66 protein-coding genes (2 of these 66 running past the window's edge) are annotated in these 56734 nt (G+C 47.6%); 57 read left to right on the top strand and 9 right to left on the bottom strand.

Translation table 11 applies throughout. The features are described 5' to 3' along the window. Nucleotides 1-296, top strand: partial view of a patatin-like phospholipase family protein gene (locus C7R91_RS13640; protein ID WP_047068823.1) — the 3' portion only. 634 nt of this gene lie to the left of the window's left edge; the window shows 296 of its 930 coding nt (coding positions 635-930); the start codon falls outside the window, past its left edge; the stop codon is at nucleotides 294-296. 41 nt (nucleotides 297-337) lie between these two features. Here the strand turns inward: C7R91_RS13640 and C7R91_RS13645 are convergent, their stop codons facing one another. Continuing rightward, nucleotides 338-697: a hypothetical protein gene (locus C7R91_RS13645; protein WP_047068824.1), complete on the bottom strand. Its 360-nt coding sequence runs from the start codon at nucleotides 695-697 to the stop codon at nucleotides 338-340. Nucleotides 698-733: 36 nt separating this feature from the next. Further along, entirely contained in the window at nucleotides 734-1681 is a 948-nt protein-coding gene (locus C7R91_RS13650; protein ID WP_047068825.1) for a DUF1385 domain-containing protein, read from the bottom strand. 124 nt (nucleotides 1682-1805) lie between these two features. Between C7R91_RS13650 and C7R91_RS13655 the strand changes: the two genes are divergently transcribed. The 7 genes from C7R91_RS13655 (at nucleotide 1806) to C7R91_RS13685 (ending at nucleotide 8267) form a co-directional block, all read left to right on the top strand. Further along, nucleotides 1806-2318 carry a YqhR family membrane protein gene (locus tag C7R91_RS13655; protein WP_047069476.1) on the top strand — a complete coding sequence of 171 codons (513 nt, stop codon included), beginning with the start codon at nucleotides 1806-1808 and terminating at the stop codon, nucleotides 2316-2318. A 140-nt stretch (nucleotides 2319-2458) separates the two neighbouring features. After that, a complete protein-coding gene (gene aroQ / locus C7R91_RS13660; protein WP_047068826.1) occupies nucleotides 2459-2899 on the top strand; it encodes a type II 3-dehydroquinate dehydratase in 441 nt (146 codons plus the stop codon). Between the two features lie 29 nt (nucleotides 2900-2928). Then, on the top strand, nucleotides 2929-3999 hold the full coding sequence (locus C7R91_RS13665; protein WP_047068828.1) for a M24 family metallopeptidase: 1071 nt from the start codon (nucleotides 2929-2931) through the stop codon (nucleotides 3997-3999). 41 nt (nucleotides 4000-4040) lie between these two features. After that, a complete protein-coding gene (gene efp / locus C7R91_RS13670) occupies nucleotides 4041-4598 on the top strand; it encodes an elongation factor P (RefSeq protein WP_047068830.1) in 558 nt (185 codons plus the stop codon). Between the two features lie 145 nt (nucleotides 4599-4743). Further along, nucleotides 4744-5598 (top strand): aminoglycoside 6-adenylyltransferase, encoded by an 855-nt coding sequence (gene ant(6) / locus C7R91_RS13675; RefSeq protein WP_083995054.1) that lies wholly within the window; start codon nucleotides 4744-4746, stop codon nucleotides 5596-5598. Nucleotides 5599-6022: 424 nt separating this feature from the next. Further along, a complete protein-coding gene (locus C7R91_RS13680; RefSeq protein ID WP_047068832.1) occupies nucleotides 6023-6592 on the top strand; it encodes an RNA polymerase sigma factor in 570 nt (189 codons plus the stop codon). Beyond that, a complete protein-coding gene (locus tag C7R91_RS13685) occupies nucleotides 6573-8267 on the top strand; it encodes a DUF4179 domain-containing protein (RefSeq protein ID WP_047068833.1) in 1695 nt (564 codons plus the stop codon). The genes C7R91_RS13680 and C7R91_RS13685 overlap by 20 nt, the downstream gene beginning before the upstream one ends. 54 nt (nucleotides 8268-8321) lie before the next feature. Here the strand turns inward: C7R91_RS13685 and C7R91_RS13690 are convergent, their stop codons facing one another. Genes C7R91_RS13690 through comA form a run of 3 tightly spaced genes read right to left on the bottom strand, consistent with a single transcriptional unit; the run spans nucleotide 8322 to nucleotide 10348 of the window. Next, the gene (locus tag C7R91_RS13690; RefSeq protein WP_047068835.1) at nucleotides 8322-8783 is read right to left on the bottom strand and encodes a DUF441 domain-containing protein; all 462 of its coding nucleotides are present in this window, start codon (nucleotides 8781-8783) and stop codon (nucleotides 8322-8324) included. Between the two features lie 36 nt (nucleotides 8784-8819). Continuing rightward, nucleotides 8820-9536: a 2-phosphosulfolactate phosphatase gene (locus C7R91_RS13695; RefSeq protein WP_047068836.1), complete on the bottom strand. Its 717-nt coding sequence runs from the start codon at nucleotides 9534-9536 to the stop codon at nucleotides 8820-8822. Then, complete coding sequence (comA, locus tag C7R91_RS13700; RefSeq protein ID WP_047068837.1) at nucleotides 9527-10348, bottom strand: phosphosulfolactate synthase; 822 nt, start codon at nucleotides 10346-10348, stop codon at nucleotides 9527-9529. The genes C7R91_RS13695 and comA overlap by 10 nt, the downstream gene beginning before the upstream one ends. A gap of 149 nt (nucleotides 10349-10497) precedes the next feature. Between comA and C7R91_RS13705 the strand changes: the two genes are divergently transcribed. The 21 genes from C7R91_RS13705 (at nucleotide 10498) to C7R91_RS13805 (ending at nucleotide 25355) form a co-directional block, all read left to right on the top strand. Then, complete coding sequence (locus tag C7R91_RS13705; protein ID WP_007725730.1) at nucleotides 10498-10761, top strand: YqhV family protein; 264 nt, start codon at nucleotides 10498-10500, stop codon at nucleotides 10759-10761. Between the two features lie 78 nt (nucleotides 10762-10839). After that, nucleotides 10840-11319, top strand: coding sequence for a CD1247 N-terminal domain-containing protein (locus C7R91_RS13710; RefSeq protein ID WP_047068838.1), 480 nt, complete (start codon nucleotides 10840-10842; stop codon nucleotides 11317-11319). Between the two features lie 138 nt (nucleotides 11320-11457). Then, nucleotides 11458-12420, top strand: a complete 963-nt coding sequence (spoIIIAA, locus tag C7R91_RS13715; protein WP_047068840.1) for a stage III sporulation protein AA — start codon at nucleotides 11458-11460, stop codon at nucleotides 12418-12420. Then, nucleotides 12408-12926, top strand: a complete 519-nt coding sequence (gene spoIIIAB, locus C7R91_RS13720; RefSeq protein WP_012686020.1) for a stage III sporulation protein SpoIIIAB — start codon at nucleotides 12408-12410, stop codon at nucleotides 12924-12926. The genes spoIIIAA and spoIIIAB overlap by 13 nt, the downstream gene beginning before the upstream one ends. A 16-nt stretch (nucleotides 12927-12942) precedes the next feature. After that, nucleotides 12943-13146 carry a stage III sporulation protein AC gene (gene spoIIIAC, locus C7R91_RS13725; protein ID WP_007725726.1) on the top strand — a complete coding sequence of 68 codons (204 nt, stop codon included), beginning with the start codon at nucleotides 12943-12945 and terminating at the stop codon, nucleotides 13144-13146. Nucleotides 13147-13159: 13 nt separating this feature from the next. Continuing rightward, nucleotides 13160-13549: a stage III sporulation protein AD gene (gene spoIIIAD / locus C7R91_RS13730; RefSeq protein ID WP_016739903.1), complete on the top strand. Its 390-nt coding sequence runs from the start codon at nucleotides 13160-13162 to the stop codon at nucleotides 13547-13549. Nucleotides 13550-13565: 16 nt separating this feature from the next. Then, nucleotides 13566-14762 (top strand): stage III sporulation protein AE, encoded by a 1197-nt coding sequence (spoIIIAE, locus tag C7R91_RS13735; protein ID WP_047068842.1) that lies wholly within the window; start codon nucleotides 13566-13568, stop codon nucleotides 14760-14762. 8 nt (nucleotides 14763-14770) lie between these two features. Then, on the top strand, nucleotides 14771-15448 hold the full coding sequence (spoIIIAF, locus tag C7R91_RS13740) for a stage III sporulation protein AF (protein ID WP_047068843.1): 678 nt from the start codon (nucleotides 14771-14773) through the stop codon (nucleotides 15446-15448). 31 nt (nucleotides 15449-15479) lie between these two features. Beyond that, nucleotides 15480-16175, top strand: a complete 696-nt coding sequence (gene spoIIIAG / locus C7R91_RS13745; RefSeq protein WP_047068845.1) for a stage III sporulation protein AG — start codon at nucleotides 15480-15482, stop codon at nucleotides 16173-16175. Between the two features lie 13 nt (nucleotides 16176-16188). Further along, nucleotides 16189-16863 (top strand): SpoIIIAH-like family protein, encoded by a 675-nt coding sequence (locus C7R91_RS13750; protein ID WP_047068846.1) that lies wholly within the window; start codon nucleotides 16189-16191, stop codon nucleotides 16861-16863. A 207-nt stretch (nucleotides 16864-17070) separates the two neighbouring features. Beyond that, a complete protein-coding gene (accB, locus tag C7R91_RS13755; RefSeq protein ID WP_047069477.1) occupies nucleotides 17071-17568 on the top strand; it encodes an acetyl-CoA carboxylase biotin carboxyl carrier protein in 498 nt (165 codons plus the stop codon). 16 nt (nucleotides 17569-17584) lie between these two features. Continuing rightward, nucleotides 17585-18940, top strand: a complete 1356-nt coding sequence (gene accC, locus C7R91_RS13760; RefSeq protein WP_047068847.1) for an acetyl-CoA carboxylase biotin carboxylase subunit — start codon at nucleotides 17585-17587, stop codon at nucleotides 18938-18940. Between the two features lie 69 nt (nucleotides 18941-19009). Then, nucleotides 19010-19426 carry an Asp23/Gls24 family envelope stress response protein gene (locus tag C7R91_RS13765; RefSeq protein WP_012686027.1) on the top strand — a complete coding sequence of 139 codons (417 nt, stop codon included), beginning with the start codon at nucleotides 19010-19012 and terminating at the stop codon, nucleotides 19424-19426. Nucleotides 19427-19579: 153 nt separating this feature from the next. Next, nucleotides 19580-20137: an alkaline shock response membrane anchor protein AmaP gene (gene amaP / locus C7R91_RS13770; protein ID WP_047068848.1), complete on the top strand. Its 558-nt coding sequence runs from the start codon at nucleotides 19580-19582 to the stop codon at nucleotides 20135-20137. 12 nt (nucleotides 20138-20149) lie between these two features. Further along, complete coding sequence (locus C7R91_RS13775) at nucleotides 20150-20362, top strand: DUF2273 domain-containing protein (RefSeq protein WP_012686029.1); 213 nt, start codon at nucleotides 20150-20152, stop codon at nucleotides 20360-20362. A 47-nt stretch (nucleotides 20363-20409) separates the two neighbouring features. After that, nucleotides 20410-20814 carry a transcription antitermination factor NusB gene (gene nusB / locus C7R91_RS13780; protein WP_047068850.1) on the top strand — a complete coding sequence of 135 codons (405 nt, stop codon included), beginning with the start codon at nucleotides 20410-20412 and terminating at the stop codon, nucleotides 20812-20814. Nucleotides 20815-20832: 18 nt separating this feature from the next. Continuing rightward, nucleotides 20833-21795, top strand: coding sequence for a tRNA (adenosine(37)-N6)-threonylcarbamoyltransferase complex transferase subunit TsaD (locus C7R91_RS13785; RefSeq protein ID WP_047068852.1), 963 nt, complete (start codon nucleotides 20833-20835; stop codon nucleotides 21793-21795). 88 nt (nucleotides 21796-21883) lie between these two features. Then, nucleotides 21884-22738, top strand: a complete 855-nt coding sequence (folD, locus tag C7R91_RS13790) for a bifunctional methylenetetrahydrofolate dehydrogenase/methenyltetrahydrofolate cyclohydrolase FolD (protein ID WP_047068853.1) — start codon at nucleotides 21884-21886, stop codon at nucleotides 22736-22738. A 112-nt stretch (nucleotides 22739-22850) separates the two neighbouring features. Beyond that, entirely contained in the window at nucleotides 22851-24221 is a 1371-nt protein-coding gene (gene xseA / locus C7R91_RS13795) for an exodeoxyribonuclease VII large subunit (protein ID WP_047068854.1), read from the top strand. Then, a complete protein-coding gene (xseB, locus tag C7R91_RS13800; RefSeq protein ID WP_047068855.1) occupies nucleotides 24202-24456 on the top strand; it encodes an exodeoxyribonuclease VII small subunit in 255 nt (84 codons plus the stop codon). The genes xseA and xseB overlap by 20 nt, the downstream gene beginning before the upstream one ends. Then, the gene (locus C7R91_RS13805; protein ID WP_047068856.1) at nucleotides 24453-25355 is read left to right on the top strand and encodes a polyprenyl synthetase family protein; all 903 of its coding nucleotides are present in this window, start codon (nucleotides 24453-24455) and stop codon (nucleotides 25353-25355) included. The genes xseB and C7R91_RS13805 overlap by 4 nt, the downstream gene beginning before the upstream one ends. Nucleotides 25356-25408: 53 nt before the next feature. Here the strand turns inward: C7R91_RS13805 and C7R91_RS13810 are convergent, their stop codons facing one another. Next, on the bottom strand, nucleotides 25409-27103 hold the full coding sequence (locus tag C7R91_RS13810) for a M3 family oligoendopeptidase (protein WP_047068857.1): 1695 nt from the start codon (nucleotides 27101-27103) through the stop codon (nucleotides 25409-25411). A gap of 247 nt (nucleotides 27104-27350) precedes the next feature. On the opposite strand from C7R91_RS13810, the gene dxs reads away from it, so the two are divergent. From dxs to C7R91_RS13855, 9 genes are all read left to right on the top strand, one after another. Beyond that, nucleotides 27351-29237: a 1-deoxy-D-xylulose-5-phosphate synthase gene (gene dxs / locus C7R91_RS13815; RefSeq protein ID WP_047068858.1), complete on the top strand. Its 1887-nt coding sequence runs from the start codon at nucleotides 27351-27353 to the stop codon at nucleotides 29235-29237. Continuing rightward, complete coding sequence (locus C7R91_RS13820) at nucleotides 29234-30052, top strand: TlyA family RNA methyltransferase (RefSeq protein WP_047068859.1); 819 nt, start codon at nucleotides 29234-29236, stop codon at nucleotides 30050-30052. Before dxs ends, C7R91_RS13820 begins: the two co-directional genes overlap by 4 nt. A 128-nt stretch (nucleotides 30053-30180) precedes the next feature. Further along, a complete protein-coding gene (locus C7R91_RS13825) occupies nucleotides 30181-31038 on the top strand; it encodes an NAD(+)/NADH kinase (RefSeq protein WP_047068861.1) in 858 nt (285 codons plus the stop codon). Between the two features lie 5 nt (nucleotides 31039-31043). Further along, a complete protein-coding gene (ahrC, locus tag C7R91_RS13830; protein ID WP_047068862.1) occupies nucleotides 31044-31493 on the top strand; it encodes a transcriptional regulator AhrC/ArgR in 450 nt (149 codons plus the stop codon). Between the two features lie 16 nt (nucleotides 31494-31509). Further along, on the top strand, nucleotides 31510-33234 hold the full coding sequence (gene recN, locus C7R91_RS13835) for a DNA repair protein RecN (RefSeq protein WP_047068864.1): 1725 nt from the start codon (nucleotides 31510-31512) through the stop codon (nucleotides 33232-33234). Between the two features lie 238 nt (nucleotides 33235-33472). Then, a complete protein-coding gene (gene spoIVB / locus C7R91_RS13840) occupies nucleotides 33473-34807 on the top strand; it encodes a SpoIVB peptidase (protein WP_047068865.1) in 1335 nt (444 codons plus the stop codon). 260 nt (nucleotides 34808-35067) lie between these two features. Beyond that, nucleotides 35068-35856: a sporulation transcription factor Spo0A gene (gene spo0A / locus C7R91_RS13845; protein WP_007720793.1), complete on the top strand. Its 789-nt coding sequence runs from the start codon at nucleotides 35068-35070 to the stop codon at nucleotides 35854-35856. Nucleotides 35857-35995: 139 nt separating this feature from the next. Then, on the top strand, nucleotides 35996-36664 hold the full coding sequence (locus C7R91_RS13850) for a hypothetical protein (RefSeq protein ID WP_047068867.1): 669 nt from the start codon (nucleotides 35996-35998) through the stop codon (nucleotides 36662-36664). 162 nt (nucleotides 36665-36826) lie between these two features. Further along, nucleotides 36827-37513 carry a hypothetical protein gene (locus C7R91_RS13855; RefSeq protein WP_047068868.1) on the top strand — a complete coding sequence of 229 codons (687 nt, stop codon included), beginning with the start codon at nucleotides 36827-36829 and terminating at the stop codon, nucleotides 37511-37513. 78 nt (nucleotides 37514-37591) lie between these two features. Here the strand turns inward: C7R91_RS13855 and C7R91_RS13860 are convergent, their stop codons facing one another. Further along, the gene (locus tag C7R91_RS13860; RefSeq protein ID WP_047068869.1) at nucleotides 37592-38029 is read right to left on the bottom strand and encodes a hypothetical protein; all 438 of its coding nucleotides are present in this window, start codon (nucleotides 38027-38029) and stop codon (nucleotides 37592-37594) included. A gap of 95 nt (nucleotides 38030-38124) precedes the next feature. On the opposite strand from C7R91_RS13860, the gene C7R91_RS13865 reads away from it, so the two are divergent. The 3 genes from C7R91_RS13865 to C7R91_RS13875 all read left to right on the top strand — a co-directional run bounded on the left by C7R91_RS13865 (nucleotide 38125) and on the right by C7R91_RS13875 (nucleotide 40138). Further along, the gene (locus tag C7R91_RS13865; protein WP_047068870.1) at nucleotides 38125-38595 is read left to right on the top strand and encodes a hypothetical protein; all 471 of its coding nucleotides are present in this window, start codon (nucleotides 38125-38127) and stop codon (nucleotides 38593-38595) included. 114 nt (nucleotides 38596-38709) lie between these two features. Further along, nucleotides 38710-39288 (top strand): beta-class carbonic anhydrase, encoded by a 579-nt coding sequence (locus C7R91_RS13870; protein ID WP_047069478.1) that lies wholly within the window; start codon nucleotides 38710-38712, stop codon nucleotides 39286-39288. After that, entirely contained in the window at nucleotides 39281-40138 is an 858-nt protein-coding gene (locus tag C7R91_RS13875; protein ID WP_258183147.1) for a metallophosphoesterase, read from the top strand. Before C7R91_RS13870 ends, C7R91_RS13875 begins: the two co-directional genes overlap by 8 nt. A 7-nt stretch (nucleotides 40139-40145) precedes the next feature. On the opposite strand, the gene C7R91_RS13880 is transcribed toward C7R91_RS13875, so the two are convergent. Further along, entirely contained in the window at nucleotides 40146-41012 is an 867-nt protein-coding gene (locus tag C7R91_RS13880) for a LysR family transcriptional regulator (RefSeq protein WP_047068871.1), read from the bottom strand. 100 nt (nucleotides 41013-41112) lie between these two features. On the opposite strand from C7R91_RS13880, the gene C7R91_RS13885 reads away from it, so the two are divergent. The 9 genes from C7R91_RS13885 (at nucleotide 41113) to C7R91_RS13920 (ending at nucleotide 46897) form a co-directional block, all read left to right on the top strand. Beyond that, nucleotides 41113-41922, top strand: a complete 810-nt coding sequence (locus tag C7R91_RS13885) for a class I SAM-dependent methyltransferase (RefSeq protein ID WP_047068873.1) — start codon at nucleotides 41113-41115, stop codon at nucleotides 41920-41922. Next, entirely contained in the window at nucleotides 41906-42280 is a 375-nt protein-coding gene (locus C7R91_RS13890; protein ID WP_047068874.1) for a VOC family protein, read from the top strand. Before C7R91_RS13885 ends, C7R91_RS13890 begins: the two co-directional genes overlap by 17 nt. Nucleotides 42281-42282: 2 nt before the next feature. Next, the gene (locus tag C7R91_RS13895) at nucleotides 42283-43086 is read left to right on the top strand and encodes a class I SAM-dependent methyltransferase (RefSeq protein ID WP_047068876.1); all 804 of its coding nucleotides are present in this window, start codon (nucleotides 42283-42285) and stop codon (nucleotides 43084-43086) included. A gap of 115 nt (nucleotides 43087-43201) precedes the next feature. Further along, entirely contained in the window at nucleotides 43202-43378 is a 177-nt protein-coding gene (locus C7R91_RS13900) for a DUF2759 family protein (RefSeq protein WP_083995031.1), read from the top strand. Beyond that, entirely contained in the window at nucleotides 43379-43510 is a 132-nt protein-coding gene (locus tag C7R91_RS29695) for a hypothetical protein (protein ID WP_255322377.1), read from the top strand. A 56-nt stretch (nucleotides 43511-43566) separates the two neighbouring features. After that, nucleotides 43567-44733, top strand: coding sequence for a putative cytokinetic ring protein SteA (gene steA, locus C7R91_RS13905; protein WP_047068877.1), 1167 nt, complete (start codon nucleotides 43567-43569; stop codon nucleotides 44731-44733). A 25-nt stretch (nucleotides 44734-44758) separates the two neighbouring features. Beyond that, entirely contained in the window at nucleotides 44759-45313 is a 555-nt protein-coding gene (locus tag C7R91_RS13910; protein ID WP_047068878.1) for a copper transporter, read from the top strand. Then, nucleotides 45300-45992, top strand: coding sequence for a glycosyltransferase family 2 protein (locus C7R91_RS13915; protein ID WP_047068879.1), 693 nt, complete (start codon nucleotides 45300-45302; stop codon nucleotides 45990-45992). The genes C7R91_RS13910 and C7R91_RS13915 overlap by 14 nt, the downstream gene beginning before the upstream one ends. Further along, nucleotides 45974-46897, top strand: coding sequence for a UDP-N-acetylmuramyl pentapeptide phosphotransferase (locus tag C7R91_RS13920; RefSeq protein ID WP_236697826.1), 924 nt, complete (start codon nucleotides 45974-45976; stop codon nucleotides 46895-46897). The genes C7R91_RS13915 and C7R91_RS13920 overlap by 19 nt, the downstream gene beginning before the upstream one ends. Here C7R91_RS13920 and C7R91_RS13925 read toward each other — a convergent pair. Next, on the bottom strand, nucleotides 46894-47154 hold the full coding sequence (locus tag C7R91_RS13925; protein WP_007720834.1) for a DUF2627 domain-containing protein: 261 nt from the start codon (nucleotides 47152-47154) through the stop codon (nucleotides 46894-46896). The two genes, C7R91_RS13920 and C7R91_RS13925, sit on opposite strands and share 4 nt — an antisense overlap. Nucleotides 47155-47370: 216 nt before the next feature. On the opposite strand from C7R91_RS13925, the gene C7R91_RS13930 reads away from it, so the two are divergent. From C7R91_RS13930 to C7R91_RS13960, 7 genes are all read left to right on the top strand, one after another. Then, the gene (locus C7R91_RS13930) at nucleotides 47371-49440 is read left to right on the top strand and encodes a sigma-54-dependent Fis family transcriptional regulator (RefSeq protein ID WP_047068881.1); all 2070 of its coding nucleotides are present in this window, start codon (nucleotides 47371-47373) and stop codon (nucleotides 49438-49440) included. A gap of 233 nt (nucleotides 49441-49673) precedes the next feature. Beyond that, entirely contained in the window at nucleotides 49674-50765 is a 1092-nt protein-coding gene (locus tag C7R91_RS13935) for a Glu/Leu/Phe/Val dehydrogenase dimerization domain-containing protein (protein ID WP_047068882.1), read from the top strand. A 140-nt stretch (nucleotides 50766-50905) separates the two neighbouring features. Then, nucleotides 50906-52327, top strand: coding sequence for a dihydrolipoyl dehydrogenase (lpdA, locus tag C7R91_RS13940; RefSeq protein ID WP_047068883.1), 1422 nt, complete (start codon nucleotides 50906-50908; stop codon nucleotides 52325-52327). An 18-nt stretch (nucleotides 52328-52345) separates the two neighbouring features. Continuing rightward, on the top strand, nucleotides 52346-53338 hold the full coding sequence (locus C7R91_RS13945) for a thiamine pyrophosphate-dependent dehydrogenase E1 component subunit alpha (RefSeq protein WP_047068884.1): 993 nt from the start codon (nucleotides 52346-52348) through the stop codon (nucleotides 53336-53338). Nucleotides 53339-53351: 13 nt separating this feature from the next. Then, nucleotides 53352-54335, top strand: a complete 984-nt coding sequence (locus tag C7R91_RS13950) for an alpha-ketoacid dehydrogenase subunit beta (protein ID WP_007720847.1) — start codon at nucleotides 53352-53354, stop codon at nucleotides 54333-54335. A gap of 20 nt (nucleotides 54336-54355) precedes the next feature. Beyond that, the gene (locus tag C7R91_RS13955; RefSeq protein ID WP_047068885.1) at nucleotides 54356-55708 is read left to right on the top strand and encodes a dihydrolipoamide acetyltransferase family protein; all 1353 of its coding nucleotides are present in this window, start codon (nucleotides 54356-54358) and stop codon (nucleotides 55706-55708) included. Between the two features lie 241 nt (nucleotides 55709-55949). Next, a protein-coding gene (locus tag C7R91_RS13960; RefSeq protein ID WP_047068886.1) for a copper amine oxidase N-terminal domain-containing protein crosses the window boundary here: on the top strand, nucleotides 55950-56734 show its 5' end (the start). It continues 1351 nt past the right edge of the window; only the first 785 of its 2136 coding nucleotides appear in the window; the start codon lies at nucleotides 55950-55952; the stop codon falls past the right edge of the window.

The following is a 56734-nucleotide window of genomic DNA, read 5'->3' on the forward strand; positions in this document are numbered from 1 at the left end:
ATGATCAAGACAAGAGAGAAGCGACCAGCATTAAAGGTCTTTTTTCCTTCTCTCGTGGATTGCTGGCGACAATGCTCGATGCACACGACCGCCTGTATGTGGAAAAGGCAAAAGCCGTTCGGACGATTTTCATCCATACTTTAGGGGTGAGAACCACCCAATTTCAGCTGTCAAAAGAAATCAGGCAACAATTGTTTGAGTCAGGGGAGGCAGCCGCTCACAAATTTTTGGCACAATGGGACTTTGAAGATTACGTCAAAGTGTTTCGCAATACCTCTCCGAAAATGCTCGTCTAATAAAAAAACAGGTCGCCGAATTCAGGCAGCCTGTTTTTTTATTAGTGAGAGATATTATTTTGCGATTTTTCGTCTTGTTTCTCTTTTTGCTTCCCTTTGCTGCCCTCGATCACACGAAACGGATGATCTTTTCGCGGGGTACTCGACTGCTTTTTCACTGCTTGCCGAGCAATGGAGGGCTTTGGCTTTACCTTGACCTTTGGCTGTCTAGGTTTACCTGCTCCTGAGCCTTGTGAAAAGAAGGAGCCGGTTTGTAAATAGTTGCGCACGACCAAGAAAAGTACAACGGATAATCCCAAGATGACAATCGTACTGACAGGATCATGGATGAGTGTTATCAAAAAACCGTAAATCGCCAATACGATCACTATCAGAATCACTGGTGGAATACGGCGTAACATAGGGCTTCACCTCTATGGGAATAAAAATGCCTCACGTTATCCGGTCGTAACCATTCTTTCCTGCACGTGCTTCTGATCAAGCTCCCGCATCTTTTGGAAGGAAGCGATGGCTACCTCGACTTGGCTGTCATCTGGTTCACGAGTTGTGATCTTTTGCAACCACAATCCTGGATAACCAAGGTAACGTAGGACGGGTACATCACGGAGCTTGTTTGTCCACTGCAAAACCTCATAAGAGACGCCGATTACCAGTGGCAAAAGAACAATGCGTTGTACGACCCTCTCCGTCAGGGAGTCATAGCTAAACAGTGAGTAAATCACTACACCGACGAACACTGAGAAAATGAGAAAACTGCTCCCGCAACGATAATGCAGAGCGGAAAATTTTTGTACATTGGCTACTGTTAATTCTACCCCGGATTCGAATGCGTTAATCACTTTATGCTCGGCTCCGTGGTATTGAAAAAGCCTTTTAATCAACGGAGTTTGTGCAATTGCTGTAATATAGCCGAGGAGGAGCAGAATTTTAAATCCGCCTTCAGCCAACGTTTGAGGAACGCCATCCGGTACCCATTTTCCGAGTAAAAAGTCTGCCAGGAAAACGGGAACGAGTGTAAATACGAATTTCCCAAACAGGAAGGAAAGTACCCCGACGACAGCAACACCTAAAATCATGGTGAGCTTCGATGGACCTTCGGAGACCTCTTCTCCAGACTCCATACTGTATTGTTCAGAGGCGAAGTTGAGATGTTTGGCCCCATTGGCGCTGGCTTCGACCAAACCAACAATCCCACGCAAAAACGGAATCTTTTTCAGCGTAGTAATCCATTTATATTCGGACCTTGGGGATTCAAAATACTCAATTTCATGATTTTTTTTGCGAACAGCCGTAACAGTCGTGGTTTTGCCACCGAACATAACTCCTTCGATGACGGCCTGACCGCCGTAGCTAGGTACGTTTTGTTGCGCCAATACAATCACCATCCTTACCACTATATTAACGGAAATGGCGACTTGAAGCTACAAGGAGTTCGCACTTTTCCAACAAATGTAAAGCAAAAGTGAAAAGCGTAGAGGAAGAGCATACTAGAGAACAGAGGTGATGGAAATGGAAATAAGCAAAACAGGACGGAGGCACAAGCAAGCACGCGTATCCCCTACCGAAGAAGGCAGGCAAGGCAGTAAAAGAATCTCCACTTCGAAGATTTTGGAGGTCGCATTCTGGGGAACTATCATTTGGGGGCTGGTTCGATTGATGGCTCACTTTTTGAACATGACCCCGTACGGAATCGGAGCATTTGCACGTCCTTTTATCAGCATCGAGGACGAAAATACGTTTACGAGCGTGTGCCTTGGTGGTATCGTGCTGTTCGCTGAAACAGTCGTTGCTTCATTTGTGTTCAGCTTGTTATTTAGCCGGATCCGTGCGTGGTGGCTGGGACTTGTCTACGGGGCGGTCATGTTATTGATAGCGGGTTTCTTCTTTCACATCGGAAATTGGGAGGTCGCCACCTTAAGTACGGAAGGCGCTTGGTATTTGTCGTTTGGCTTGTTCATTGGGATGACAATCATACTCGAGCAATCAGACGAGAATCATGATTGGAACGAGTTCACAAGGTAGGAGGATTTCTCCGTTCCTTGTCAAAATGGATGTAACAATGTTCGAAATGTTGTTTTGGCGATTGTCTACTTTGGATTCAGAACGGCATGTGGTAAAATGTTTCATTAATAAAAAAACTTTTATAGGGAGAGGGATGGTCGATGACTTCCGTCTTGGTACTGAACGGGCCCAACCTGAATTTATTGGGGACAAGGGAGCCGGATGTTTACGGAAGGGAAACGCTGGAGGATGTGGTGACAATCCTAACGGGTGTCATGGATGAGTTGGGCGGAAAGCTTGAGCATCTCCAATCGAATCACGAAGGTGTCCTCATCGACGCGATTCATCAGGCGAGAGGTGTCCATGACGGCATCTTGATCAATCCAGGGGCATTCACCCATTACAGCTATGCGATCCGAGACGCATTGGCCAGTGTGGCTCTGCCAACGATTGAAGTACATATTTCCAATATTCATGCACGGGAACCATTTCGACATCACTCCGTCATCGCACCTATCGCGATTGGACAAGTAGTCGGGTTGGGGATCGATGGGTATGAATGGGCGTTAAGAGCGCTCGTCCGTAAAATCGAAAAAAAATAAAAGCATTCAAAAAAGGGGAAAAGGTTGCCATGAAACATCGTCTGCATAAATTGCGCGAGGCACTTACACAAGTGGGAGCAGAGGCGTTTATTACCGAAAAAACAGAAAATCGCTTCTACTTGAGTGGCTTCACCGGATCAACGGGATGGGTAATTGTCACCGAAAAAGAGGCGTTTCTCGTCACTGACTTCCGCTATGTGGAACAAGCGCAAGAACAAGCGCCTGAATTTACAGTGGTAAATAACGAAAGAAAAGCTGTTGAAGCGATTGCAAAACTCCTGCGAGAAAAAGGGATCAAGCGCTTGGCATTCGAGAGCAGCGTATCCTTTAGCACCTATCAGGAATGGGACAAAGGATTTGACGGAGTAGAGATGGTGCCAACAAGCGGTCTGCTTGAAAAAATCCGCATGTTTAAAGACGAATCCGAGATGGTTATTATTCGTGAAGCGGTTCGTATAGCTGAAGCGGCATTTACGCATATTCAAGGCTTCATCAAGCCAGGTGTGCGTGAAGCCGATGTTGCCTTGGAATTGGAATTCTTCATGCGCAAGCAAGGAGCGACAGGCTCTGCATTTGATATGATCGTAGCTTCAGGTGTGCGCGGTGCTCTGCCACATGGACGTGCGTCCGAGAAAGTGATTCAGGCAGGGGAAATGGTTACACTCGACTTTGGTGCTGCTTATCAGGGCTACCATTCCGACATCACACGCACCTTGTCTGTGGGCGAGCCAGACCCGAAAATGCGTGAAATCTACGAAATCGTTCTGCGTGCGCAGCTGGCAGGTTTAGAAGCTCTGAAGCCAGGTGTATCCGCAAGAGACGCTGACGCAGCAACGAGAGATATCATCACAGCAGCAGGCTATGGTGACGCGTATGGACATAGCGCAGGTCATGGCCTCGGATTGGAAGTTCACGAGCTGCCAGGGCTGTCGACTGTCAGCACCTTCGTATTGGAGCCAGGTATGCTCGTAACGATGGAGCCAGGCATTTATGTAACAGGACTTGGTGGTGTTCGGATCGAAGACGATGTGTGGATTACAGCTGATGGTCATGAGAACCTGAACAAGTCCACGAAAGAGTTGCTCATTTTGCCTGTGTAATTTATACTTATTCTGTTATTGATTGATTTGGGAGGACTACCATGATCTCTGTAAACGATTTTCGTACCGGTTTGACAATCGAAGTGGATGGCAATATTTATACCGTGCTAGAATTCCAACACGTAAAACCAGGTAAAGGTGCGGCTTTCGTTCGCTCCAAACTGCGCAACCTGCGCAACGGCAACACGACGGAAATGACTTTCCGTGGCGGTGAAAAAGTTAACCCTGCCCGCATCGAATCCAGCACCATGCAATACCTGTATGCGAGCGGAGACGAGTACACTTTCATGAATACCGAGACATATGAGCAAATGACGTTCACTCGCAACCAAATCGAGCGTGAGCTGCGTTTCCTCAAGGAAAACATGAACGTGCAAATCATGCAGTACAACGGAGAAACAATCGGTATTCAATTGCCGAATACGGTTGAACTCGTTGTGACAGAATGTGAACCAGGTGTAAAAGGTGACACTGCTTCTAACGTAACGAAGAAAGCAACCTTGGAAACTGGTTTCGTAGTAAACGTTCCTCTCTTCGTAGAAGAAGGAGAGCGTTTGATCATCGATACTCGTACGGAAGCATACGTTTCCCGCGCGTAAAAGCAAGGATTGCAAGAAAAGCTGTGCCCAAAAATGGGTGCAGCTTTTTTTTATTTGCTCCTCCAATTGATACAGTATTGTAAAAATTATGCAATTGCACTACATTAAGTGGTACGGAGAAAGAGTAAGGTGGAGGGGTATGGCTTTGAGAACGGAACAAGAAATGATGAGCATGCTGATCGAATTCGCCAGGAAGGATGATCGAATCCGCTTGGTAACCTTGGAAGGGTCACGCACGAACAAAAATATACCCGCTGATCCATTCCAAGATTATGATATTTCGTATTTTGTGACTGAGATGGATTCTTTCAAGGAAAATGATCAATGGCTCGATGTTTTTGGGACTCGGATTATGATGCAAAAACCGGAGGATATGGAGCTTTTTCCGCCCGAGTTAGGGAATTGGTTTTCCTATCTTATGCTATTTGAGGACGGTAATAAAGTAGATCTGACGCTAATTCCGATAGACGAGACAGCACAGTATTTTGCAGATAGCGACGGCCTGGTTGAGGTTTTGCTGGATAAGGACGAGCTTATCAAACACGAGGTGCTCCCTTCCGATCGTCAATATTGGACCCGGAAGCCAACTGCTAGAGAGTTTGATGACTGCTGCAACGAATTTTGGATGGTCTCTACTTATGTTGTCAAAGGTTTGGCGAGAAAAGAAATTCTGTTTGCGATTGACCATCTCAACGAAATTGCCCGACCGAATTTGCTCCGAATGATGGCTTGGCAAATCGGATGTGAGAAAGGGTTTACCTTTAGTGTCGGGAAAAACTACAAATTTATCGATCACTATCTTTCAAAGAAGGATTGGGAAACATTACTGTCCACTTATTGCGAAAATGGCTACGCAGAGATGTGGGAATCGTTATTCACTTGCTATGACCTATTCCGAAAGTACTCCAAATCAGTGGCAGAAAGTCTCGGATATCCATATCCAAATTACGACGAAGCCATTACCAAGTACGCGGAAAATATTTACCATTCATGGAAGTAATGGACGCCATTCGACCGCCTTTCTTAAGGGCGGTTTTCTTATGTTGTTAGATCGCTTGACCACCAAAGCTGGCGAGAAGAAAAAGCACAGGGCTCGTAGACCTTGACAACGCCTACCCAGTCGGAACTTAAAAAAGGGGACCACGCTTGTCGAACACCTCTTCTTTGAGATGCTTCCGCCCGTAGGGTGGCTTTGGCTCGACGGTCCCCTTTTTTAAGTGTAGACGGCCAGTAAATCCCCTCTGCTGGCGTGTCAGAGTCGAAGAGAACTGTGCTTTTTCTTCTCCTCCCCCATGTTGACTCAAACTTTTTTAAAAAAATGCATTCATTTTTGGAAAGAAAATACAAGTTGATCCGTTAATCCATACGAGCCTGCCAAAATGAACGCTGCGCAGCGAACTTTTTTGAAATTAGGAGGACTTCCTTTGCAGGATGATTGGTTGCTTATACAACAGGTACAAAAAGGGAATCGGGATGCCTACGCGCACCTGGTCGACAAGTACAAAGTACGATTATACAGCTATCTTTATCGAATGACGGGGCAGCAACAGGATGCCCAAGACCTGACACAAGAGGTTTTTATCAAAGCGTACTGTCAACTGGACAAATATAAGCCGACAGATGCTTTTTTGGCCTGGCTGTATCGGATTGCGTCCAACTTGTGTATAGACGCGTGGCGCAAGAATAAGCACTACGCCAAAACACCTTTGGAAGAGACAAGATTGATTGAATCCGATACACCCGAGAAAGCTTATTTGGAAAAAGAAAAGCAAGATACCTTGCAGCAGCAAATCATGGCGTTGGGTGAAGAATACCGCGTTGTGTTTTTGCTGAAATACTTGGAACAGATGAGCTACAAAGAGATTAGCGAAATTTTGGGTGTTCCGGTTACAACTGTACAAATGCGTATCCATCGCGCCAAGAAAAAGCTCCGGACTAGTATCGCGCAAGAAATGTCAGGAGGTGCTGCAATCTATGAATTGCTCCAAAACTGAAGAGTTGCGCAATTATCTGGCTGGTGAGCTATCTGCAGGTGAAGCTAAACTGCTGGAACGACATGTCGAAGACTGCCTGCTCTGTCAGAGGCTGATGATGGAAGAAGAGGATAGCAGGGAGGAGTTCCCGAACCTGCACGTTCCAAACGCGTTGCCCTCAGATTTTACTTCCCAGGTAATGACAGCGTTAGAGCAGGTGAAATTGCCAAAGCCAAAACCAAACTGGAAAAAAAGGAGCGTAAACATTATGAAGAGAACAGCTTTAGCTGTAGCGAGTGTCACGGCAATCATTACGTTTGGGTCCATGGTGTCTCCGACTTTTGCGAACTACGTAAACAGTGTCATACAATCCATACAGGGCATCGACCAAGGAATGAAGCAGGCAGCAGAGAAGGGTTATGTTCAGGAAATCAATAAAAAGGTGACGGATCAAGGAATTACACTGGTTGTAAAAGAAGTGGTTGCGGATCCAGTGCGGATGGCGATTATTGCCAATATCGTGGACCAAAATGGCAAGCGTATCCCGTTTGATGTGGAAAAAGACGGATTGTCCCTTACGTACAAAACCAAGTCAGGTGAAGAACTGAATCCTGGGGGAGGGGGCTATACCTACGGTGAAGAAGGAGAGTATCTTGTCGTCAGCCATGATATTTTCCGATTCCTGAAAGATAGCAAGTCATTGCCGGATGAGATAATCGTCGGTGTCGAAGCAACTATACTGGGTGGGAAAGAAGGAAGCTGGAAGGTCGAGTTTCCCATTGATATGAAAAAGACAAGGGAAGTGGCACACCATACAGAGATCGGACAAAAGTACACGACACCGCAAGGAATAAAAATCATATTACAAAACATAATGACGGTTCCAAGCACAAGTTTGCTAGAGATGGAAACAGTCTGGACAAAAGAAAGAGAAGAACAAATCCAAAAATGGAAAGAGCAAAACGGATGGATTGTAAAAGAACCAAAAACAGGTGTGTTCACAGAAGCGGAGAGAATGGAGAGGTATTTCATCGACATGGGAGTAGCGTTCCAGCTATTCGATGAAAAAGGGAATGTAGTAGCAGGATGGGACGATGCCTTACATGAAGAGCTTAACCAGATTCGAAAGAACAACGTAAAGCATTCGTACCGAGGAAAAGTGCATGATGACGGGAAAGGAGTTACGAAATGGAATGGGATAACTCCATTAGCAAAGGATCAAGCGTACAAATTAAAAATGCACTCCCTGTACCTGTATGAGCCATCGAAATTTCAAGCAACCATCCCGATGGATACCTTGTTAAAGGGTAAGGTGACCGTGACGAACAGTGACAGCACCTATAACCTAACGGGTTTTACCTTAAAAACAACGGAGGACGAAGAAAAAATCGGGGATGAGACCTATTTTGGAAAAGGTGCACTGATTTCGTTCTCGGCTATACTGCCAGAAGGGATCGTCTACACGACTGAATGGACGGCACAGGATGAGTCCAAACAAACCTACAATGTATCGCTTAAAGGAACAACATATACAAGAGGCAAGGATGGACGGGTGCATGTTGCAGGAACATTCTTCATCCGCGACCTTGAAAAACAGCCAAAAGAATTAAAGCTGTCCCACGCTATTCAACAACGCCAATATCAGGACCTCAACTGGGAAGTTCCATTTGAGATGTCGAATAACGCCAAACGTTAAAGCAACATAGACAAATCCCCCTCCTGGATGTATAAGAGGGGGATTTTGTTTTTTTTATTTGCTTCCAAACCACTCCCAAAGCTTCAACACAAACGCTGTAATACCAGCAGCCATCAAAGGCCCGACGGGAATGCCCCGAAAAAACACAATGCCAATAATCGAGCCAATGACGAGTCCGACAATCATATGTGGCTCTGAGCGCAGCAAATCGAGTCCTTTTCCATTCATCCAGGTGGCAATGGCCCCACCAGCCAGTGCGGTTAAGCCGACGACCGTAGTGAAAAGAGGCGTGACGTCTTTCCATGATATTTTTTCGCTGGCGAATGGAACCAGTACGGAAATGGTCAAAAAGAGCAGCCCGAGCTCCAATCCGCGCCGTTCTACTGTTGGGAAAAAACGCTCCAGTGCCGTTAGCTTCAACACCAACAATATACTTGCGGCAGTCGCAATAATGGGTGAGCGCCCAATAAGACCGATAACGATTAGGATGACCAGCATCACTTCTCCAGACATCATTGGCATCAAAACCCCTGTCCCTGTTCTCCTTTCACATTATGAGACAAGGTGTGGGAGTATGCGTTTCTCCTTGATATAAGGAACGATTTGATATTGATCCACTTGAGCGCAGTACCGTATATCGCTTGCGAGATGGTGCTGGATGAGTCTTTTTCCTGTTGTCGTGTGGGGTAACAGCTGGCTCAATTTTCCAGCGTAGTAAAGGTAGCTCGCTTTTAGAACTTCACCCAGATCACAAATTTGGATGCTCGGAAACGCTTGCTGTGCCTGTGCAATCATCAAGCCGGCAGCTAGACCGTCTTCCAGAGCGAATTCCGACCGAGTACCTGCACAGTACAGCGTAATATCGAGATGATACGAAAGAGCGTGCTGAGTGCATGCGGTGGCATTCAAGAAGCAGCCAATCAAGAGAGCAGCGGCGCGTTCTGCTTTTTGGATGGCGCGAGTCCCGTTTGTCGTGGTCAGAATAAGCTGGCTTCCCGTTTTCCCCAGTGCTGCGATTTCGGTTGGTGAGTTGTTGCAGTCGAATTCGGGGATTTTCTTACAGTGGCGTTCACCGGCCAAAATACAGTCATTGGCGCGGAGGGAGTTCGCTTGCCCAATGGTTTCGACCGGGATGACGCTGCGAAATCCATTCCCTAATGCAGTGACAATCGTACTGGAGGCACGAAGCACATCAATAACGACGACTACATGATTGCTGATCTGTTCAAAACGAATTTCTTCCACGGTCGGCACCACTTCTATTCGCACGGATAACACCTCCCTCTATCCATGATAAGGGCTGTATCGCCACGCAATCCTCGCCGTAGCGTCTCCACAGAGAATACATCCGTATAGGCAATATTTCCCAGGTTAACGTCGCTGCCAAGGGCCTTGATGAAGCAGACCTGTTGATCTTTTTGTGGTGCTTCCCAGATCAGGCGAGAGGCTTTTTCTTTGGCTGCCGTGACAATGTCCAAAACGAAGGAATCATCAATCTTGCCATCTCCGTCACACACACCGACAGTACCACTTTCTCTTGCTTCCACAATGACGTGACTGGCACCATTATGCAGGTCAAAGCTGAGGGTCTCCAGCAATTCCTCTCGACATGCGCGATACTCCGCCGTTTTTTTTCCGACCTCTGTGTAGACCACCAAATCATTGTCCAACGCGTAATTGATGGCTTCCTGACGCTGTGAAAAAGTTAAAGGGAATGTTCCATCAGATATTTCTACCGCAGAAAAACCGAGTGACCGAATCAGCTTCATATAATCTGCAATTGTATTGTGACGAATGGCGATTTCAAAAAAAGTTCCTCCGGGCATGATGTGTACGCCATATTGTTTTGCGAGGGTGAGTTTTTGGTTGAGTAATTCGAGGGGATACAGAGCAATGGTGCCAAAACCGAGTTTGTATAGATCGATATAGGGAGCAGCCAGTGCTAACAAGTCGGAATATGCAGTAAGTCCAAGGCCTTTGTCAATGACCATGGTTAAGCCCTTCACGCGGGGCTTCTCACGTAATTGCCCGGACGGGTTTGCCCAGCTGTCAGGCAAAAACGACTGATCATACTCTATCATCGGCAAGTTCCTCATTTCTTCTAGGCGTATGGTTCAGTGTATGCCCAGTGAAGGGGAGGAGTGAAGGCAAAAGCCTATAGAGATGATTCAAAAAGTGCTGAAATGATGTGGTACAGGCATAGAGTGAAAGGAGGGGAGGACGAGACGGTATGTTGGAAAAAGCAATTATGGGTATGGCGGCACTTCGGGTCTTTTCAGGCAGTATCGAGATCATTGCAGCTTTGCTCATTTTGAAAGTGAATCAGGTCGAAAAAGCTCTGCTCATTAATTCAGGTCTTGCAATCGTCGGACCAATCATCTTGATCACTACCACTACAATCGGTTTATTAGGGATGTCGGATCGCGTTAGCTTTGCCAAAATTGCTTGGATTCTGGTGGGGATCTCCTGCATTTTGATTGGAGTTCGCAAATAGTTTCCATTTCCCTCCATTTGTAAATGCGATCACGATGGGGAACGATAAGTGGGAGAGATTGGATGGGAGGGAATGTGGATGCCAGAATCATTGGCGAATCGAATCGCATACTTGCAAGGGTTGGCAGATGGACTGGATGTAGGCGAAAAGAGCTCCGAAGGAAAAATTATGGTAGAGATGATTGAGATTCTAAATGAGGTGGAGGGTCAGCTGCGAGAGCTTCACGCGCGAGTGGAAGAGGCTGAGGATTATGTGGAGGCTTTGGATGAAGACTTAGAGGACATTGAGCTCTACCTTTTTGAAGACGATGATGACTTGTATGAAACCGTTGTCGATTGTGAGGACGATGACGACGAGTACGCGACTTTCTACGATTTGGATGATGATGAAGACGCACAAATGTATGAAGGACAAGTAGATCCCCATCTCGATACGACCTACGAGTTCGCATGCCCTAACTGCCAGGAAGAAATCTATCTGCGCGAGGGCCAAGATGAGGAAGGTTTCAAGCACTATGTAATAGAGCCAGTGGATAACAAGAAAACGAATAATCAATGATCCCAGTGGGAAAAGCTTGCACTCGCGTTCTAGCACGAGAGCAAGCTATTTTTTTTGCATAAATCTCGTCCACCTCTGCATAGGATGGAGGTAAGTCAAAGTGGACAAAGGCAGAATGCTGCAAAAGGAGGGTACCTGATGAATGAGATCTTGGCGATTTTGCCAGCAACTTTACGTACGATTTTGACGGCCCTTCCTATCGCGGTAAGAGAGAATTTGGAAGAGATTCGGCTTCGGCAAAACCAGCCGCTAGAAGTCCGGTTTGGGCAACAATCCAGCTATGTGACATCGTCGGGGCAAATCACCTCGATACCCGCGCAAGGTTGGCTTTTTTCAGCAGAAGAGGCTGCAAAGCTCTTAAACCAGGTCAGTCAGCATTCTCTCTATGCCTTGGAAGAAGAGTTGAAAAGGGGTTACATCACGGTGGTTGGCGGTCATCGCATTGGCATAGCGGGGAAAGTGGTGCTCGACAAAGGAGAAGTGAAGGGAATCAGAGATGTTACCAGCTTCAACATCCGGATTGCCCGCGAGAAAAAAGGCGCGGCCAGGAAGGTCATGCCGTATTTGTTTGAGGATGGCAAATTGCAAAACACGCTTCTCATCTCCCCACCCCAATGCGGGAAAACAACCTTGTTGCGTGATATCGCACGAACCATCAGCTATGGGAGTGAGTGGTCTTCAAGTCGCAAGGTAGGAATTGTGGACGAGCGTTCTGAGTTGGCGGGGTGCTTGCAAGGAGTTCCTCAGCGAGACGTCGGTCCGCGAACGGATGTGCTGGACGCTTGCCCGAAAGCTGTAGGGATGATGATGCTGATTCGTTCCATGTCTCCTGATGTTCTGATTGTGGACGAGGTGGGAAGAGCGGAGGATGGCGACGCAGTCTGGGAAGCGATTCATGCAGGTGTAGCTGTCATTTGCTCGGCGCATGGAGCCAGTGTTAAGGAAGTAGCCGAACGCCCCATGCTGGGCAAGCTGATTCGATATGGAGCCTTTTCACGCTATATCGTACTCAGCCGTGCTAAAGGTGTCGGAACGATCCAGGCCATCTACGATCACAGGATGAACCTGGTGGAAAGGGAGAAGGTTGCATGGTCAAGCTGATGGGAGCCGTACTCATCCTGTTTTCGGCGTCGATGGTTGGTTGGCAGATCGGCAAGTATTACGCGAATCGTCCCGTTCAGCTTCGGGCTCTGCTCGTTGCACTGCAAATGCTCGAAACGGAAATCGTGTTTGGGATGACTCCATTACAGCGGGCGTTTGTGAAGGTCGGTCATCGCGTTTCCGAAGAGGTAGGGAAAGTATTCCTTCTGGCCGCGGAATTTCTTCAGACAGAAAAGGCGCATTCGGCTGAGGAAGCCTTGCAACAAGCCATGAATAGACTCTGGACCCAGACAGCCTTGCGCAGACAAGAGCGAGAGGTGCTTGAGAGTCTAGGTCAGGTACTCGGATCATCCGATCGGGAAGACCAGCAAAAGCATTTGCGCCTAGCTGTCACCCACCTGCGAGGGCTGGAAGAGGAGGCTCGAGCAGAACAGGAAAAGTACGAAAAAATGTACAAGAGTTTGGGCTTTTTAGGTGGACTCTTGGTCGTCATCCTGATGTTCTAAAGGCGAGGTGTTCACAGTGGATTTTGATTTGACACCTGTTTTCCAGATAGGAGCAGTAGGGTTCATTACAGCCATCCTGCATACGGTCCTGAAGCAGGCGGGCAAGGAAGATATTGCGCATTGGGCAACTCTGGTCGGATTCATCATTGTCCTGTACATGGTGTCCCATTACATCGGTGACTTGTTCTCCGAAGTAAAACGCGTCTTCCTGTTCAACTGAGGAGGGGCTCCAGATGGAGATTGTACAAATTGTCGGACTAGGACTGGTGGCTACGATTCTCGCGCTAGTCATTAAGGAACAGAAGCCGATGTTCGCCTTTTTGCTGGCGATTGCGAGCGGAGTCATCATCTTTTACTTTCTCGTCGGAAAAATAGCAGATGTCATTCGGATTTTGGAAAGATTGGCGGTTCAAGCAGATTTGAACCTTGTGTTTCTGGAAACGATTCTAAAAATCATCGGAATTGCCTACATCGCTGAATTCGGTGCACAGATGACCCGGGATGCTGGACAAGGTGCGATTGCTTCGAAAATCGAGCTCGCTGGAAAAGTCCTCATATTGGTTATGGCTGTACCGATCATCCAAATCATTATCGAAACAGTGATCGACTTGTTGCCGGCATAAGGGAGGTGGGATGTCCATGGCACACACTTGCAAGCTGATCCTGTTCTGGTTCCTGCTCCTTGCCTTGTTTCCAGTTGCCGTGTCAGCTACTGCGACACCCACTGTGGCACCCGCATCCGGTCCGATCAATCAAATCGTGCAACAACAGGTCGATCACTTGCAGCTAGACCGAGTTGAACAGTATTGGAATCAGTTGCAGCGCGACTATAAAGGGTACTTGCCCGATTTGAAATCGGAAGGCTTTATCCAAATCCTCATGCAGCAAGGTGAACTCAGTATTTCAGGAGTCCTGCAAGGAATGGGCAAGTTCATCTTTCATGAGATTTTGATGAATGGCAAGCTGCTCAGCTCCATCATTATCATCACTGTCTTCGCGATGATTCTTGAAACGATGCAGAACGCCTTTGAACGCAATGCGGTATCGACAGTAGCGTACTCGATTACTTATCTCGTCTTGATGGTACTTGCGATCAACAGCTTCCATGTCGCCATTACCTATGCAAAAGACGCAATCGCAAACATGTCTGATTTCATGCTGGCCATGATTCCGCTTGTCATCGCGCTGCTTGCTTCGGTAGGCAATCTGGCATCCGCCACAATGTTTCACCCGCTGATTATCTTCATGATCAACACCAGCGGCATGATGATCTCTTATGTCGTGTTCCCGCTTCTGTTTCTCTCGGCGATGCTCTCTATCGTCAGCCTGTTTTCGGAGAGGTACAAAGTTACGCAGTTAGCGACCTTGCTACGCAATATTGCAATGGGTGTCCTTGGCTCGTTTCTGACGATCTTTCTCGCCATCATTTCCATACAAGGAGCGACTTCAGCCGTTGCAGACGGGGTCACTCTCCGAACAGCGAAATACATCACTGGCAATTTCATCCCGATAGTAGGCCGTGTGTTCTCCGATGCGGCAGATACCGTACTCAATGCCTCGCTCTTGGTCAAAAATGCCGTGGGCTTGGCGGGAGTTTTGATCCTGATCATGCTATGCGCGTTTCCGGCTTTGAAGATACTGGTACTGGCTCTGATCTACAATCTGTCATCTGCCGTACTCCAACCGCTTGGAAACAGCCCGATCATCAGTGCGTTAGGTACGATTGGGAAAAGTCTTTTGTTCGTCTTCGCTGCTTTGGCAACGGTCGGCTTGATGTTCTTCCTAGCGATAACGATCATTATTGCGGCGGGCAACATCTCCATGATGGTTCGGTAGGTGATGAGATGACGTGGTTAACACTGTGGTTGAAAAAAATTATCCTGCTCGTCCTTTTGGCTGCCTTCCTCGATCTGATCCTGCCCAATACGACACTGCAACGCTACGTAAAAATGGTGATGGGCTTGATTCTCTTGCTGACGATCATTTCCCCTGTGTTCAGTCTGTTCAGCCTCTCGCAGGAAGATTTGGCCTTTCGTCTGGATCGATACCAACAAGAGCTGAACAAGCCTGCTTCGGCAGAGTGGAAACGCATCACTGACAAGCTGCTCGGTCAACAAAACGAACAGATGACCGCTTACGTCCAGTCACAGGTAGCGTCCTCAGTAAAAGCCAGTGTCAAAGAGCAGTATGGCGTAACTGTCGAAGATGTCACGATTACCGTCAATCAGCAAAATCCGGAACAGCCCACCCTTGAGCGAATCGAGCTGGTAGTCGGCGACGCGAACAAGGAAGAGCAAAAAGGGCAGAGCACGATTGAACCGATTAAACCTGTCCAGCCTGTTGAAATTACGATTGGCAAACCCATTGAAATACAACCTGATCCCAAAACAGAAATGGCAGCAACAGCTCATCATGACAATCCTCTTTACGCACAAATCACAAATGATGTCGCCAAAGAGTGGGGGCTTTCGAAGAGTCAGGTCGTCATCAAAGACGAATCGAGAGAAAGAGAGAAACAGTAGCGGATCCAGTCAGTGAAGCGAGGTGAAAACAATGAACCAATTATGGGAAAAGCTGAAAAGTCTGTTTCTGAAGCAACAAGGCGAGACGATGCAGGAAGAAAAGAAAATCGCAGTAGGGAGCAAGGGGAAAAACCAAAAACTGAAGCCGCTGCATTATTTCATCGTCATTTTGGGAATTGGCGTAGCCATCATGATTCTGACGGACTTCCTCAGAGTGGAAAAAGACCAGCCACTCGGATTTGGAGATATAGGGAGTGAGGCGCCAGGTCCTTCTGGAGGCGATGCTACTTCCCAGGTGTTGGGGGGATCACCGACTACCGATGTCATTGCAGAATATGAAAACATTTACGAGACACAGCTTCGCGATATCCTCGCTTCTGTTGTCGGCGTCGGCGAAGTAGAGGTCATGGTCAATCTGGAATCAACACCAGAGCTGGTTGTGGAAAAAAACCGCAATATTCGTACCTCAACCAATCAGGAAATGGACAAAGAAAAGGCAACCCGCAATCAAAATGACCAGTCACGAGATGAGCAGGTCGTCATCGTGCAAGGCGGCAAGCAAGATGCCCCCGTTATTGTGAAGACGCTAAAGCCGAAAATCCGCGGGGTCCTGGTAGTAGCGAAAGGGGCCGATAACATCCAGGTTAAAGCGTGGATCACTGAAGCCGTACAAAAGGTTTTGGATGTTCCCGCTTATAAAATATCCATTTTGCCCAAAAAAGGGTAGGAGGTAATGGCGAATGATTCTGCGAAAACAAACGGTATGGTTGTTGACAATGCTTGCTGTCATGGTTGTGCTCTCTGGATACTACCTGGTGAAGGGGCCGCAAGAACAGGTCCCAACATCTGGACAAGAGCAAGCCGTCCAGAAGCAAGAGCAAATTTCTGGTGTGGTTGTTGAATCCAAGCAAGTAGATCAAGCCCCGAAAGCAACGCCTGTCGATCAAGCTCCAAAGGCAAATCCGGTAGACGGAAAAAGCGGCGCGCAGGAAGCCAAGACTCCTGCTGCGCCAGAAGCGAAACCAGCCGCAACGAACACGGTCGTCCCAGTAGCAGAAACGGCGAGTGAAATCTTCCAAGGCTACAAAATGAAGCGTGAAGCCATGCTGGCGCAGCAAAAAGACGAACAACTAGCAATCGTAAACAGCACGGATTCCTCTCCGCAGGCAGTAGCAGAAGCGATGGCCAAGTTTGAAGAACTGTCCAATATGGAAAGTGCTACGATGACTGCAGAAGAAATGCTCAAGGCGAGTGGCTACCAGGATGCGGTCGTAACTGTCCAAAATGACAAGGCGACAGTCATTGTACAAAAAGATAAATTGAGCGCAAACGAGGTCGTGGAAATTATTGCAAACGTGAAGCAGCACTTGAATATTCCGGCGACAAACATTAACGTACAATACAAGTCATCCTAATCAAGCTACATTATTTTCTCGTTATAAGGGATAGGAGAAACGGGCATGATGGTAAGGATTTTCTCGCTTCTGTTGGAAAAGAAGCGGGGAAATCCTTTCTTGACGTGGTATTGGCAACAGGCTACCATGGATTTATGGTTTGCCAAAAGGATACATAATGGACTCCACGAACCTCTATTGAAAGAAAAGAAGGAGTGCTTGTTCGTAATGAAAATGCATGAAATCCGCGAAATTATTAAGTTAATTGATCAATCATCCATTCAAGAATTTAACTTGGAAACAGAAGGTGCCAAGGTGTCTCTGAAAAAATCCAATGGTACGGAAACGATTGTCGTCACGCAACCAGCGGTTCAAGCTCCTGTTGCAGCACCAGTAGCACATATCCCGGCTCAGCCAGTTGTCGCAGCAGCACCAGTCGCAGCAGAAGCTCCGAAAGCAGCTGTACAAGCATCGGATGACGCAAATCTCCACAAGATTGTATCTCCAATGGTAGGGACTTTCTATAGCGCACCAGAACCAGGCAAGCCGCCTTACGTACAAGCTGGTGACAAAGTGACAGCGAGCAAAGTCGTTTGCATCGTGGAAGCCATGAAACTCTTTAACGAAATCGAAGCAGAAGTTAGCGGCGAGATCGTGAAAGTGCTCGTAGAAGACGGCCAATTGGTTGAGTACGGCCAAGCATTGTTTTTGGTGAAGCCAGAATAAGGTGGGGGAGAGCGGAATGTTTCAAAAAGTATTGATTGCCAATCGCGGGGAGATTGCCGTGCGTATTATCCGGGCATGCCGCGAGCTGGGCATTCGTACGGTCGCCGTCTACTCCGAAGCGGATCGTGAAGCGCTTCATGTGAAGCTGGCCGACGAAGCCTACTGTATTGGTCCCAAGGCATCCAAGGAAAGCTATTTGAATATAGCAAACATCATGAGTGTAGCGACCAAGGTAGGGGCAGACGCCATCCATCCTGGTTATGGCTTCTTGGCAGAAAACGCTGACTTTGCCGAGATTTGCACCGCCTGCAACATTACCTTTATCGGTCCAGACCCAGAAGCCATTGTGAAGATGGGGGACAAGTCCACAGCCAAGGATACGATGAAAACGGCAGGTGTCCCTACTGTACCAGGCACGGAAGGGCTGATCGAAGATGTGGCGGACGCTGTCGTCACCGCAAACGAGATTGGCTATCCTGTCATGGTCAAAGCGACAGCGGGTGGCGGCGGACGCGGAATGCGCGTAGCTGTAGACGACGAAGATTTGGAAAAAGCGATCCGTCAGGCGCAAAACGAAGCGAAAACAGCTTTTGGCAATCCAGGAGTTTACTTGGAGAAGTTCGTGGAAGGTCCACGCCATGTGGAAATTCAAATCATGGCAGACAAGCATGGCAATGCCGTATACCTGGGTGAGCGCGACTGCTCCATCCAACGTCGTCACCAAAAGCTGATCGAGGAAGCTCCATCTCCAGCATTGAGTGAAGAACTACGCCGACAAATGGGTGAAGCTGCTGTTGCGGCGGCGAAAGCCGTTTCCTATCATGGGGCGGGTACTGTCGAGTTTTTGCTGGACAAACACGGAAAGTTCTACTTCATGGAAATGAATACACGTATTCAGGTAGAGCATCCGGTAACCGAGCTGGTGACTGGCTTTGATCTGATCAAGGAGCAGCTGACCGTAGCGGCAGGCCAACCATTGTCCTTTACGCAAGAGGATATCAAAATGGATGGCTGGGCTATTGAATGCCGCATTAATGCTGAGAATCCCGCGAAAAACTTCATGCCTTCGCCAGGTCGTATCACGGAATATTTGGCGCCAGGCGGCTTTGGTGTGCGCGTAGACAGTGCAGCGTATGCGGGATATTCCATTCCGCCATACTACGACTCTATGATCGCCAAGCTGATTGTGTGGGGCAAGGATCGTAACGAAGCGATTGACCGTATGAAGCGTGCTTTGGGCGAATTTGTCATAGAGGGTATTACGACAACGATTCCATTCCATTTGAAAGTATTGGAGCACGAAGTATTTGTCAGCGGGCATTTCGATACGAAATTCTTGGAAACCTACGACTTGAACCTGGATGAAGAGTAAGTAGGGCTGATTTGTAAAAATACGGTGTGCTTGGTATAATGAATTACAAATTAGAGGGAGGTGCGAAGCATGGAAGAGTTTACTCCAGACTTAGATAGAACAGAACTTGGTAAGGTCCAGATCGCTCCCGAAGTGTTGGAAGTGATCGCCGGCATGGCTGCGTCCGAAGTAGAAGGTGTGGCGCAAATGAGCGGCGGTTTCGTAGGAGAAATAGCTGAACGTTTAGGCCGTAAAAATATAGCGCGTGGTGTGCGTGTAGAGGTTGGCTCCCGTGAAGCAGCGGTGGATGTTTCGATCATTGTCAAATACGGACATCGCATCCCGGAAGTCGCTCGAAATATTCAAGATAGTGTACGCAATGCAATTGAGAGCATGACAGGTCTTTCTGTAGTGGAAGTAAACGTACATATCGTTGATGTTGAGTTAAAAGCAGAAGAAAAAGTACCGGCTCCAGTACCGGTTGAAGAACACCAGCGCGTGCGCTAACAAGCAGCGGATGGATGCCCCCTACGAACAGGGGGCATTTTCCTCATTTGAAAACATTGATTTTGTTTAGGCTTTGAGCGTAAATTCATGGAGTTTTCCGGAGCGTGCCGTGTTTGTCTCCTTTTTCAAACATGGCTGAAAGGAGAGGTGCTTGTGAACTTGTTTGACCGCTTTATCTTGACGATTTATAGCTTTGCCCTCATTGTTTTGTCCTGCATCGCGATAGCAGCGACCAGCGGATTGGTCCCGCAAGATTTCTTCCGTCCATACGTGGATCAGATGCTGGCGGGTACGAACATCACCTATCTCATTGTCGCGATTATTTTCCTCGTAGTCAGCCTTCGCTTCTTTTTCAGTTCTTTCCGCTCTAACAAGCCTAAAGTAGAACGGGGAATCCGTCAGCGCAGTGATTTGGGTGAGGTCAACATTACGATTCAGACGATCCAGACCATTGCAGAGCGTGCAGCCCGCCGAGTGAAAGGAGTGCGCGATATGAAAACAACAGTCAAAGCACTCGAGAGCGGCAATATGATCACGCTGCGTGTTTCGGTAGATGGAGAAACGCCATTGCCTGAACTGACACAGAAGCTACAGGCTGACGTGAAGGAGCAAGTCGAGGGGATTGCTGGTGTTGACATTTCTGAGGTGGCCATCGTCGTGACGGAAGTAGCTCAGCAGGAAAACTACGCGGCTCGTAAACGTGTGGAATAGAAGGTGAAGTAAATGATGCGGGAGTTAATGTGGGAACACAAGGGGAAGCTAATGGGGGTTTTTGCCGGACTTTTTTTAGGCATCATCTACCTTCTCGTGGGATTTTGGGATACACTGGTTTTTGTTGTGTTTGTCGGTACCGGGTATTATATTGGTCGCAAGCTCGATCATAAAGAAGACTTGCGTGAAATACTCGACAAGATTTTGCCAGGCAAGTTTCGGTGACATTAGAAAAGTCCGAGCTCATTTTAATTAGTAGGTGAATGAATGGTATGAAACGAAGAACAGCACGAGAAAAAGCAGTCCAATGTCTTTTCCAAATCGATATGGCAGAGGTTCCATTAACCGATGCGGTTGCCCTCGTCATGGAAGAATCCGAGGAAAATGCACAGTATTTGCGTTATCTCCTCGATGGTGTATTGAAAAACTTGACTGAGATTGATACAGAAATCAAGAAGTATCTGCGTGGATGGCAATTGGAACGCATCGCCAATGTAGACCGCGCTATTCTTCGTCTGGCTTTTTACGAGATCATGTTTGAGCAAGACACACCTGACAAAGTCGTGATGAACGAAGCGATTGAGATCGCGAAGCTCTTTAGCGACGAGCAGTCCCACCGGTACATAAATGGTGTGTTGTCGAGCTTCTTGCAATCACGTGAAACCAAGCAGGCGTAATAGGTAGGAGATACAAGCATGAGTAAGGTAATGTTGGGAATCGACACGAGCAATTACCGGACATCACTGTGCTTGGCTGAGGAAGACGGCCGAATTGTCGCAGAAGCAAAACGCCTTCTGAAAGTAAAGGAGGGCAAGCGCGGACTGCAACAATCCGAAGCCGTCTTTCAGCATGTGATGAACCTGCCGGAATTAAGTGAAGAGATGAAGTGGAAGAACTACGAGATTGCTGCGATTTGTGTGAGCGAGAAGCCGCGTCCGCAAGACGGATCGTATATGCCTGTATTTAAGGTAGGAGAGGGTTTGGGGAAATCGTTGGCGACTTATTTGCGCGTTCCCCTGCACTTGACGACTCATCAAGAGGGGCATATTGCGGCGGGGGAATACACCGCTGAGGTGCGTCCGACAGAAGACCGCTTTTTGGCTGTACATTTGTCCGGGGGTACCAGCGAGGTGCTGCTGTGCGAGCGTCATGCAGCTGGTTATGCCATTGAGAAAATCGGTGGGACGATTGATCTGCACGCAGGTCAACTAGTCGATCGGATTGGTGTTGCACTCGGTCTGTCCTTTCCTGCGGGTCCTGCGCTGGAGCAGTTAGCAAAGGGAGCAACAGGTGCGTTTCGGATTTCTTCGGCGGTTGACGGGCTTTCCTTTAGTTTTTCTGGACCGGAAGCCTCGCTCTTGCGGGAAGTGGAGAAGGGGAGTACGAGCCCTGCTGAGATTGCGCGGGCGACAGAGCAATGTATTGCCAATACACTAGAGAAGTCATTGCGCCATGCAGTAGAGCAAGGCTGCCCGAAGGACATCTTGATTGTTGGAGGCGTAGCTGCCAATTATTACATACGTGAGCGGCTCATTAAACGTCTGGAACACCCTGCCGTGAAGGCGAAGCTGTACTTCTGTGACCCCGTTTACTCCGGTGATAATGCCTACGGAGTCGCTATGTTGGGGTGGGTGAAGCAAAAGACGAACATTAAATAAATGCGAACTTTTTATAATTCGCCTTTACAGCTGAGGGAGAAATCGGTACACTTAACGTATCGACGTTGATAAAGGAGGCATTTTCTCCATGGCTGCAACCATTCTCCAGGGAAAAGAAGTAGCACAGAGTATTCGGGCCGAATTGGCGAACGAAGTAGCTGAATTGAAAAAGCAAGGGATCGTACCGGGTTTGACCGTTGTTATTGTGGGAGACGACCCAGCTTCTCACTCCTATGTGCGGGGGAAAGCAAAAGGCTGCGAGGAAGTCGGAATTTCATCCGAGATCATTATGAAGGACGCTGACATCACAGAGGAAGAGTTGTTGGTTATCATTCAACAGTTGAACGAAAATCCGAACGTTAATGGGATTTTGGTTCAGCTTCCTCTTCCTGCTCATATTTCAGAGCATGCGGTAATTGAAGCCATTGCTCCTGAAAAAGATGTGGACGGTTTCCATCCGATTAGCATAGGCAACATGGTATTGGGAAATGATACGATGCTTCCATGCACGCCGCACGGGATTATTGAATTGATCAAGCGCACAGGCACCCCGTTGGCAGGCAAACATGCAGTGGTGATCGGACGCAGCAACATCGTTGGCAAGCCGGTGTCATTGCTGTTGCAACAGGAAAATGCTACGGTGACCATGTGTCATTCTCGCACGCAAAACCTCGAGGAATACACGCAAAAGGCGGACATCCTCGTCGTTGCAACCGGTAGGGCTCATATGATCGGCAAGGAGCATGTCAAACCGGGAGCTGTCGTCATTGACGTTGGTGTGAACCGCATTGAAACGGGTAAGCTGGTTGGAGATGTCAAGTTCGACGAGGTTAAAGAAGTGGCTAGCTTTTTAACCCCAGTTCCAGGCGGTGTTGGCCCGATGACGATTACGATGCTGCTGAAAAATACCGTTGCGGCAGCGAAAAAGCAAGCAAAACAATAGAAGAAAATCGGCAACTTATTATAGAATGGATAAGGCATAAGCTTTATCCATTCTTTTGCATAGTCCTTGTTACATGCACGGCAAAGCCAAGTTTTTGTAAAGGAGGGGCCGCATGGCATTACAAGATATCTTATCCGTCAGTGATCTCAATCGTTATATTAAGCTGGTGCTGGAAAAGGAACCCCACCTGCAAGATATATGGGTGAGAGGGGAAATCTCCAATTTTACCCACCACTCAAGCGGCCATATGTATTTCACGCTAAAGGACAAGCAATCACGCATCAAAGTCGTCATGTTTGCGAGTCATAACCGCTTCCTGCGTTTCTTGCCCAAAGATGGAGCAAAAGCGATTGTGCGCGGGTCTATTTCTGCATATGAACGGGACGGGGCGTATCAGCTGTACGCCAAAGAGATGCAGCCAGATGGTCTCGGCTCGCTTTATTTAGCATTTGAGCAGCTAAAAGAAAAATTGGCCCAAGAGGGATTGTTTGCAGCAGAGAGAAAACGGATGCTCCCGCGTTTTCCCAAACGTGTCGGTGTTGTCACTTCTCCGACAGGAGCTGCCATCCGAGATATTTGCACAACGATTCGCAGACGGTATCCGCAGGCAGAGATCGTACTTTCACCAGCCGTTGTCCAAGGTGCGGATGCACCCGCATCGATTGTCTCCGCTATTCGGATCATAAACGATCAGCCTGACATTGATGTTCTCATTGTAGGGCGAGGTGGTGGTTCCATTGAGGAGCTGTGGGCGTTTAATGATGAAAATGTCGCAAGGGCAATTGCTGCATCACTCATCCCCGTCATCTCCGCTGTAGGACATGAGACGGATGTGACGATCGCCGATTTCGTAGCAGATGTCCGGGCAGCTACGCCAACAGCCGCAGCTGAATTGGCTGTACCGCATTATTTGGAGTGGGTCGAGAGAGTTCGTCAGCTCGAAATACGGATGCATCGAGCGGTGCGTGGCACCATGACAGAGCAGAGAAACCGTTTGACACGATTGAGCAATTCCTATGCGATGCGCCAACCGGAGCGTAGGCTGGAGGAAGCCGCAGAACGATTGGATCGGGCACATTTGCGGATGCGCCAATCGATGAAGCATTTGCTGGACAGAAGACGCGAACGCTATACGCGATTAGACGAACAGATCAAGCGCTATCGCCTCGCTGATCAAATTGGGGATAAAAGAAAAAATCTGTCTAAACTCCGCGCCACTTTGGACGAACGGATGCTGGGGCGTCTCAATCAAAAAAGGATGGCATTCGCAGCTCGCATAGCTACATTGGAAGCATTGAGTCCACTGAAGGTCATGCAGCGTGGATTCTCACTCGTATACACCGATGACAGACTCGTGAAATCGGTGGAACAGTTTGCTCCTGGCGACGAGATCATGGTACGATTAAGTGATGGCAGTGCGACTGCACGTGTGGAAAAAGTGAACCGGGAGGAGGAGAAGCAGAGTGGCTCGCAAGAAAACTGAACAAGAGACTGATATGCAGTTCGAGGACGCGATGAAACGCCTGGAAGAAGTCGTCAATCGACTTGAGGAAGGTGATATTCCTCTCGAAGAAGCGATTACGCTATATCAAGAAGGGGTAACTCTTTCCAGAATTTGTGGTCAAAAGCTGGATGCAATTGAAGCGAAGATTACCCAGTTGGTGGAAGAAGACGGACAAGTAAAGCAGAAGGCTTTTCGCGTGGAAGGAGAATTATGATCGGCGTGCATACATTCGAGAGTTATTTGGTTGAGAAGACCGCCTATATAGAACAAAGACTCCTGCCAGCGCTTGAGCAGCAAGGAGTTCCGGAAAACTTGTACGAATCCATGAAGTATTCGCTCATGGCAGGCGGAAAAAGGCTGCGTCCCATGTTGGTATTGGCAGTCCTCGAAGCGCTGGACAAGCCGATTGAACGGGGTGTGGCATTTGCGGCTGCCCTGGAAATGATACATACGTACTCCTTGATTCACGATGACCTCCCTGCGATGGACGACGATGATCTTCGACGCGGAAAACCGACCAATCACAAAGTATTCGGTGAAGCAACAGCCATTCTCGCAGGAGATGCCTTGCTGACTAGAGCGTTCGCATATATCGCGGAAGCTTACATGGACCGCACCGATGTTTCAGCGGCTACTACCGTGAAACTGATTGCGGAACTGGGAAAACGTGCAGGAGCAACTGGCATGGTCGGCGGACAGATGGCTGACATCGAAGGGGAGAGCAAGCGCCTTAACCTGGATCAGCTCGAATTTATCCATCGTCACAAAACGGGTGATCTCTTGATCGCAGCCTTGCGCGGGGGAGGCTACCTCGCAGAAGCATCCGAAGGCCAAATGGAAGCATTAACACGCTATGGTGTTTGCATTGGTCTGGCTTTTCAAATTCAGGATGACATCTTGAATGTGGAAGGGGATGCCCAAGAGCTGGGGAAAGCAGTTGGCAGCGATGCCGATCGGGAAAAGGCGACGTACCCATCGCTTCTTGGTCTAGCCGAATCGAAGGCACGTCTTGACGAATTGATTGCGGAGGCAAAAGCAGCGCTTGCAGATGCGGGAATCGAGAATTCAGCACTCAGCCCATTGGCGGACTACGTGCGTGATCGCAATAAATAAGTGAAAGCTGGCAGCCCATACGGGGAGTGCCAGCTTTTTTGTATACCTACCTATTACAAGCTTTTATCGTCAATGCTATTTAAGAATTGTTCAATCTCGCCAATCACCGATGGAATGCAGTCGTCCTCAAATGGAGAATAAAGCTTCGCCACTTGTACCAACTCGAGGAACGATTTGCTTCCTCCTTCGCGGCATAGCGTTAAATAATCCTCCCAAGCTTGTTTTGGCTCTGCTTGTGATCGTTTCCAAAATTGGAACGCGCAAATTTGGGCCAGTGTGTAGTCGATGTAATAGAAGGGACTTTGGAAAATATGCGTTTGCTGCTGCCAGAACCCGCCCTCCTCAAGATACTCGTTCTGTGCATAATTGCGATGCGGGAGGTACTTGCGCTCAATTTCACGCCAAGCCTGTTTACGCTCTGCCGGTGTCATATCTGGATTCTCGTAGACAACATGCTGGAACTCATCCACAGACACGCCATACGGAATGAACTGGAGTCCGCTACTCAGATGAGAGAATTTGTATTTGTCGGTATCTTCCTTGAAAAAACGCTCCATCCATGGCCATGTCAAAAATTCCATGCTCATTGAATGTATTTCACATGCCTCATAGGTCGGGAAATGATATTCAGGGACCTCAAAATCTCGGCTTACATACACCTGAAACGCATGTCCTGCCTCGTGCGTAAGTACGTCGATATCACCGGATGTACCATTAAAATTGGCGAAAATAAAGGGGAGTCTGTATTGGCTGATGTATTCGCAGTAGCCTCCTGTAGCCTTCCCTTTTTTGCTCAAGAGATCCAAACAGTCGTTGTCCAGCATGAAGTTGTAAAATTCGTCCGTTTCAGGTGACAACTCTGCATACATCTTTTTCCCGTTTTCTACAATCCATTCCGGCGGGCCTTTCGGGCTTGGATTCCCTGTAGCAAAATCAAAGGAAAGATCGTAATACTCAAGTGTATCGACACCAATGCGTTGTCGCTGACGTTCGACGAGCTTTGACGCTACTGGAACGATGTGCTCGAGCACTTGCTGACGGAAACTGGCTACCATTTCTGCATTGTAATCGGTACGGTTCATACGTGCATAGCCTAGCTCCACAAAGCTATTGAAGCCGAGTTTTTTGGCGATGCGTGTGCGTACCTTGACGAGCTGATCATAGATGCGATCAAATTCATCCGTATGTTGCCGCATAAAATTATACTTCGCTTCATTAGCGCGTTTGCGCATGTCTCTATCTTTCGCAATTGTAAAAGGAATCATCTCTGAAAGGTTTCGCTCTTCACCTTCAAACATGATTTTGGCCGAAGCTTTCAGTGCGACATATTGACTTGCCAAACGGTTTTCTTCCTGCAAATCAGAAATGACTTCGGGCGAAAATGTACGGAGTGTGCTCTCCGCGATGCGAAACAGCTGTGCTCCCCATTTTTCCTCCAATTCAGCGCGGAAGGAAGAATCGACGATCGCCTGATAGTAGCGGGAAACGATTCCCGTATACAAAGGAGTTGCTTCATCCCAATAGTCCTGCTCCGCTTTGTAGAAAGGATCTTCTGTATTGATCGTGTGGCGAATTTGTGCGACATTCCGCGCAGACTCCACTTCTTGTCGCAGTTTGTTCAGTTGAGCCATGATCGTATCTTGCTCAGAGAAGCTTGCAGCATGTTGAAACGCTTCCAATAATTGCGTGAATTGTTCTTCAACTTTGTCCATATCCATGCGCTCATACCGAATTTGTGAGAACCTCACGGATGTCCACCTCTTTTGTTCGGAGTATGTATTCAAAACCATCTTACCAGAAAATGCAAGATATCGCTTCATATTCGTATATGTTGATCAAAAGTGGTGTTTTTATTAAGAAACCGTTATAATGAATCAAGCTGAAAATAAGCGGAATCGGCTATAGCAATAAGGAAAGCCGGGTTTTCTAGTGGCTTGATTGATATGCAGCATGCACAATCGCCGGAGAACGAACAGTGGAAAGTGAGGAATACCAATGCTGCTTACTACTATAAATGATCCTCAAGACCTGAAAAAGTGCACGCAACCACAGTTACATACATTGGCATCCGAGATCCGTCAGTTTCTAATCGAAACGCTCTCGAAAACAGGCGGACATCTCGCGCCGAATCTGGGAGTTGTCGAGCTGACGCTAGCACTGCACTATGTTTTTGACAGTCCCAAGGACAAGCTGATCTGGGATGTCGGACATCAAGCATACGTACATAAAATGCTGACAGGACGCCGGGAGATGTTTCCGACCTTGCGTCAGTACAAAGGGTTGTGCGGGTTCCCTAAAATGGTGGAAAGCCCGCATGACGTCTGGGAAACAGGGCATAGCAGCACGTCGTTGTCTGCCGCAATGGGGATGGCGACTGCACGGGATTTGAAAAAGGAAAAGAACCACGTCGTTGCAGTGATCGGAGACGGTGCGCTGACAGGCGGTATGGCTTTAGAAGCATTGAACCACATCGGTCATGAGCGCAAGAATGTCATCGTTGTACTCAATGATAACGAGATGTCTATTGCGCCAAACGTTGGTGCCTTGCACAACTACTTGGGGAAAATTCGCTCCACTGAGAACTATCAGTGGGCGAAGGATGAAGTCGAAGGCTTGTTGAAATCGATACCGGCTGTCGGGGGCAAATTAGCTCACATGGCTGAACGCTTTAAGGACAGCATGAAGTATTTGCTCGTATCTGGCGTTCTCTTCGAGGAGCTAGGCTTCACGTATATTGGCCCAATCGACGGACATAACATGGAGCTTTTGCTCGATACATTGAAGACAGCCAAGCATACAAAAGGACCTGTATTGATCCATGCCATCACGAAAAAAGGACTGGGCTATGCGCCAGCTGAAGCTGACTCGGTCAAGTGGCACGGCATCGGAACGTATAAAATCGAGTCGGGCGACACACCGAAATCTGCACCAACGTATACATCCGTTTTTGCGGATACGATGATGAAGCTCGCAGATGAAGACAATTCAATTGTGGCTGTGACCCCTGCGATGCCGGCGGGCTCCGGCTTGATCCCATTCGGTCAGAAGTACCCGGACAGACTGTTTGACGTCGGGATTGCAGAGCAGCACGCATGTACATTTGCAGCAGGATTGGCGACACAAGGCTTGAAGCCGGTCTTTGCGATTTATTCGACCTTTTTGCAAAGAGCCTATGATCAGCTGATCCACGATGTCGCACGCCAAAAGCTCAATGTGATTTTTGCCGTTGACCGTGCTGGTCTCGTTGGAGCAGACGGAGAGACACACCAAGGCATGTACGATGTGGCATTCATGCGCATCATTCCGAATATGGTCATTATGGCACCAAAGGATGAAAATGAGCTGCGTCATATGATGAAGACAGCAGTGGAATATAAAGGCGGTCCGATCTCTTATCGTTATCCACGATTGCCGACTCGTGGCGTCAAAATGGATGAAGATCTGCAAGTGTTGCCAATCGGCAAAGCGGAGATTGTGCGCGAAGGCAAACACGTGGCGATTCTCTCGTTCGGTCATGTATTCGAAATTGCTGAGGCGGCTGTTAATCAGCTTCAAGAAGAAGGAATCAAGCCAATGCTGGTCAATGCACGTTTTTGCAAGCCGTTGGACGAAGAGCTTCTATTCCGACTGGCAAAGGAAGGCTACGATATCATTACTGTTGAAGAGGGCTGTGAAATGGGCGGCTTCGGCAGCGCTGTCATTGAATGCTACAATCGTGCAGGCTATCACGGCATGAATGTACAAGTTGTCGCGGTACCTGATTATTTTGTTGAGCATGGAAGTGTGAAAGAACAGCGGCAAGAGGTAGGGCTCACAGCTGATAATATCGCTGCTCGTGTCCGATCCTTGATGCCAATTTCGAAGGGCGTAGTGGAAGCATGAGTGTAAGAAAAGAACGGGTTGATGTTCTCTTGGTCGAAAGAGGCCATTATGAGACCAGAGAAAAAGCAAAAGCAGCCGTAATGGCAGGCCTTGTGCAGGTAGCTGGCGAGCGCTGTGACAAGCCGGGAACCAAATTTGCAGAGGATGTTGCGATTACGGTGAAGGGCGAGGTACACCCGTATGTGAGTCGCGGTGGCCTTAAGCTGGAAAAGGCATTGCGTGTCTTTGAAATCGACATGAAGGATCGTGTCATGATGGACATCGGGGCCTCCACCGGTGGATTTACGGACTGTGCGCTGCAAAACGGTGCGCGTCTTGTATACGCCATTGATGTCGGGTATGGACAACTTGCGTGGAGCTTGCGACAAGATGAACGAGTGGTTGTCATGGAACGGACGAATTTCCGTCATATGGACCCGGAAGCGTTTGAATATGAACGCCCAAACGCGGCATCGATTGACGTATCGTTTATTTCTTTGCGATTGATCTTGCCAGTGTTGTACCGTTTTCTGACGGATGGCGGTGACGTCGTTGCGCTGGTCAAGCCTCAATTTGAAGCAGGCAAGGATAGAGTCGGAAAGAATGGAATCGTTCGTGATCCAGACGTTCATGAGAGCGTACTGACTGACATCGGTCAATTTGCCAGTGGTTTGGGTTTCGCGTTAAAGGGCTTGGACTACTCTCCAATTACGGGGGGAGAAGGAAACATTGAATTTGTTATGCATGTCCAGAAAAGTGAGGGCGGCATGGATTCGGAAGCATGGTTGCAATGCGTAACAGAGGTAGTTGCGTCTGCACACGCGAATTTGAAATAGGATAAAAAACCAAAGCCTCGGGAGTTTTGTCACAATCGAGGCTTTTTATTTATGCATGTGAAGTTGTATACTTGTATATGAGGTTGTTCAAGAAGGATTTCCAACCAACCAGTTTTGGGGTGGACCATGTGAAGAAAATTGGAATCATAGCGAACAAAGGAAAACCCGAAGCACGTATCGTTGCACGGGAGCTGCTGTATTTACTTGAGGACAGAGGGGCTCAGGTATACCTGGATGAACATATCGCATCAGATGTAGGGCATCCAGAACTGGGCGCATCTGTAGAAGAGATGGGGAAGCAAACTGATTTGGTTTGTGTATTGGGAGGCGATGGCACGCTACTCAGAATTGCTCGTCAGCTCGCCGGTAACTCTATCCCGATCTTTGGAATTAATTTAGGCACATTGGGCTTTTTGTCAGAAGCGGAACCGGAGCATCTGCCTCAGGCAGTAGACAATCTCCTTTCTGGAAAGTACGACATTGAAGAAAGAGCCATGCTGGAAGCTTGTTTGGTACGAAAAGGAGTCACACTGGGGACATACACGGCGATGAATGATATAGGAATTGCCAAAGGGTCATTTTGCCGAATCATTCAATGTGCGGTCTTTCTCGATGATGAGTACGTCGCAACGTTCAGCGGAGATGGTGTCATTGTCTCTACGCCGACAGGATCAACGGCATACTCACTCTCTGCAGGCGGTCCTATAGTAGCCCCTAATGTGGACATGCTATTACTGACACCAGTGGCTCCTCATTCCTTGACGGCTCGGCCAATGGTATTGTCGGGCAATCAAACGATCCGTGTCGAAGTGGATGCCATTCATCAAGAGATGGGATTGTCCATTGACGGGCAATTTGGTTATCGACTTGAGGGCGGCGATCAGATTTACATTAAAAAGTCACCATGTGTTACCCCGCTGATTAAGTGGAAAAAAGGTGGCTTTTTCGAAGCAATACGAACGAAATTACAAGGGGAATGGGAGTAATCCATATGAATAAAGGGCAACGACATATTCGTATTCGGGAGATCATCAGCAATCAAGAGGTGGAAACACAGGATGATCTGGTGGACCGCTTGCGGACTGCTGGCTTTAACGTGACGCAAGCAACTGTATCCCGAGACATCAAGGAGCTACACTTGGTAAAAGTGCCCCTCCCTGATGGACGATATAAGTATTCAATGCCTGCTGAACAAAAATTCAATCCACTGCAAAAGCTGAAACGCATGCTTGTGGATTCCTTTATTAGCATTGACCAAGCCGATCATTTTATTGTATTGAAGACGCTTTCGGGACATGCGAATGCGGTAGCTGAACTGATTGATAACCTTCCTTGGGAAGAAATCATGGGGACTATCAGTGGCGACAACACCATCCTGATTATTTGCCGTTCCAAAGAAAATACCAATGAAGTGACGAAACGCTTAATGGAAATGTTGTAGAAGGTGGTCGCTCGCGATGCTAGTGGAACTCTCGATCCGAAATTTTGCCATCATCAAATCAGTAACGGTCTCTTTCCAAAAAGGGTTAAACATCCTGACAGGGGAGACTGGTGCTGGTAAATCCATCATTATCGATGCGCTAGGACTGTTGTTAGGGGGCCGGGCTTCGGCTGATTTTGTCCGTTACGGTGAGCCTCGTGCAGAAGTGGAAGGGCTGTTTGAGTTGCCGCCTGGTCACCCCGGACTTGACGTTTGCAAGAATGTCGGCGTTCAAATTGAGCAAGACGGCATGCTTGTGGTACGCCGAGATATATCGAATCAAGGGAAAAGTATCATTCGAATCAATGGCCAGCTCGTAACCCTTGCTATGCTGCGTGAGTTAGGGCCATGGCTGGTTACGGTGCATGGACAACACGATACGCATATGCTGATGCAGTCAGACAAGCATATCAATTGGCTCGATGCATACGGGGAAAGTGCGTTGGGAGCTGCGAAGCAGGAGTACAGTACCCTGTATACTGCGTACCGCAAAACAAAGCAAGATCTGGAGCGCATGGCACGCAATGATCGGGAGCTGGTACAGCGTATCGATCTATTGCAATATCAGCTGGATGAAATTGAGGCGGCAACCCTCACGCCTGGTGAAGACGAGAAGCTCATGCAGCAGCGGAAAAAGTGGATGAACATTGAAAAAGTTTATTCAACGATTCAAGATGCATACCGCGCATTGCATGGTGACCAGAAGGGCATGGATTGGTTAGGACATGCGATGGGTGAGCTTGAGCGTGGTGTGAACTACGAAGAACAGCTCGTTCCGATTTTGGAGATGGTCCAATCGGCTTATTATCAGATAGAAGATGTGGTTCATAACCTTCGTCAATTGTCGTACCAAATGGATTTTGAACCGGAGCAGCTGGCAGAAGTAGAACGCCGCCTAGATCAAATCCAGTCTTTAAAACGCAAGTATGGCAAAAGTGTAGACGACATTTTGGAGTACGCTGCCACGATTCAGGATGAATTGGATGACATGCATCACTACGAAGATCGCCTTCAGCAGGTGGAAAAGCAGCTGCAGGAGCTTGCAGCCGATTTGGCCGTGGAGGCATTGGAGTTGTCGGTTATTCGTTCCGAATGTGCAGGAAAGCTCGCACAAGAAATCGAGCAGCAGCTAAAAGAACTGCACATGGAGCGTGCTCGTTTTGCCATCGACGTCAGACAGACACCGGATGATGACGGGGTAGAAATCGACGGAATCAAACGCTTCGTAGACGCGAACGGAATGGATCAGATCGAGTTTTTAATCTCACCTAACCCGGGTGAGCCATTGCGGCCCTTGGCGAAGATTGCATCTGGCGGGGAACTGTCTCGTGTCATGCTGGCCATTAAAACGATTTTGGCGGGCACTGATCAAGTGGAGACGCTCATTTTTGATGAAGTCGACACGGGTGTAAGCGGAAGAGCGGCTCAAGCGATAGCAGAAAAGCTCGCCCGAGTAGCTGGGCAGCGCCAGGTCCTGTGCATTACGCACTTGCCACAGGTCGCCTCCATGGCAGACGCGCATTTTCTGATCAAAAAGGAAATGAGCGAGAATGAAACAGAGACGCGGGTGAATCGTTTGTCTGATGATGAACGGGTATCAGAACTGGCTCGCATGCTGAGCGGGGCAGAGGTAACTGCGAAAACAGAAGAACATGCACGCGAGATGATCCTTCTCGGCCGTGAACGAAAGACTGTCAGCTAATTCGGTTGGCAGTCTTTTTTTATTGTAGGTAGTACAACGATGGTCTCGCCAAAGGCTTGTGAAGGCTGGTTTTCTAATGTTTTGAGTGGGTTATTTTCCTGACATAATCCGCTTGGCTGGTGGCAACATTAAAGGTACACAAGGTGGAGGTGTCCCTCATGACCGCTTGAGGTCAATCAAAACGGACTGACCGTTTTGTTTTGTAGGTGTAGGTAGGGAACGGTAGGAGTGATTACTGGTGATCCGACAAAACAAAAGAAAATGGATGGGAAGTCTCCTTCTCCTCATCACGGCGCTTGTCGTGAGTTCCACCCCGTTCCGCGATCTGTCCTCCTTTCCCCGTGAATTGCGTTTGATGGAAGGGTCCCTCGAGCAACTGCGGGTCTCTGTGCCGGTAATGGGCACGCTAATCAATAGCAATCCTGATATTTTGCACGTTAACGGGACAGAGGCGCGTGAGGTATCCGTTGATTTGAGCAGACCTATGTCTGTAGAACCGCGTAGGGCTGGGGAAGCCCAATTGCAGGTGAAGTGGCATAACATTCCGCTGACTGCTGTAAAAGTAAATGTATTGCCAGATCTGCGGTTGTACCCTGGTGGACAGTCAATCGGGGTGAAGCTGCAAACAGCGGGTGTTTTGGTTGTCGGTCATCATTTAGTAGACGATGGGAAAAACAAGTTTTCTCCAGGTGAACAGGCAGGTATACACGTTGGTGACATGATTATCAAAATGAACGACATGTACATCAACGACATGAACGACGTTAAGAAATTAATTAACGAAACGGGGAAAAAGAATCATTCCGTTCAATTGCTTGTCGTTCGTGGCAAGGAAAAGCTATCGCTCACTTTGCACCCGGCAAAAGATAAAAAAGACAGTGAATACCGTATGGGTCTCTATATTCGGGATTCAGCGGCAGGGGTAGGGACACTGACCTTTTATGATCCAAATTCCAAAGCGTACGGGGCATTAGGGCACGTCATTTCCGACGTTGATACTGGTCAAGCCATTGTCGTAGGAGATGGCCAGATCGTGCAAGCAAGTGTCACATCGATTGAAAAAGGACAAAGTGGCAACCCTGGGGAGAAATTTGCGCGTTTCTACAATGAAAGTGAAGTTCTTGGAAATATAACGAAAAACACCCCATTTGGCATTTTCGGCAAAATGAAGGACGAGCCCAAACGCAGCTATTATCAGGAGCCGTTACCAATCGCTCTTGCTGAGCAGGTAGAGGAAGGGCCGGCCAAAATTCTTACTGTTGTGGAAGGCCAAAAGGTAGAAGAGTTCGATATTGAGATCGCAAATGTGGTCAAGCAGCATTTTCCTGCAACCAAAGGGATGATTATTAAAGTCACAGACAAACGCCTTTTGGAAAAGACAGGTGGCATCGTACAAGGGATGAGCGGCAGTCCGATCATTCAAAAAGGCAAGATCGTCGGTGCCGTCACGCATGTGTTTGTCAATGATCCTACTTCGGGATACGGCTGCTACATTGAATGGATGCTTCAGGATGCTGGCGTGAACGTCCGAGATACTGCCGAATCCCGAACCCATAAAACGAAGGCTGCCTGAAGGAAGTGCCGTCACGCAAACGAAGCGAGGCGGCTTTTCCGATTTTTGCAGTCCTTTGACGAATCGGTTCATGAATGAAAGGAATCTTTGTCGAAATATCAGTTAAATCATTCAATCTTTCGTCATTGGCAGGAATGGAATTTGCTTTGTCGAATTATTTTTGTAGAGAAAAAGTTGGTATGGATAATCCTTTTAGATTTGTTAACTTCTAGAACGCCACCTTCTTTCCAAAAGACCGTCCATTGTTAGGAGGAACGACCTTGAGCAAGATTGAAGTGTTGTTGGCAGATGATAACCGAGAATTTGTGAATCTGTTAGAAGAGTACATCAGTAGCCAGTATGACATGAATGTTGTGGGTGTTGCTTACAACGGCAATGAGGTAGTTCGACTGCTGCAGGAACGTGTACCCGATGTATTAATTTTGGATATCATCATGCCACATCTGGATGGCTTGGCTGTTTTGGAGCAAATTCAGGCCATGCGCTTAAGTCCTCAACCTAAAATTATCATGTTGACTGCTTTCGGGCAGGAAGAGATTACAAAGAAAGCAGTAGAGCTGGGAGCAGCATACTACATTCTGAAACCGTTTGATATGGAGGTGCTGGCTCAGCGCATCCGTCAAATCATTACAACCAAGCCTGCCTCTTCTTTTGTTTCTTCTGTGAAACCGCAAGCTACCCTGCAAATCCGCGGGCGTAATTTGGACGCGAGCATCACCAGCATCATTCATGAGATTGGAGTTCCTGCGCACATCAAAGGCTATTTGTATTTGCGGGAAGCGATTACAATGGTATATAACGATGTCGAGCTGCTCGGCTCGATTACCAAAGTCCTGTACCCGGACATTGCAAAGAAATTCAATACAACAGCTAGTCGTGTAGAACGTGCCATCCGTCATGCGATTGAAGTAGCATGGTCCCGTGGTAATCTGGACTCCATCTCCAGCTTGTTTGGTTATACGATTTCCAACACCAAGGCGAAGCCAACCAACAGTGAGTTTATTGCCATGGTGGCGGACAAGCTGCGGATTGAGGCGAAGATTAGCTAGGATGTAGATACTTAAAATTATTTGCAAGATCCTTAACTAATACAAAAAGACATTAGCACTTTCTTGCTAGTGTCTTTTTGTATTAGTAGGATTCTTATATGGTTGGGGAATTGCAAAGTATAGATTATTGGAGGCAGTTATGAAAATCCAATTCCTTCAAAAAGAAATCTGGTTACAGAATAGAAAGTACATTGTTCTAACTCCTACCTTTCATGCGAAAGATATTTTTGCATGTGAATTTGATAAGGACATGTTTATGATTTTTGGCAATCAACAATCGTTGCAGTATTTAGCTTGTGTTCTACTTATAGGTGCGGATCACAGAGATAAAATCATTTATGTAACAAATATGGAAAAAGATTTACCTATACACTTGCATAGATTTTCGCATACGAAAAAGAATAATGAACTTGTTTTCCTGCATCATTCCCTACAGCTTAATACGCATCAGTGGAAAGAGCTAAGACAGAAAGTACATAAGCAAAAGGGAAGAATTAGAAGTTTTGAAGTGAATCCAAGAAAATTTTCTGATCTAGATTATAAAGATTATTTAATGTTCCATTATAAGGAAAATAAAGATAAGATATTAATGAAGCGGGACTATGACACTCTTTTTATAACAGGGAGCAAAATTGTATTTGAATATGCTTCTGGTTTATTTGAGCCACTTTCAAGAACGGGAGCAGGTTCATTTCTAAGGAGTTTCGGTCATGATCATTATCATTTAGATCTATTTACCCGAAACAATCAAGCTCTTTGTGTTGATTACTATGATATAGCATTGTGGAATAAACATTTAAAAGATTAATGAAATATAAAAATAATAGCCCAAAATGTGGATGCAATGAGATTGGAAAAGGGAGACAAGTTGGAGATGCAGCAGTGTTTCCTTTAGGCAAGATTATTCCTCTTGGTTCTGCCATCATTCATAGAAAATATAAAGGTTAATCTGATCTGGAGATAATTAAAAATGAGCAAACTATTGTCTTATAAAGAAATTCATATTAGTTCTTCTACATCACCAATTGAGTTTAAGCGGGCTGGTTATCGTCAAAGGTTTTTAACCATTGAGGGAAAAGAGATCGCCAATACAGGTATAGATTGTGAAACCTGTCTTTTTTATGCCGACGTTTCAGGAATGGATATGAAAAACGCAACAAAAATATCGAACAAATTAAATCGAGGGATAAATAGACTAGACCAAGATTTCATGTCTGATTTATCCTGTCTCATTCCCAAAGGTCATTATATTGCAACTTTGCTGAAGGTGTATCCTAGGATGAAAAGAGAGGCAGTTGGGTCTGAGTACTATAAGGCTGGGCTAAGGAATATTAGCAGTATGAAGAAAATAGAGGAATATATAGTACCCATTCAATCCAGTGAATCATTGAATCATGTAGCCATAAATGATTATGTAGAAAGGGTGAATGTAGAAGAAACACCAACAGCGTTGAGCATTTCTTTCCTAGATATAAAATATCCGTTGAATTATTTTGATGAGATATGGGTTTATAGTCATTTCTTATTGGATGGTCATCATAAAATGTTTGCGGCAAATAAAGCTAAAAAAGCAATTACCCTATTATCCTTTTTATCGATTGATGAATCATTCGCAAATAAGGAGCAATTAGGAAATCTATTTCAGGTTTTAACCTAATGTATTGGCTAGTATACGTAGAAGTGTCTAGGGGCAAGAAATAAGCCAAGGTATTTTAACCTTGGCCTTTGATGAAACTCAATTAGAAGTTTCTTTATTTGGTGTAGTAGGTGGTTTTTCGGGGCTTGCTGCGGGTGCGTTTCTATATTCAAAGACCATTTCAGAAGTACTGCTTAATCCGGTTTGTTCCATGCCTTTACTGGTCAAGGCAATTCTGCCAAATGCCGTAATAGTGGAAGGAATCCTTCCATCTGGTTTGATAATGGTCACAGAAACGGAGTTAACTTCTTCTTTCTTGTCTTTCGCTAAGGTCCGAGTATTTTCAACTAAAGCGCGCAATTCCTTTTCATCATTTGATTCTGTCGCTAAAGCAACCATCCACATTCCGGTGCTTTCGTCAAATCGGTCAATGGCTAATACATATGCAGGTAGCGGCACTTCTGGTGTGCTTGCCGTTTCACTACAGGCTGGAAGGATTAGTACTAGTGCAAGTATGAAGGCTAGTCTAAATTTCAATCTGCAACTCTCCTGATTATGTTTTTAATCATTTTACCAAAGTTGGGTTATTTTTACTATAACTAAAAAGTACTCTTTCCGGAGGAACTGAATCAATGTGCCTAGAATTATTTGTTATGATAAAAGAAACACCGGGATTTGAACCGAAGCCGCTAGTCTCCCCTTATGTTTTGACGGGCAAGCTGTCACGGGAAAATAGCCCTCATTTTTTCAGGCATTTTCCGAAAAAACAGGGCTGGTGGGTGACAACTGAAGAGGGGTGCGCTTGCAGATTTAGCATTTCCAAGCATCCTGATAAAGTAAAACTCGGGATGTACCCAGAAGAGGAGAGGCCCCGTCAGTATCAAAAATACGTAGAGGACTATCAAAAAAGGATGGACAGAATGATGCATCTCCGTGAATGGTGCGAAGAGTTGCTTGACCACGACAAGGCGCAGGTTGAACTGTATGGTCTATGGATAGGTGACAAATTCACAAAAAGAGAACCCATTTACTCAACGATTGAGGAACTCTTTTCTCCAAAAAAATTTCGTTTAGAAGAGAAGCATTACATCCTGACAAAATGAACCATTTGATAATAAACTGCCAGAGTCCCTTGCGAGATTTTGGTCCTCCTAGGTAAAATAGAAAAGCATACAATACAAATACATACTACTAAGAGCGAGGCAGGTGCTGTGAAAGTGCGCAATTTGGATAAAATTCTCGCATTTAACCGTGAATTTGTAGAGAAACATGAATATGAAAAGTACCAGACCACCAAGTTTCCTGATAAACGACTGGTTGTGCTTTCTTGCATGGATACGCGGTTGGTGGAACTGTTGCCGAAAGCCATGAACATACACAATGGGGATATCAAGCACGTAAAAAGCGCCGGGGCAATCGTGTCCCATCCTTTTGGGAGTATCATGCGAAGCATTCTCGTGGCGATCTATGAATTGAATGCAGAAGAAGTGATGGTTGTCGGTCATTATGACTGCGGGATGAGCGCGATCGACAGCAAGCGCACCATGGAGAAGATGCTGGAGCGAGGAGTCTCGGCTCAAACGTTCTCCACGCTTCAACATGCAGGGATTAACTTACACAAGTGGCTGCACGGATTTGATCGTGTAGAAGAAAGTGTGAAAAATAGCGTAGATACGATTAAAAATCACCCGCTCCTCCCACCGAATGTGGACGTCCATGGTTTACTCATTGACCCGGTAACCGGAAGATTGGACGTTGTCGTGAATGGGTATGAGCGAACGAAGGACAGTGAATGATCCAAACCTTGCCCCCATTTCGCGGAAATCATTTCTCCACAAAGTCACGAAATGGGTAGGGGGGTTGATTGGTCTCGGTATAGCGACTGGCGTGTACGGTCATGTATGGGAACGAAAAGCACTTGATATTGTGCGATTGTCCATCACAATACCGGGATTGCCGGAAAGCTTTAAGGGGACAAAGCTCATTCATTTCAGTGATGTCCATCTCGGTCATTATTTTGAAGTGAAAGAGCTGGAGTCGGTTATTGCCGTGATCCAGAGCGAAAAGCCGGATTTGATTTGCTTCACAGGGGATATCGTTGATGAAGTGACGCGACCTCTATTCGCTGCTGTTCCCCTTTTTAATCAGCTCCTAGCCCCATTAGGCAAATTCGCCGTTTTGGGCAACCACGATTATCGAGCTGGTGAACAGCAAAAAGTTCGGGATGGATTAGTCGCGTCTGGATTCGAAGTGTTGGATAATCGGCATGTTGTCGTGCACAAAGATGGCCAGCAGCTATACATGGCGGGAGTGGATGACCTTTTCTATGGTGTACCTGATCTATCAAAAGCGCTAGAAAATATCCCGCCAGAGGGCAGCGTTATCTTGTTGGCCCATGAGCCTGATTTTGCTGATAGGGCGTCAGAGCATCCCGTGCATCTCCAACTGTCCGGCCACAGCCATGGCGGACAAGTACGCTTGCCCTTCATTGGTCATCTTCTGGCGCCGCAATACGGACGTAAATATGTACAAGGGCTGTATCAGGTAGGCGGCATGGCTGTGTACACCAACAGAGGATTGGGAACGACGATCTTGCCTGTTCGCTTATTTTGCCGCCCGGAGCTTACGGTACTAACCCTTCAGTGAACTTTTCTTAATAATGTTCCTTTATCCATTGGACGAATTGCTGGAAAGCATCGTCCTCTTTTTTTGGATGCAGGTAGGCGATGAGTGTGGGGCGCACTAATTCGCCGTTTGCGATATCGTAGGCAACCAAGCTTCCGGTCGTTAGCTCTTGTTGTATGGTTCTTTCTGGCAGGATGGTGATCCCTAGCTGACGTTCGACCATTTTTTTAACAGCATTGAAGCTGTCCAATTCCATAATAATATTCGGAAAAACCCCCTGCTGCGCCAGATAGCGGTCAATCCGTTGGCGATAAGGAGCGGTCTGATTCCCGAACACAATCATTTCCTCGGTTCCCCATGCCTGAAAACCTGGAAACCCGCTTGCCCAGGGATGGCTGGGCGCCATGACGAGCAGGAGTCGATCGCTGGGAAGGAATTCTTGGTGGATGTGAGGGTGATACATTTCACTCCCGAGAAAGGCAATATCAGCCGTTCCCGTTAGCAGGGCGCTGAGGGACTCCTCGTACAGCGTAGAGCGGACGTAGCAAGTAAATCTCGGATGGGCAATCCGGTACTCTCCAATCAGTCGCGGCAGTTCATAGGCGACAAAGGCTTTTCCTGCGACGATGTTCATCGATTGGCGCTGTTCTTTCTCCTGGATAAAGGAACGCATTTGCTCTACGATGTTCGTTGCAACGGGTAGTAACCGACGTCCTTCGCCTGTAAGACTCACTCCTGAGGCAGTACGAACAAAAAGCGTACTCCCAACTTGGCGCTCTAGCTGCTTCAATCGGTGCGTCAATGTTGATTGAGCCAAAAATAATGCCTGTGCCGCACGATTAATCGATCCATGACGAGCAATCGTCAAAAATACCTCAAGACTTTCTCGATCCATTGTGAGTTGCCTCCTATTCAAATTCTCGATAACTAGTTATCTGTATTCTATAACAAGGATGACAAACATTGGAATATGATGTAGGCAGGAGGTGTTCCTGATGAAGAATGAGGAGATCAAACGAGCTGTTCAAGCGCAATTTGGAAAAAATGCAGAGCACTACGTGCAAAGCAAGACGCATGCAAAAGGCAGCGACCTGGAACTGATGGTGGAGTGGATGCAGCCATCAGAGAAGTGGCGGGCACTGGATATCGCCACAGGAGGCGGGCACGTAGCGAGGACATTGGCTCCACATGTGAGCTTGATCGTCGCCACGGATTTGACTCGCCAGATGCTCATGGCGGCGTCTGCGGCCAATGAAACAGCGCTTGTCCATAATGTGATGTATGTTCAGGCTGATGCAGAATCTCTCCCGTTTCTCGATGAATCCTTTGAGATCGTCACATGCCGAATCGCGGCTCATCATTTTCCCGATCCGGCGGCTTTTGTTCGTGAGGTGAGTCGCGTGCTTTCTCCCAGTGGGTTGTTTCTCTTCATCGACAACGTTTCACCTGAAGAGTCGTCACTCTCGGCATTCATAAATGAACTAGAGAAAACTCGCGATCCCAGTCACGTTCGTTGTCTTTCCGTGAGTGAATGGCGCACTTTATTTGAAGCGAATGGCTTGATTCCGCAAAAGCAGCAGGAACGAAAAAAAAGGTTTGAATTTTTACCATGGGTTCAGCGTACTTCCGAATCATCTGAGCAAGAAGCTGCCGTCGAAAAAATGCTGCTGGATGCTACGGGTGAACAAAAAGAATATCTAGGACTTACCACAAAAGAAGGCAGAGTAAAGACCCATCAGATTGACGAATGGATGGTTCTGTGCAAAAAAAGAGGAGGACAAGAAGACGATGACAACAAAGCATGAATGGATTGGGCTCGACCATGTACAATTAGCAGCACCAGTAGGAACGGAGGACGTAGCTCGCAAGTTTTTCGGTGAGCTTTTGGGAATGCCGGAGGTTCCAAAGCCAGCGAAGCTTCTCGTTCGAGGTGGTGTATGGTTTCAATGCGGCGCTCAAATGATTCATATTGGGGTAGAGGAAGGTTTCATTCCCGCGAAAAAAGCACATCCGGCGTTCCTTGTTCAAAACATAGGTTCACTGATGGCGCATCTGCAAGCAAATGGGGTATCGTTTCGGATTGACGAAGAAATTCCTCACCTTATTCGCTTTTTCACAGAGGACCCATTTGGGAACCGATTGGAGTTCATGGAGGCGAAATAGCAATGACAATGGATTTTCACGCGGAGAAAAACCAGTTGAGCTATACAGGGAGAACCGCTGACGATTCGTGGAGTCAGACGATCCTGTCACTTGTCGATCCTGTAGGCAAAAACATCGTGGACATCGGTTGTGGCGGTGGAATTTACAGTAAGGCTTGGTCTGGGCTAGGGGCTGCTTCTGTTACGGGCATTGACTTTTCTAGCGTGATGGTAGAAGCGGCGAGAGAGCAATACGCCGATGATCCGAAGATTTCGTTTGCACAGGGGGATGCCCGCGCAACCGGCTTGCCGAGTCAGTGCGCGGATATTGTGTTCGCCCGCGCCCTGATCCATCATTTCCCGGAGCAAGACTTGCAGAAGTTTTTTAAAGAAGTCATCAGGCTATTGGCACCGGGAGGAATTTGCTTAATCCAAGACCGGACGATGGATGATGTCAAAATGCCTGCCTCGCCGACTCATTTTCGCGGTTATTTCTTTACACGATACCCACGCTTGCTAACGATCGAGCAGACGCGAAGACCGGATGATACAACGGTGCAAAACACGATGAAGCTCGCGGGGCTTGAGCAGGTGAACAAGACGACGCTATGGGAGACAAGACGAGAATATAATAGCTGGTCTGATTTGGAAGCTGACTTGCTTTCAAGAAAAGGCCGATCCATTCTGCATGAATTAACCGATGACGAACTGAAAGACCTCGTTCATACCATCCATGATCACGTAGGCGGGCAAGAAAAATGGAATGAGCAAGATTGCTGGAGTATATGGATAGGTAGAGCTGCTTGTGGCACAATAAAAGGGGAATAATTGTGAAATTTTTTGTTCACAAATTTGGATATGCTTGTCTCATAATACCTGAAGCTATATAATGGAATTGCCATTGTATTCCTGTTGCGTCATCATGGTGAAGGAGTTGTCGTTAATGAAAATCGTTTTATTTGACATCCTGATGTTTATCTTCACATTCTTTATCGCTTGGGGCTGTTTGAACTCCATTAAAGCGAAAAACACATTTGCAATCCTATTTGGCTTTGTATCTTTGCTGGTTTTCCTTTTCGCAGATGGTTTGATCATTTACTACCTGGCCAAGGGTGCGTAGATGAAACTGAAAACGCTTCGCTTAAAAGAGGTTGTGCATTTGATGCGCAGCTTCTTTTTTTGTGTGAAAAACATCTCGATGTTTTTCATTAAATATGACGGGAACGCTGGCGGTCTGCAAAAAACGGTCTGACCGTTTTTTGCATGTGGAAAGGAAATATTTAGCATACTAAAGGCGGAGGTGGAAAAGTGGGCAAACAAAAAGGTTCTGCAGCACATTCATACACGGCTGTTGTAGCGGCTGATCTGAAGACGAAACAGTTGTGCAAACGTCTCCACTCCCATCATATCGCCATTATTAATCATCCGGACGTTGATGAGATAGCCGCACAGTCCTTGTTGGAAAGAGGGGTAAAAGTCATCCTCAACCTCTCGCCATTCATGACGGGGCAATACCCGGCTGAAGGGGCTCGTCAACTTTTAACAAACGGTGCCACACTCTATGAGGTACCGGATGTAGATGTGTCGGATTCGTTCATGGAATGGATCGAAGGCAAGTATGCAACGATACGTGAAGAAAATCTGTACATCCTATTGGAAGAGAAGTGGGTCCATGTATGTAGGTTGCAGCAGGTGACGGCTACCTCTATTTTGAACCGATGGCATGAAGCGCACCATAAGTTGGATGACACACTCTCTTCGTTTATCGACAATACACTTTTGTACGCCAGCAAGGAAAAAGACCTATTTTTAAAACCGCTATGCCATATACGATTACATACAGAAATGGAACAGCGACATGTTGTTGTCGTCGTTCGCGGGAAACATTACAGAGAGGACTTACTTACGCTATCCTCCTACATTCGGGAATATCGTCCTGTTTTAATCGGTGTCGATGGCGGTGCAGATGCCCTCATGGAAGCAGGGTATCGTCCAGACTTGATTGTAGGAGATATGGACAGCGTCTCGGACAGAGCGCTCCAAAGCGGAGCGGAGATCGTCGTGCATGCTTTTGTCGATGGGACAGCACCTGGAACGACTCGCGTAAAAGCTCTCGGCTTGCCTTATCATGTCTTGCCAGCGCCTGGTACGAGTGAAGATGTGGCGATGCTGTTAGCGTACGAAAAGGAGGCTGAACTGATCGTCACGATCGGTGCCCATACAAATATGATTGATTTTCTGGAAAAAGGCCGCAAAGGTATGGCGAGCACATTATTGGTCCGCACGAAGATCGGGACAAAGCTAATTGATGCCAAAGGAGTCAGTCATCTCTATCGGCCGAGCGAGTCATGGAAGCTGTGGGGGTGGTGTATAGTCGCAATGCTTCTCCCCGTTTCAGCCGCACTCGTCATTAATCCGATCGCCCGTCATGCTGTACAGATGATTTGGACCCAGTGGAGGACTTGGACTTTATGAACTACGCACTTTCATGGAGGTAGACATGATACCCTTCCGCTATCATTTGATTTCACTGGCTGCCATATTTGTCGCACTTGGGGTAGGTATCTTGTTAGGAGGGACGGCGGGTCATTCATGGATTATGCAAGGAACAAAAGGCATTCTTTCCAATATGGAAGCAAAATACGATCGCGCTCTCAAAAGCAACCATGAATTAAGACAGCAAATAAATCGATTGCTAAAGGAAGTTGCGCGCAGCAACCAAGAAGTCGTCCAACTCATGAGCATACGCTATGTGGATGAATTGGCAGGAAGCAAGGTGTATGTTTGGCAGGAGGATGGAAACGTTGCTGAACAGATTAAGCAATTGATGCATTCAGTAGGCATGGAAGTGGTTTCTTATCGCGATGGAAACAGCTGGGAGGATGGGGTTCTTTTGGTGGTAGCAAGGCAAGCCCCGCTTTGGCTACGGGAAAAACGGGTGAATTCCTGGATACAGGTCGCAGAAGTGCCTGACTCCCCTGCAAAACAATGGGCACTTTTGGAGCAAGTGCAAAATAGATTGGCTGAGAGGAAGGGCTCGCGTGGAAAAAGTTAGCGTTGTCATCCCAGCGTTCAACGAACAGGCTTCCATCGGTGATACACTCCGTGCCATCCGTGAACGCTTCTTTTGTGATGAACTGATCGTCGTGGATGATGGCAGTCAAGATGAGACGGCACACATCGCAAGCAAGTGGGCGGATAGGGTAATTCGAGCGCCGCGCAATCAAGGGAAAGGTGCAGCTGTCCAATTGGGCTGGAAGTGCGCCAGTGGGGATGTGGTCATGCTTCTCGACGGTGATTTGCGAGACAGCGCAGCAGAAGCTGCACATTTGCTTACACCGGTGCTACAGGATGTCTGTGATATGGCGGTAGCTGTTCTGCCACCTCCCAAAGTGAAAGCAGGTCTCGGATTAGCAAAAGGCTTGGCCCATCATGGGATCCGTATGTTGACAGGTTTTGAAGCAAGAGCCCCTTTATCGGGACAACGGGCGATACGTCGCGAGCTTCTTGACCGGTTAGGGAGCCAGGATAAGGGATTTGGCATTGAGGTGGGGCTCACTGTCGATGCTTTGCGGGCAGGGTACCGTGTAGCGGAGGTCCCTGTCTTTTTTTCGCATCGTGAGACGAAAAACGATTGGACAGGCTTCTGTCATCGCGGGAAAGAGTTTGTCGCGATCAGCCGAACGCTATGCTTGAAATGGTGGGAGGGGCAGGAGTGGAAACGAAAATCATGATGCTCATGATGCTCGTCGCGGTCGTTTTTCCGCTGGTGCTTGTCCGCCCGTTGTATAAAATTGGCATACAAAAGCTCAAAGCGCTGGGGATGAATCGACTCAATTACGATGGAGAGCCAGTTCTGACAGCAGGGGGGCTTATTCTCGTATGTTCGAGCGCTATAACTGGGATTGTGCTGATCGGACTGCTTTCGCTCAGAGGGATGAATAGTGAGCTTTTCCTGCACGGTTTATTATTTCTAACAGGCATGATCACAATGGCCTTTTGGGGATGGCGTGATGATCGCGCATCAGATCGGGAGGCAAAAGGCTTTCGTGGACATTTCGGCGTGTTATGGCGAGAGCGGCGAATGACCAGCGGTATGTGGAAGTTAATTGGAGGGACAAGCACGGCATTTTGTCTCACTCTATTTCTTTCGAACACGTTGTGGGGAGGCTTTGTTGCCTTTGGTTTGCTCGCGCTCTCACCCAATATTATCAACTTATTTGATTTGCGGCCTGGCCGGGCGATTAAAGTATTTTGGTGCCTGACAACACTGGCAGGAGCATTTGGTCTATGGACAATAGGAGCTAGTGCGGCGACGGCAAACTGGATTTTTTTGACCCCTGTTTTCATTACAAGCATGCTCATGTTTCCCTATGACGCTGGCGGCAAAATCATGCTGGGAGATACAGGGTCAAATGCATTGGGATTTGCAGCAGGCTTTTCCTTTGTCATCGGGACACCGATTTATGTACAGGCGAGTATGCTCGTGCTTTTCTTGTGTCTTCAGATTGCGGCAGAATTTTGCTCGTTTTCCCGCGTCATTGAACAGGTCGGTTGGCTCCGACGACTCGATCAATGGGGGAGAGCTACAGAAGCTGAAAATAAAAAAAACCAGACTGGCTCGTCCGGTTTGGTCTAGTCCTCGTCATCAGGTTCGGGAACCATGAAACGGGGCTGTACGCGATTTTTTTTGCGTTCGTGATGGAGAATAAAGCCAGCAATAAACCATACTGGGATGGCGAAAGCCAGTATGCCTAGAATGAGTTTTCCCCATAAAAATCCAACATCCGGAGAGGCAGAATAGAAGAATGCATCACGGATTAACTTGATTCCGTACATGGCGATTGCCGCCGGGATTACCATAATTAAGAGTGCAATGATTTTCTGAAAAACCAAGGATTTTCACCCCTTTCTCGAAGGCGTAAACGATTACAACAACTACAGTACGGTCTTTTCATCATATCGGATGCCAACAGCCTTGTCCACCGTGCCTGTTGCACACGAACGAGCGCACGTTAGGGAAGAACGCCTGTCCATCAACGGTTTGTTGGAGTACAATGGTAACGAGTAAGATCGTAAAGAGGTTGTTTCGAAAAGTGAGGGGTCTCTCGCATGCACAAGCTGCTCATCGTTGGTGCGGGACGTGGTGGAACAGCACTCCTGCGGATGCTAAACCAGATGGACCGATTACAAGTCGTTGCTGTCGTCGATCAACGGCCGGACGCCCCAGGCATACTGCTGGCCCAATCATTGGGGATTCCCGTCGATCAGGATTATCGGCCTTATTTGGATGAGGATCTGGATGTCATTTTAGAAGCTACAGGGGACCTGGGGGAGTATGAGCACCTCAGGCAATTAAAGAAAGACAAGACAGTGCTCATCCCAGGAACGTTTACAAGAATCGTCATGAAATTGATTCGGGAACGCGATAAGCTGATTGCGGCATTGATGCAAAATCAGCGGGAGCGGGAAACGATGCTAAACTCCACGCATGACGCGATTATCGGCGTCAATCGCCAAGGAATTATTACGTTGTTCAACAAAGCCGCAGAGCGATTGATGGGCATCGAGGCGAGTGAAGTGCTGGATACAAAAGTTTCAGAGCGTATACCGAACACTCGGTTACATATTGTACTAAAGACAGGCTCTCCCGAATTAAATCAGGAGCAAGTCTTGCCGAATCAGACGCGCATTATTACAAACCGCGTGCCTGTTCGCAATGATCGAGGAGAAGTTGTCGGAGCTGTTGCCATTTTCCGTGATATTACAGAAATCATGGCGTTGGCAGAAGAAGTGACGAACTTGAAAGATTTGCAGAGCATGCTGCAAGCGATTATTCAATCTTCGGACGAAGCGATATCAGTTGTTGACCAATACGGGAATGGACTTTTGATCAACCCGGCCTACACGAGGCTTACGGGTTTTTCGCAAGACGACATTATCGGGAAACCAGCGACGGTCGATATTTCCGAAGGCGACAGTATGCACATGCAAGTCCTGAAAACGAAGAAGGCAGTGAGAGGCGTCCCTATGAAACTGGGACCAAAGCGCAAAGACGTCGTGGTCAATGTTGCACCGGTTGTGGTCGATGGGGAGCTGAAAGGCAGCGTTGGCGTCATTCACGATGTCTCTGAATTCAAGCGCTTGTCAGAAGAGCTGGAGAAAGCTCGTCGTATCATCCGCAATCTGGAGGCAAAATATAGCTTTGCAGACATCATCGGCTATAGCGAGTCCATGCAGCAAGCGATCGAGCAAGCCAAAAAAGCGGCGTCAACACCAGCAACTGTCCTTCTTCGTGGAGAATCGGGAACGGGGAAAGAGCTGTTTGCCCACGCCATACATAATGCAAGTGAACGAAAATACAACCAATTCATCCGGGTCAATTGTGCAGCGATCTCAGAGAGCCTCTTGGAGAGTGAGCTTTTCGGTTATGAGGAAGGCGCGTTTACAGGTGCCCGTCGAGGAGGGAAGCGGGGGCTGTTTGAGGAAGCGAGTGGGGGAACCATCTTTTTGGACGAGATCGGCGAGCTGTCCATGAGTATGCAGGTCATGCTTTTGCGCGTCCTGCAAGAGCGAGAGGTTGTGCGGGTCGGTGGAACGAAGCCGATCAACATCGATGTTCGCGTCATTGCGGCTACCCATGTGAATCTGGAGGCAGCGATCGGAGCGGGACGTTTCCGTGAAGACCTGTATTATCGTCTCCACGTCGTACCGATTCATATTCCTCCGCTAAGACAGCGCTTGGAAGATATTAAGCCGATTGCTATGCATCTGCTACGAAAAGCCAATCTGGAGTACGGAAGAAATGTAGAAGAGCTGCATGAAGAAACATTGCAGATGCTTCTGTCCTACCACTGGCCAGGCAATGTACGCGAGCTAGAGAATGTACTGGGCAGGGCGATGATTCATATGCGGATCAATGAGCGAATCATTATGCCGGAGCATTTACCCCCACTGGAAAGAAGAATCGCTTCAACTAAACAGGAAGAGGCCCAGCATGAGGGTTCCACTGGCAGTACATTAAAAGAAGCGGTGGAAAAGGCAGAACGTCAACACATATTGCGGGAACTGGCAGCAGCCAAAGGCAATCGCACCCTTGCAGCCAAACGCCTCGGAATCGCGATTCGCAGTTTGTACTACAAGATGGAAAAATTGGGCATCATGGATGTGCAGGAAGAGTAAGGAAATGGGCGTGCAAAATATTGCACGCAAATCTTTGCGCGTATATGCAAAGAAATGCAGACTTGACGTAGGGACAATCATCCCGCGTTCTCTAAAATAAAGCGCTTTCACAAGTTTGGTTTTGTTGGCATGACTTTTGCATATACCTCTTGGCGGGAAATTCTCCAAATGGAGCCCACTGTTACGCCAGCTTACTTAAGCGGAAAACGAAAGATACTAGGGAGGTTTCTTCAGTGAACATCTTTGACTACATGCAAAAGTACGATTACGAGCAATTGGTATTTTGCCAAGACGAAAATTCCGGTTTGAAAGCAATCATTTGCATTCATGATACGACATTAGGACCAGCACTCGGCGGTACGCGCATGTGGCCGTATAAAACAGAAGAAGAGGCGATTGTGGACGTACTGCGCCTCGGTCGTGGGATGACTTACAAAAACGCAGCGGCAGGACTGAACATCGGTGGTGGTAAAGCTGTCATCATCGGTGACCCGCGCGAGCATAAGAGCGAAGAGCTGTTCCGTGCTTTCGGCCGCTATATTCAAGGGCTGAATGGCCGTTACATCACAGCAGAGGATGTAGGAACAACGGTAGCAGATATGGATATGATCCACTTGGAAACAGATTTCGTTACAGGTGTTTCTCCTGCATTCGGTTCCAGTGGCAACCCATCCCCTGTTACAGCTTACGGTGTCTACCGTGGAATGAAAGCTGCTGCTAAATTGGCGTTTGGTTCCGACTCTCTCTCCGGACGAGTGATTGCTGTACAAGGTGTAGGAAACGTAGCGTACAATCTGTGCCGCCATCTGCATGAAGAAGGCGCGCATTTGATCGTAACGGATATCAATCAAGAAAACGTAGATCGCGCAGTGAACGATTTCGGTGCGAAAGCCGTTGGTGTTAACGAGATCTTTGGCGTAGAGTGCGATATCTTCTCTCCTTGCGCATTGGGTGCAATCATCAACGATGACACCATTCCGCTCTTCAAAGCAAAAGTGATTGCAGGGGCCGCTAACAACCAGCTGAAAGAAGAGAGACACGGCGACCAAATTCACGAAATGGGTCTGATCTACGCGCCTGACTACGTGATCAATGCTGGTGGTGTAATCAATGTGGCAGATGAGCTGCAAGGCTACAACCGCGAGCGTGCATTGAAAAAAGTAGAAACAATCTATGACAGCATCCTGAAAATTTACGAAATCGCTGAGCGTGATGGCATGGCTTCCTACAAAGCTGCTGACCGCATGGCGGAAGAGCGCATTGCAAGTGTTGCAAGATCACGTAATACTTTCCTGCAAAACGGCAAGACTGTTTACAAGCGCTAATCTCGTTTTTTCTATTAAAGTTCATACTCCTGTCCGCTCTTTTTGTGGAGGGCGGTCAGGAATACATAAACGGTTTTCTTTGAATATTCATATTCTCGTTAATACGCAGGTTAGCTTTCCGAATGAAAGGAGAGATCGTGGTGTCTCAAGAGTTTGATCTAGTCGTCCTCGGGGGAGGTACCGGCGGTTATGTAGCGGCAATCCGCGCTTCCCAATTGGGAATGAAGGTAGCAATCGTGGAAAAGGAAAAGCTCGGTGGTACTTGCTTGCACCGTGGTTGCATCCCATCCAAAGCGCTATTGCGCAGTGCAGAAGTATTCTCCACCCTGAAGGAAGCTGACAAATACGGAGTCTCGGCAGGTGCTGTAGGCTATGACTTCACAAAAATACAAGAGCGAAAGCAAGGCATTATCGACCAACTTCACAAAGGGATTCAATACTTGATGAAAAAAGGCAGCATTACTGTCTTTGAAGGCTTTGGAAGAGTCATGGGGCCTTCTATTTTTTCTCCGCAGGCAGGTGCTGTGCGCATTGAAAAGGAAAACGGGGACCAAGAAATGATCGTTCCACGATTCCTTTTGCTGGCAACAGGTTCTCGTCCACGCACACTCCCAGGTCTGGTCATCGACGGAGCTTATGTGGTAACAAGCGATGAAGCGTTGCAGTGGGAGCAATTGCCTGCTTCTGTAGTCATCGTTGGTGGAGGTGTCATCGGGATTGAGTGGGCTTCCATGCTCAATGATTTCGGTGTAGAAGTGACTGTTGTGGAGTACGCCGACCGTATATTGCCGTTCGAGGATGAAGAAGTGAGCAAGGAATTGGCTCGCCTGTTGAAAAAGCGGAAAGTCAATATCGTGACGGGAGCAAAAGTGCTGCCTGAATCGTTGGAAAAAGGGGAAGGCAAAGTCTCTATTCAGGCGGAAGTCAAGGATGGAGTCCAAACCTTTGAAGCCGAAAAGGTACTCGTATCAGTAGGACGCCAAGCGAATGTAGAAAACATCGGTTTGGAAGCAACGGAAATCAAAGTCGAGCGTGGCGTAGTCGTGGTTAATGAATTTTTCCAGACCGCAGAGTCTCATATTTATGCGATTGGTGATGTTATTGGCGGTCTGCAATTGGCGCATGTTGCTTCGCATGAAGGGATACTCGCGGTAGAGCACATGGCTGGACAAAACCCGCACCGGATGGATTACACCAAGGTTCCGAAATGTACGTATAGCCGACCTGAAGTCGCAAATGTCGGACTCACTGAAAAAGAAGCAAAAGAACAAGGCTACGATGTGAAAATCGGCAAGTTCAGCTTTAAGCCGCTGGGCAAAGCACTGATCCACGGTGAGAATGACGGCTTTGTGAAGTTGGTCGTTGATGCCAAGACCAATGATTTGTTAGGGGTTCACATGATCGGTACACATGTGACAGATATGATTTCCGAAGCGGGCTTGGCCCGTGTGCTGGATGCGACTCCGTGGGAGATCGGTCAGACGATTCACCCACATCCATCCTTATCCGAAGCAATCATGGAGGCAGCTCAGGCTGTCGACGGAAAAGCGATACACAATTAGCAAGGAGGGAATGTAACGATGACAACCAAGCGACATGAGCAAGTGGGATTAACCGATGCACAAGTCCTTGACATGTATTATTACATGCTATTGGCCAGAAAAATTGACGAGCGTCAATGGCTGTTGAATCGTGCGGGCAAAGTACCGTTCGTGATTTCCTGCCAAGGTCAGGAAGCAGCGCAGGTGGGGGCAGCTTTTGCGATGGAAAAAGACAGAGATTTCTTGTGCCCGTACTATCGCGATCTTGGTTTGGTGCTGGTCTTTGGCCAAACAGCCCGTGATTGCATGCTGTCCGCCTTTGCGAAGGCAGAAGACCCGAATAGCGGTGGAAGACAGATGCCAGGTCACTTCGGTGGCAAGAAGTACAATATTTTGACGGGCTCTAGCCCTGTTACTACCCAAGTGCCACACGCAGTCGGTATGGCTTTGGCAGGTAGAATGAAGCAAAAAGATTTTGTTGTGTATGCATCTTTCGGAGAAGGCTCCAGCAATCAGGGGGACTTCCACGAGGGTGCGAACTTTGCGGGTGTCCACAAGCTCCCCGTTATCTTTTTCTGCGAAAACAACAAATACGCGATCTCTGTACCACTGAAAAAGCAGCTGGCTTGTGAAAGTGTAGCAGACCGTGCGATCGGTTACGGCTTCCCAGGAGTCAGTGTGGACGGAAACGATCCGATTGAAGTATATCGTGTCATGAAAGAAGCGGTTGAACGTGCTCGCAGTGGTCAAGGGCCAACGCTGATTGAGGCCGTTATGTATCGCCTTGTTCCGCACTCCAGTGACGATGACGATCGTGTGTATCGGACGAGAGAAGAAGTGGAAGAAGCGAAGAAAAAGGACCCGTTGATTGTTTTTGCTGAGTATTTAAGAGAGATCGGACTTTTGGACGAACACAAGGAAGCAGATATGCTTGCTCGTGTACAGTTGGAAGTGGATGAAGCCACTGAATATGCAGAAAACGCGCCATATCCAACACCAGAATCGACAATGACATACGTATACGGGGAATAAGGGGGGAGCTTTTATGGCAGTCATTTCTTTTATTGATGCAATTACAATGGCGATGCGTGAAGAAATGCGTCGCGATTCCAATGTGTTTATCCTCGGAGAAGACGTTGGCGTACGCGGTGGGGTTTTCCGTGCGACAAACGGATTGATTGAAGAGTTTGGCGAGGAGCGCGTGATTGATACGCCACTGGCTGAATCCGCAATTGTCGGTGTAGGGATTGGTGCGGCCGCTTACGGTATGCGTCCAATCGCAGAGATTCAGTTTGCGGACTTTATCATGCCAGCTGTGAACCAAATTGTCAGTGAGGCTGCGAAAATGCGCTATCGTTCAAACAACGACTGGCATTGCCCGATCACGATTCGTGCCCCATTCGGCGGCGGGGTTCACGGTGCACTGTACCACTCGCAATCTGTGGAAGCGATGTTTACGAACACTCCTGGTTTGAAAGTAGTGGCACCTTCGACACCTTATGATGCAAAAGGTCTTCTGAAAGCAGCCATCCGCGATGAAGATCCGGTGCTCTTTTTCGAGCACAAGCGCTGCTATCGTTTGATCAAGGGCGAAGTGCCTGAGGACGACTATGTGTTGCCGATTGGCAAGGCGGACGTCAAGCGAGAGGGCACAGACATTACAGTCATCTCCTACGGCTTGACTCTGCACTTCGCACTGCAAGCTGCGGAAAAGCTCGCACAAGAAGGCATCAGCGCGCATGTTCTCGATTTGCGCACATTGTATCCGTTGGACAAAGAAGCGATTGTAGAAGCGGCTTCGAAGACAGGTAAAGTATTGATCGTACACGAGGACAACAAAGAAGGCGGCGTTGGCGGTGAGGTAGCTGCCATTGTAGCAGAGCATTGCCTGTTTGATTTGGATGCACCGATTAAGCGTCTATGTGGTCCAGATGTACCAGCTATGCCATACAGCCCGCCGATGGAAAAATACTTTATGCTGAACCCGGAAAAAGTATTGGAAGCAATGCGCGAGCTGGCCAACTTTTAAGGCGAGGAGGACCAAGGATCATGGCAACGAAAGTACTTATGCCCCAGCTCGGAGAGAGCGTGACCGAGGGCACTATTAGCAAATGGTTGGTCAATGTAGGCGACACGGTCAAGAAATACGACTCGCTGGCTGAAGTGACGACGGATAAAGTAAACGCAGAGGTTCCTTCTACCGTTTCAGGACGTGTTACTGAGATCGTCGTGCCAGAAGGTGAGACGGTTGCTGTCGGTACATTGATCCTATATATAGAAGAGAGTGGTGCGGAAGGTGCAACGAATACGGCACCTGCTAGCACGACGGAAACCACGGCTCCACAAGCGCCTGCAACCGAGCAGCCAAAGGCAGCAACGCCAGCTGTATCCATTCAACAAGCACCAGTCGGCGATGGGCCAAAACAACGCTATTCACCCGCGGTTGTTATGCTCTCACAGCAACATGGCATTGATTTGTCCCGTGTTGTAGGGACTGGAGCAGGTGGTCGGATTACCCGCAAAGATGTCCAAGCGATTATCGACGCGGGCGGTCAAAAGCCAGCTGAGACCGTGAAAGAAACAGTCGCGCAGGCTCCTGTGGCAGCAGTCGAACAAACTACTGTCGTTTCAACGCCTGCGCCGGCAGCACCAGCACCAGCTCCAGCTTCGACTCCTGCTGTTTCCGTAGATATTCCGGTTGCAAGCGGTGATCAAGTTGTACCTGTAACATCTATTCGTCGTACGATTGCAAACCGAATGGTACAGAGCAAGCATGAAGCTCCACATGCTTGGACGATGGTCGAAGTAGATGTGACCAATCTCGTTAACTTCCGCAATCAGGCAAAAGGCGAATTTGCGAAAAAAGAAGGGCTCAACCTCACGTTCCTGCCGTTCTTTATCAAAGCGGTGGTAGAAGCGCTGAAAGAGTACCCGATGATCAATTCCACGTGGGCACACGACAAAATCATTGTGAAAAAGGACATCAACATCTCCATCGCAGTAGCTACGGAAGATGCTCTCTATGTTCCTGTCATCAAGCATGCTGACCAAAAATCTATTTTGGGCATAGCTAAAGCAGTCGATGATCTGGCAGCACGCACCCGTGCAGGGAAATTGACGATGGATGACATGACGGGCGGAACCTTTACGGTTAACAACACAGGCTCCTTTGGCTCTGTTTTGTCCCAGCCGATTATCAATGCTCCGCAAGCTGCGATTCTTAGTGTCGAGTCCATTGTGAAACGCCCTGTCGTTATTAACGACATGATCGCAGTGCGTTCTATGGTCAATCTGTGCATGTCCTTGGATCATCGCGTGCTGGATGGTCTGATTTGTGGGCGATTCCTGCAAAGTGTGAAACAAAAGCTCGAGAATGTAGGACCGGATACCAAGCTGTATTAGAGTGTCATTGAAGCCAGGTCAAGTAATGACCTGGTTTTTTGATGAAAGAAATGCAAAAAAATTTTTCCAAATCGATCATTACGTATGTAACTTTTTCAGAGGCATCATCGTCTTACCAATTGAAGCCGGTAAGTCTCTGAAATGATCTAGAAGAGATTCCCACCAGATAGCATTTGTGGTAGACTGATAGCGTCCTGCTAGAGAGATTTTCCAGATCAACGGTAAATATGGGAGGAAAAACATGGAGAAAAGTAAAAAAGCACTACCAATAGTGCTGGCATCAGCGCTGGCCGCTACACCTTTTGTTGCAGTACCGCAAGCATATGCAGTTGAAAAGTTGGATGTATCAGCTGACAACGATGGTGCCGGGAAAGAAAGTGAATATGATATTAAATTCACGCTAGAAGAAGACCTGGCGAGCGGAGATACCATTACGGTTGATTTCGACGATGATTTCGATGTGGATAAAGATATCAGTAAGAAAGATATTTCCGGTATAGATGTCAAAAGGGTAGAAGTGGATGGCAATGAAGTGACCATCACGGTGGATGAGGATTTTGATGAAGGCGATAAAATCTCGTTTACCATTAAAAAGGGAATCACAAATCCTGATGACAAGGGTACATATGACGTAAGTGTAGAAACCGAAAACGAGAGCTCTGACACAGACGAAGTTGAGATCAAAAAAAGCAGCTCCAGCAGCAGTAGCAAGTCCAAAAACGATTACAGCGTAACGCTGAGCAGCAAAGCAGCAGGCGAAAAAGTTAGCCTCAAACTCGGCAAAATTTCTCTGAAAGGCAGCGATGAGCTGGAGACGAGCTCCACGATTACCGTCACTTTCCCAGAGAAAGGCATGTTGCCTTCAAGCATTGATGAAGACGATGTAAAAGTAAACGGTTATACAGCGAAATCCGTCAGTATTAGCGGTAGCTCGGTAGATATCAAGATTCCGAGTGGAGCAGACTCGGATGATTACATTACGTTGGAATTTGACAAATCTGCTGGCATTGAGAACCCTAGTTCTGG

This window comes from Brevibacillus formosus (genome assembly GCF_003013405.1).
Classification (GTDB): Bacteria; Bacillota; Bacilli; order Brevibacillales; family Brevibacillaceae; genus Brevibacillus; species Brevibacillus formosus.

Coding starts and splice junctions, on each gene's coding strand:
- spoIIIAF (WP_047068843.1), top strand. CDS start 14,771: ATGACGTGGTTAACACTGTGGTTGAAAAAAATTATCCTGCTCGTCCTT.
- aroQ (WP_047068826.1), top strand. CDS start 2,459: ATGACTTCCGTCTTGGTACTGAACGGGCCCAACCTGAATTTATTGGGG.
- spoIIIAD (WP_016739903.1), top strand. CDS start 13,160: ATGGAGATTGTACAAATTGTCGGACTAGGACTGGTGGCTACGATTCTC.
- efp (WP_047068830.1), top strand. CDS start 4,041: ATGATCTCTGTAAACGATTTTCGTACCGGTTTGACAATCGAAGTGGAT.
- C7R91_RS13895 (WP_047068876.1), top strand. CDS start 42,283: ATGACAATGGATTTTCACGCGGAGAAAAACCAGTTGAGCTATACAGGG.
- C7R91_RS13685 (WP_047068833.1), top strand. CDS start 6,573: ATGAATTGCTCCAAAACTGAAGAGTTGCGCAATTATCTGGCTGGTGAG.
- xseA (WP_047068854.1), top strand. CDS start 22,851: ATGGCATTACAAGATATCTTATCCGTCAGTGATCTCAATCGTTATATT.
- ahrC (WP_047068862.1), top strand. CDS start 31,044: ATGAATAAAGGGCAACGACATATTCGTATTCGGGAGATCATCAGCAAT.
- C7R91_RS13705 (WP_007725730.1), top strand. CDS start 10,498: ATGTTGGAAAAAGCAATTATGGGTATGGCGGCACTTCGGGTCTTTTCA.
- C7R91_RS13880 (WP_047068871.1), bottom strand. CDS start 41,012: ATGGATCGAGAAAGTCTTGAGGTATTTTTGACGATTGCTCGTCATGGA.
- spoIIIAG (WP_047068845.1), top strand. CDS start 15,480: ATGAACCAATTATGGGAAAAGCTGAAAAGTCTGTTTCTGAAGCAACAA.
- C7R91_RS13850 (WP_047068867.1), top strand. CDS start 35,996: ATGAAAATCCAATTCCTTCAAAAAGAAATCTGGTTACAGAATAGAAAG.
- C7R91_RS13950 (WP_007720847.1), top strand. CDS start 53,352: ATGGCAGTCATTTCTTTTATTGATGCAATTACAATGGCGATGCGTGAA.
- C7R91_RS13855 (WP_047068868.1), top strand. CDS start 36,827: ATGAGCAAACTATTGTCTTATAAAGAAATTCATATTAGTTCTTCTACA.
- spoIIIAA (WP_047068840.1), top strand. CDS start 11,458: ATGAATGAGATCTTGGCGATTTTGCCAGCAACTTTACGTACGATTTTG.
- C7R91_RS13945 (WP_047068884.1), top strand. CDS start 52,346: ATGACAACCAAGCGACATGAGCAAGTGGGATTAACCGATGCACAAGTC.
- C7R91_RS13890 (WP_047068874.1), top strand. CDS start 41,906: ATGACAACAAAGCATGAATGGATTGGGCTCGACCATGTACAATTAGCA.
- C7R91_RS13820 (WP_047068859.1), top strand. CDS start 29,234: ATGAGTGTAAGAAAAGAACGGGTTGATGTTCTCTTGGTCGAAAGAGGC.
- C7R91_RS13750 (WP_047068846.1), top strand. CDS start 16,189: ATGATTCTGCGAAAACAAACGGTATGGTTGTTGACAATGCTTGCTGTC.
- C7R91_RS13775 (WP_012686029.1), top strand. CDS start 20,150: ATGATGCGGGAGTTAATGTGGGAACACAAGGGGAAGCTAATGGGGGTT.
- C7R91_RS13765 (WP_012686027.1), top strand. CDS start 19,010: ATGGAAGAGTTTACTCCAGACTTAGATAGAACAGAACTTGGTAAGGTC.
- comA (WP_047068837.1), bottom strand. CDS start 10,348: ATGATAGAGTATGATCAGTCGTTTTTGCCTGACAGCTGGGCAAACCCG.
- C7R91_RS13930 (WP_047068881.1), top strand. CDS start 47,371: ATGCACAAGCTGCTCATCGTTGGTGCGGGACGTGGTGGAACAGCACTC.
- C7R91_RS13665 (WP_047068828.1), top strand. CDS start 2,929: ATGAAACATCGTCTGCATAAATTGCGCGAGGCACTTACACAAGTGGGA.
- C7R91_RS13710 (WP_047068838.1), top strand. CDS start 10,840: ATGCCAGAATCATTGGCGAATCGAATCGCATACTTGCAAGGGTTGGCA.
- C7R91_RS13805 (WP_047068856.1), top strand. CDS start 24,453: ATGATCGGCGTGCATACATTCGAGAGTTATTTGGTTGAGAAGACCGCC.
- nusB (WP_047068850.1), top strand. CDS start 20,410: ATGAAACGAAGAACAGCACGAGAAAAAGCAGTCCAATGTCTTTTCCAA.
- C7R91_RS13785 (WP_047068852.1), top strand. CDS start 20,833: ATGAGTAAGGTAATGTTGGGAATCGACACGAGCAATTACCGGACATCA.
- spoIIIAE (WP_047068842.1), top strand. CDS start 13,566: ATGGCACACACTTGCAAGCTGATCCTGTTCTGGTTCCTGCTCCTTGCC.
- C7R91_RS13885 (WP_047068873.1), top strand. CDS start 41,113: ATGAAGAATGAGGAGATCAAACGAGCTGTTCAAGCGCAATTTGGAAAA.
- C7R91_RS29695 (WP_255322377.1), top strand. CDS start 43,379: ATGAAACTGAAAACGCTTCGCTTAAAAGAGGTTGTGCATTTGATGCGC.
- C7R91_RS13910 (WP_047068878.1), top strand. CDS start 44,759: ATGATACCCTTCCGCTATCATTTGATTTCACTGGCTGCCATATTTGTC.
- dxs (WP_047068858.1), top strand. CDS start 27,351: ATGCTGCTTACTACTATAAATGATCCTCAAGACCTGAAAAAGTGCACG.
- C7R91_RS13865 (WP_047068870.1), top strand. CDS start 38,125: ATGTGCCTAGAATTATTTGTTATGATAAAAGAAACACCGGGATTTGAA.
- C7R91_RS13650 (WP_047068825.1), bottom strand. CDS start 1,681: ATGGTGATTGTATTGGCGCAACAAAACGTACCTAGCTACGGCGGTCAG.
- C7R91_RS13900 (WP_083995031.1), top strand. CDS start 43,202: ATGAAAATCGTTTTATTTGACATCCTGATGTTTATCTTCACATTCTTT.
- accC (WP_047068847.1), top strand. CDS start 17,585: ATGTTTCAAAAAGTATTGATTGCCAATCGCGGGGAGATTGCCGTGCGT.
- folD (WP_047068853.1), top strand. CDS start 21,884: ATGGCTGCAACCATTCTCCAGGGAAAAGAAGTAGCACAGAGTATTCGG.
- C7R91_RS13690 (WP_047068835.1), bottom strand. CDS start 8,783: ATGATGTCTGGAGAAGTGATGCTGGTCATCCTAATCGTTATCGGTCTT.
- C7R91_RS13955 (WP_047068885.1), top strand. CDS start 54,356: ATGGCAACGAAAGTACTTATGCCCCAGCTCGGAGAGAGCGTGACCGAG.
- accB (WP_047069477.1), top strand. CDS start 17,071: ATGAAAATGCATGAAATCCGCGAAATTATTAAGTTAATTGATCAATCA.
- C7R91_RS13655 (WP_047069476.1), top strand. CDS start 1,806: ATGGAAATAAGCAAAACAGGACGGAGGCACAAGCAAGCACGCGTATCC.
- C7R91_RS13645 (WP_047068824.1), bottom strand. CDS start 697: ATGTTACGCCGTATTCCACCAGTGATTCTGATAGTGATCGTATTGGCG.
- recN (WP_047068864.1), top strand. CDS start 31,510: ATGCTAGTGGAACTCTCGATCCGAAATTTTGCCATCATCAAATCAGTA.
- spoIIIAB (WP_012686020.1), top strand. CDS start 12,408: ATGGTCAAGCTGATGGGAGCCGTACTCATCCTGTTTTCGGCGTCGATG.